We start from the raw sequence: 56,948 nt of genomic DNA on the forward strand, positions 1-56,948 counted from the left end.
TCGGTACTTTGGCTGGCGAGCACTTGGCTGGTTGAAGTCTCTGGCAGGGGAAGCTGCGTACGGCAAAACCGTGTGGTCCTGGCACCCGTGGCTGGTGTCAAGCTGGCGGAGGCTTGCAGCACTCAACCGAGTCATGCGAGCCGCAATTCGTCAGTGATGGAGGCAAAAGAAATTCGTCTCCAGGGAGAGCCCGGCATAAGCTGTCAAACCATTGCGCAGGGAATGCCGGGCTGCTCCGCCACAGCGTACTGGATACCCCGCATTCGCGGGGTATGACAATCGAGTGTTGCGTCGCAATCTCCACGTCATTGCGAGCCATCCGGCGGCGCTTCGCGCCGACCGGGTGGCTCGCAATGACGGCTGAAAGAGAAACCGCATTGTCAAAATGGTTTGCTCAAAAATCTCGACCCCTTCAATCCGTAGCGCCACGGCAGATTGACCGCTTTGGTGATGCCGATCCGCACGCCTGCGGCGACGTCGAGTCTGCCCACGCGCGCATGCAGCACGATCGGCGGCTGATCGAGCGGCAGTTCGTTGTGTTTGATCGTGATCCCAAGCGCCTCGCAGAGCTTGCCCGGCCCCGAACACAACGCGCGCTCATCCTGCTGGCCGCGGCGGCGGCGCATCGCGGCAATACCGTGGGACGGTTGCAACGCGCGGATCAGCACGGCGCTGGCCGAACCTTCCTTTTCGCAGACGAAATTGACGCACCAGTGGATACCATAGGAGCGGTAGACATAGGTAAAACCCGGCGGGCCGAACATCACGCGGTTGCGCGGTGTTGGCCCACGAAACGAATGCGCGGCCGGGTCCAGATGGTGATAGGCCTCGACCTCGACGATGATGCCGCCGACGCCGTCGACCAAGAGCGTCGCCCCGATCAGGTCGGGCGCCACCTCGTGCACGCTTCGGTCGAAAAACGAGCGTTTCAACTGCTTGCCGAGCCGGGGCGCGGCGGCGTCGGCGGGCTTAGGGTTTTGAGCCATTTTCAGGTGAGAATCGTTTGCGAAACAGATGAAAACCGCCAACATCTTGCACGTTTCTGCTAGGTTCCGCGATGCCAAGTTGCGGCCTTCCGCAACTGGCTTGCAGCTATAGGCGAGACGGATTAGCTAAGTGTTCTCGCAATATCCGGACTGAACATGGTCGTTCTCGTCGATACCGTCTCCCTGAACCAGGTTCGCCCGCGTCACCCCGAAAAGGTGAACCGGCCGGATGCGCTGTCGCCGCCGAAGCCGGACTGGATCAGGGTGCGCGCGCCGAACACCCGCGGCTATGCCGACACGCGAAAGATCGTCAAGGAGAATGGCCTCGTCACGGTCTGCGAGGAGGCCGGTTGCCCGAACATCGGCGAGTGCTGGGACAAGAAGCACGCCACCTTTATGATCATGGGGGACACCTGCACCCGAGCCTGCGCCTTCTGCAACGTCAAGACCGGCATGCCGGGCGCGCTCGACGTCGCCGAGCCGGAACACGTCGCGGAGGCGACCTTCAAGCTCGGGCTGACGCACGTCGTGGTGACCTCGGTCGATCGCGACGATCTTGCCGACGGCGGCGCGGAGCATTTTGCGCAGACGATCCGTGCCATTCGCGCGCGCTGCCCGACCACAACGATCGAAATCCTCACCCCCGACTTCCTGCGCAAGGAAGGCGCGCTGGAGGTGGTCGTGGCGGCCAAGCCGGACGTGTTCAACCACAATCTCGAAACCGTGCCGGCGCGGTATCTCACCGTGCGCCCGGGCGCGCGCTACTTCCATTCGATCCGGCTGCTGCAGCGGGTCAAGGAGATCGATCCCACAATCTTCACCAAATCGGGCATCATGGTTGGCCTGGGCGAGGAGCGCCACGAGGTGCTGCAGGTGATGGACGATCTGCGCTCCGCGGACGTCGATTTCCTGACCATCGGGCAATATCTGCAGCCGACGCGCAAGCACCACGCTGTGATACGCTACGTGACGCCGGACGAATTCGCGGGCTACGAGAAGGTCGCCTACACCAAGGGTTTTCTGATGGTGTCGGCGACCCCGCTGACCCGCTCGTCGCACCATGCGGGTGAGGATTTTGCCAAGCTGCAAGCGGCGCGGGCTGCGCGACACGGGTGAGCGCGTCCAATGCCTCAGTTTTCCAGCAAGCGCCGGGTTCATCATACCGCGCCGCAAATGTTCGATCTGGTCGCCGATGTCGAGCGCTATCCGGAATTCGTGCCGCTGTGCCAATCGCTGCGGATCCGCCAGCGCACGCAGAAAGCTGACGGCACCGAAGTCGTCGTCGCGGACATGACGGTGTCATTCAAGCTGGTGCGGGAATCTTTCACCAGCCGGGTGACGCTGGACCGGCCAAACCTGAAGATCATGGTCGAGTATCTGAAGGGCCCGTTCAGCAATCTGGAAAACCGCTGGACGTTCGAGCCGAAATCCGAAACCGACTGCGATGTCGGATTCTTCCTCTCCTATGAATTCAAGAGCCGGATGCTGGCGATGCTGATGGGGACGATGTTCGATACCGCGTTCCAGCGCTTTGCCGCCGCATTCGAAAAGCGGGCTGACGCGATTTACGGGAAGAGTGGCAGCACAGGCCCCGTCAGGATTGGCTGACGCAAGCTCGATCGGCCGGGCGTCCGCGCAAACCAAGAAATCTTCAAACAATGATGGAAGGCCGGAGATGACGACATTCGAACGCGTTGGCTTTATCGGCCTCGGTGGAATGGGACGTGGCTTGGTCAAGAACCTCGTCGCCAAGGGCGTGGCGGTGACCGCCTATGATCTCAACCCGGCGGCGGTGGCCGTTGCCAAATCGTTTGGCGCGACGGGAGCCGGCAGTCTCCAGGAGATTCGCAACAACTGCCGCATCGTGATGATTTGCGTCAACGAGGCCGAGGACGTCGTGGCGCTGCTCACGTCTGAGGACGGGCTGCTCGCCGGTCCGGCGCCGGGATTCGTCATCGTGGATCACACCACCGGCAGCCCGCAAATGGTCGCCAAGCTCGACCGCATGGTGCGAGGGGCCGGCGGTCGCTACGTGGAAGCGCCGATGACGCGAACCCCGAAACACGCCGACGCCGGCAAGGTCAACGTGCTGTTCGGCGGCGAGCGCGACCTTCTCGACGACCTCAGGCCCTATTTTGAGCTCTATGCCGAAAACATCTTCCATATCGGTCCGCTGGGGCACGCCATCCGCCTGAAGCTCATCCACAACTACATCGCCTTCGCCAATGTGGCGGCGTGGTGCGAGGGGTTTGCGCTCGCGGCGAAGGAGGGGCTCGATCTCTCGCAACTCATCGGCATCATCTCGGCCGCCGGGGCCAAGAGCGGCATGCTCGATCTCTACGGCCAGGCTACGCTTGATGGCGACTTCACGCCGCTGATGTCGCTGGCGAACGCCCGCAAGGATATCCGCTATTACGCGCGCTGGCTGGAGGAAGCAGGCCTGCCAGGATTCATGGCGGAAGCGGTGCACCAGACCTATCGGCAGGCGGCACTGTTGGGGCACGACGGCGAGTCCTGCACCGCCGTCATCAAGGCCTACGAGGCTGTGACCGGCGTGGACGCGCGCGTGGGGCCAAAGGACCAACAACAGGGAAAATGACCAGCGGCATATCTGAATTCGCAAGAAAACCGGTTGCTGGCGCCAGCGCCATTCTTTAAGCCGGTCCCAAATCCGTAATGCCGAAACGGAAGGACAAGGGCGATGGACGCAAATCTTCGAACCGGTGGCCATATTCTCATCGAGCAACTGGCCTTGCACGGCGCTGACACCGTGTTCGGCGTGCCCGGCGAGAGTTTCCTGGCCGCCCTCGACGGCATGTACCAGAGCCAGCGCGTGCGGTTCATCAACGCGCGGCACGAGGGGGGCGCGGCCATGATGGCGGACGCCTATGGCAAGCTGACGGGACGGCCCGGCATCGTGTTCGCCACCCGTGGCCCTGGCGCCACCAACGCTTCCTCCGGCGTCCATGTCGCGTTCCAGGACTCGACGCCGCTGATCCTGCTGCTGGGTCAGGTCGGGCGCGACATGATGGAGCGCGAAGCGTTCCAGGAGATCGATTATCGCCAGATGTTCGGGCCGATGGCGAAATGGGTCGCCCAGATCGACGATGCGCGGCGGATTCCCGAGTTCATTTCGCGCGCCTTTTTCACCGCCACTTCGGGCCGGCCTGGTCCGGTCGTGCTGGCGTTGCCCGAGGACATGCTCACCGACACCGCCGAGGTGCCGGATGCGCCGCCCTACAATCCCATTCCGGTCGCGCCTGACGACGGCGCCTTGCGGCAATTCCATGCGCTGCTGTCGGAGGCGAAGAAGCCGTTCCTGATCGTCGGCGGCGGCGGATGGAGCGATCAGGCCCGCCGCGATCTCGAGGCGTTTGCCGCCGCGCATGAGGTTCCGGTCGGCGTCTCGTTCCGATGCCAGGACTATTTCGACAATCTGCATCCAGCCTATGGCGGCCATGTCGGCATCGGTCTCGACGCAAAAATCGCCGACCGGATCCGCACCAGCGATCTGGTGATCGCGCTTGGCGCGAGGCTGGGGGAGGCCACCACATCCGGCTACACCCTGTTCGATATTCCGAAGCCGAAGCAGCCGCTGGTTCATATCTATCCTGATCCGGAAGAGATCGGAAGCGTCTATTCGCCGACGCTCGGCGTGGTCGCGAGCAGCGCCGCCTTTGCGGCCGCGATCAAGCGGCTGGAGCCGAAGCACCAGTCGCGCGCCGACTACGTCAACGCGGCGCACGCCGACTATGTCGCCTTCACCGAGCCGACCCGATCGCCCGGCGACGTCCAACTCGCACAGATCGTGCGCGGTTTGAGCGATCGCTTGCCGCATGACACCATCATCTGCAATGGCGCCGGCAACTATGCCGTCTGGGTGCACCGCTTCTGGCGCTATCGGCAGTATCGCACCGAACTCGCGCCGACCTCGGGTTCGATGGGCTATGGCTTGCCCGCAGCCGTTGCCGCCAAGCTGCAGCATCCCGAGCGCACGGTCATTGCGTTTGCCGGCGACGGCTGCTTCCAGATGACCGGGCTGGAATTCATGACCGCCGTCGAAAATCGGCTGCCGCTGATTGTGATCGTCTGCAACAACGGCATGTACGGCACGATCCGGATGCATCAGGAACGGACCTATCCCGGCCGCGTCTCCGGCACCGATCTGGCCAATCCGGACTTTGTTGCTTTGGCCCGCGCCTGCGGCGGCTTTGGCGCGCGCGTCGAGCGCACCGAAGATTTCGCGCGCGCGTTCGACGAAGCAGTGGCAAGCGGACTTTCGGCCATCATCGAGCTTTCGATCAGCCCGGAAGCGTTGACGCCAACAAGTTCGCTGAGCGAGACACGCGCCAAGGCCATGGCCGCGCTGGCCTGATCTGCTCGACTGGTTAGCTCCGCGGCGGTCGGCGCCGCTTGACGGCGCTCCGGCGCGGGCTGCGTGCCACCCGCGGCCGTAACCGGCTCACGACTTCCCGGCGGGGCTTGACCGGCGGCTGCGGTCCGCGCGCCAGTTCCATCAGCATGCGCAGCGCTTCCACTACCGAGCGCTGGCGCACGGTGCTGCGGCCAATGGCGCCAAAACGGAATTCGCGGTGCAGGATCTTGCCGTCGCGCGAGGCTACCGCGAAATGCACGAGGCCGACCGGCTTGCCCGGCGTGGCTCCGCCCGGACCCGCAATGCCGGTGATGGATACCGCGAGATCGACGCCGGCTTTTTCCAGCGCGCCGACTGCCATTGCGGTCGCAGTTTCCTTACTGACTGCACCGAAGGTTGTCAGTGTTGAGGCTTTGACGCCGAGCATCGCGCGCTTGGCTTCGTTGGAATAGGTGACGAAACCGCGGTCGATCACGTCTGACGAGCCAGGAATGTCGGTCAGCGCGCCGGCGACCAGCCCTCCCGTGCAGGACTCTGCCGTGGCGATCGTCAGCTTGCGCATCCGGCACAAATCGAGCAGCGAGCGGGCGAGGGCGCGGGCGTCGCTGCCGCTCATCCTACTCGCTCCAGGGCAGGCGGATGGTGGCGCTCGCGGTGGCGGCGATGCCTTCCTCGCGGCCGGTAAAGCCGAGCCGTTCGCTGGTGGTCGCCTTGACGGCAACGCGCGAGATGTTGAGCCCGGCAATCTCGGCGATTCGTGCGCGCATCACATCGCGCAGCGGCCCGATCTTGGGGCGCTCGCAGATCATCGTGACTTCGAGATTGGCGATTCGGCCGCCGCGCGCGGCGACGCGATCGACGGCATATTTGAGGAACTTGTCGGAGGCGGCGCCCTTCCACTGCGGATCGGTCGGCGGAAAGTGCGAACCGATATCGCCGTCGGCCAGCGCGCCGAGGATGGCGTCGACCAGGGCATGCAGGCCGACATCGCCGTCGGAATGAGCGAGAAAGCCGCGGGTGTGCGGCACGCGCACGCCGCAGAGCATCAGATGATCGCCGTCGCCGAAGGCGTGTACGTCGTAGCCGGTGCCGGTCCTGATATCGCCGAGCTGGGCGGCGAGGCGGGCTTCTTCACGAATGAAATCTTCAGGCGTCGTCAGTTTCATGTTTGCAGGATCGCCTTCAAAGGTCGCCACCGTCAATCCCGCCCATTCCGCGAGCGCCGCATCATCGGTGAAATCGCTGCGGCCGTCGCGCGCGGCGCGGCGATGGGCATCGAGAATGACATCGAAGCGAAACGCTTGCGGCGTTTGCGCGATTCGCAACCATGCGCGTTCGGGCGTCGCCTCGACGTGACCGGCATCACCGACCTGCTTGATCGTATCGGTGACGGGAACTGTCGGAACAGCGGCGCCCGTCCGACCCGCAGCATCGATCGCGCGCGAAATCACCGCGGATGTCACGAACGGCCGCGCGGCATCGTGGATCAAGACGATGTCGGGCTTCTCCGCAGCCAGGGCCTCGAGTCCGGCATGCACCGAGGCCTGACGTGTCGCGCCGCCATTCGTGGGCGGCTTGTGGCGTAGTCCCGCTACGGCCTCGTTGAAGATGGCGGCGTCATCGGGATTCACCACAGGTTGCACGGCGAAGATGTCTGGATGCCGGCAGAACGCTTGCATGGCGCGGAAGATCACCGTCTGCCCACCAATCTCGCGATATTGCTTGGGTCCCCCGGCGCCGGCGCGAAGCCCGCGTCCGGCTGCGACGAGAATGGCTGCGGTACGCTCAGGTCTGGGCATCTGGACTCAAATACGAACGAATCAGGGGTTGGTGAGGGGGCGGGTGTGCTGGCGCACAGCCCTTACCACGCCGAATAGCGAAAACAGAGCGATTCCCGCTCGCTGGGGAAAAGCGGTTTTTGTTGCAGTGCACTTGCGCAAATGATAGATCTGTCTAAAGTGTAGGCAAGAAGCTTGACTGCCCAAGATTTGTGCTCACAATATGCGTCGACGGTTGCAATGACGCCGCCGCCCTAACCATGAGAACGCCGTGACCGGCCCGGAAAGTTCGCGCTCTAAGCCATTGAAAATAGGCGAGATTGCTGTCGCCAACCGGGTCCTTCTGGCGCCGATGTCCGGCGTCACCGATGCCCCCTTTCGACGCCTTGCCGCCACCCTCGGCGCCGGACTGGTCGTCTCCGAGATGACCGCCAGTGACGAACTCGTGCACGGCAGGCCGATGTCGATTCTGCGCTGCGAGACGGCGGGTGTCGGACCGCACGTCGTGCAACTCGCGGGCTGCGAGGCGCACTGGATGGCGGAGGGGGCAAGGATCGCGGAAGCCGCCGGCGCCGACATCATCGATATCAACATGGGCTGTCCGGCGCGCCACGTTACCGGCGGCCAATCCGGCTCGGCGCTGATGCGCGATCTCGATCATGCGCTCAAGCTGATCGAAGCCACCATCGCGGCGGTCAAGGTGCCGGTGACGCTGAAGATGCGACTCGGCTGGGACGATCGCTCGCTCAACGCCCACGAACTCGCGCGCCGTGCGCAAGCAGCCGGCGTTCAGATGATTACCGTCCACGGGCGCACGCGCAGTCAATTCTACAAGGGCGTAGCCGATTGGGCCGCCGTACGCGCTGTCAAGGATGCGATCTCCGTGCCACTCGTCGTCAATGGCGATATTACCTCGTTCGAGAAGGCGGTCCGCGCACTGGAAGTATCGGGGGCGGACGCTGTCATGATCGGACGCGGTGCGCAGGGTCAGCCCTGGCTGCCGGGGCAGATAGGCCGACGGCTTGAAACCGGACAGGCTGAGACCGCGCCGTCGCTGGCCGAACAACTGGCGCATGTGCGCGCACTCTATGATGAAGTCTGCAGCCATTACGGGCTGCGCATCGGGCTCAAGCACGCACGCAAGCACCTCGGCTGGGCCCTTGAGATCGCAGCGCAGTGCAGCCGCGCGCCGGCGGAGACATTGAAGGGCTGGCGGCAAAAGATTCTGACGTCCGAGGATCCGCACCGCGTGCACCGGTCGCTGCAGGACGCGTTTGACGATTTCGCATGGAGTGCTGCTGCATGAATTCGGCCGCAGAACATCGCCGCGCCGTGCCCTCCGACAGCGAGGCCATTCTCAACGCGCTGCCCAACCCGGTACTGCTGGTGGCGCCGGACGGCCGCATCGTTGACGCCAATATCGCCGCCGAGTCATTTTTCGAGATCTCGACGCAATTCCTGCGCCGGCAGTCCCTGAAGGAGCTGGTGCCGTTCGGTAGTCCGCTGCTGGCGCTGATCGACCAGGTGCGCTCGAGCGGCTCGCCCGTGAACGAATATAAGGTCGATCTCGGTACGCCCCGCATCGGCGGCGATCGCCAGGTCGACCTACACGTGGCGCCGATCACTGAACGGCCCGGCCATATCGTCGTGATGCTGCAGGAGCGCACCATCGCCGACAAGATGGACAGACAATTGACGCACCGGAGTGCGGCGCGCTCGGTGATCGCGCTGGCCGCGATGCTGGCGCACGAAATCAAGAATCCGTTGTCCGGCATCCGCGGCGCCGCGCAATTGCTGGAGCAGGCGGCCTCGTCCGAAGACCGCATGCTGACCCGGCTGATCTGCGACGAGGCCGATCGTATCGTCACGCTCGTCGACCGGATGGAAGTGTTCGGCGACGACCGCCCGGTGGCGCGCGGGGCGGTCAACATCCATTCCGTGCTCGACCACGTCAAACGGCTGGCGCAATCCGGCTTCGCACGCAACATCCGCTTCGTCGAGGACTATGATCCGTCATTGCCGCCGGTCCTGGCCAACCAGGACCAGCTCATTCAGGTGTTCCTCAATCTCGTGAAGAACGCTGCCGAAGCCGTTGCCGATTTGGGCAGCGACGCGGAAATCCAGCTCACCACCGCCTTCCGCCCGGGCGTTCGCCTGTCAGTGCCGGGCAAGAAGTCACGTGTGTCGCTGCCGCTCGAATTCTGCGTCAAGGACAACGGCTCCGGCGTTCCGGAAGACCTGCTGCCGAACCTGTTCGATCCCTTCGTGACGACAAAGCAAACCGGCAGCGGGCTGGGACTTGCCCTGGTCGCCAAGATCGTCGGCGATCACGGCGGCATCATCGAATGTGAATCCCAGCCGCGCAAGACCACATTCCGCGTGCTGCTGCCGATGTTCAATCCCGCCAAACAGCTCGACCAAAGCAACCGCGACGGCGTTCCGGGTACGCTGCCGCCTGCCTCACAGGATGCAAGATGAGGAATACCAATGCCCGCAGGTAGCATACTCGTTGCCGATGACGACACCGCCATCCGCACGGTCTTGAACCAGGCGCTTTCGCGCGCCGGATATGAAGTTCGCCTGACCGGGAACGCCGCGACGCTATGGCGCTGGGTGAGTCAGGGCGAGGGCGATCTCGTCATCACCGACGTGGTGATGCCCGACGAGAACGCGTTCGACCTCTTGCCGCGGATCAAGAAAATGCGGCCGAACCTTCCCGTCATCGTCATGAGTGCCCAAAACACCTTCATGACGGCGATCCGGGCCTCGGAACGCGGCGCCTATGAATACCTTCCGAAACCGTTCGATCTGAAGGAGCTCATCACCATCGTCGGCCGTGCGCTGGCCGAGCCAAAGGAGCGGGTGACGAGCGCGGCGGACGAGGGTGAATTCGATTCGATTCCGCTGGTCGGCCGTTCCCCGGCGATGCAGGAAATCTACCGCGTGCTGGCGCGGCTGATGCAGACCGATCTCACGGTGATGATCTCCGGCGAGTCCGGCACCGGCAAGGAACTGGTCGCCCGCGCGCTGCACGACTACGGCAAGCGCCGTAATGGTCCGTTCGTCGCCGTCAATATGGCGGCGATTCCGCGCGACCTGATCGAATCCGAATTGTTCGGCCATGAGCGTGGCGCGTTCACCGGCGCCAATACCCGCGCGTCCGGCCGGTTCGAACAGGCCGAGGGCGGCACGCTGTTTCTCGACGAAATCGGCGACATGCCGATGGAAGCACAGACGCGGTTGCTGCGGGTGCTGCAGCAGGGCGAATACACCACCGTCGGCGGGCGTACCCCGATCAAGACCGACGTCCGGATTGTCGCGGCCAGCAACAAGGACCTGCGCATCCTGATTCAGCAGGGCCTGTTCCGGGAAGACCTGTTCTTCCGTCTGAACGTGGTGCCGCTGCGTCTGCCGCCGCTGCGGGAGCGGATCGAGGATCTGCCCGATCTTATCCGGCATTTCTTCTCGCTCGCCGAAAAGGACGGATTGCCGCCGAAGAAGCTCGACACGCTGGCGCTGGAACGGCTCAAGCAGCACCGTTGGCCCGGGAACGTGCGCGAGCTCGAAAACCTCGCGCGCCGGCTGGCTGCGCTTTACCCACAGGACGTCATTACGGCCTCGGTGATTGATGGCGAGCTGGCGCCACCGGCGGTCACCTCGGGGGGTAACGCCCCGATAGGTGTGGAGAACCTCGGGGGTGCGGTCGAAGCCTACCTCTCCTCACACTTCTCGGGCTTCCCTAATGGCGTCCCGCCGCCGGGCCTCTACCACCGCATCCTCAAGGAGATCGAGGTGCCGCTGCTCACCGCGGCGCTGGCGGCCACGCGCGGCAACCAGATCCGCGCGGCCGACCTGCTCGGTCTTAACCGCAACACGCTTCGGAAGAAGATCAGGGATCTCGATATCCAGGTCTACCGGAGCGGCGGCTAGGGATTGTGCACCTAGCTTCCTCCGCAATGAAGACGGGTGGCCCGCCGGCTGGGGCCGATCGCATTAAGCGGTCGGGTGCGCCGTGGAATTGTCGCAATTTAGCAACATTGTGATATGAATGCATCAGTCCGCGGAAGGCGGGCAACAGCCTTTCAGCTCACCGATTGCCGGAATGACCACCGCAGAGACCACCTCGGCACCACCGTTCGATCCATCACGTACCGAATCCGCAGGGGGGATCCTGCGGAAGTGGGTGGCGCCGTTTGCGGTTGGGATCGCGCTGCTGTCGGCATTCCTGACTTTCGTGGTCCTGAGCGGCCTGACACCGATCGAGCCGACCCGGCACGTGGTCTATTCCTTCCTGCTGATCAATGCGGCGACCATCCTGCTGTTGGTCGCCATCATCGTGCGCGAAGTCTGGTTGGTGATTCAGGCGCGGCGGCGCGGCCGCGCCGCCGCGCGGCTGCACGTTCAGATCGTGAGCCTGTTCTCCATCATCGCCGTGCTGCCCGCGGTACTGGTCGCGATCGTCGCCAACGTGACCATCGACCGTGGCCTGGACCGGTTGTTCTCGGGCCCGACGCGCGAGGTGATGCAGAATTCGCTGATTGTCGCGCGGGCCTACACCTACGAACATGCGCAGCTCATCCGCGGCGACATTCTGGGGATGGCCAATGACATCGCCCGTGCAAGGCCCTTGTTCGACCAGGACCGCCGGTCATTTCGAGAATTACTGACGATGAGCGCCACCTCCCGGAATTTGCCGGGAGCCATGCTGATCGACAAGGATCGCAACGTCCTGGAAACGGCGCAAACCGGCATCAAACAGGAGTTCACGACGCCGCCACAGGATTTCCTCAGCAACGTCAATGAAGACGAACCGCAGATCGCCGTCTTTCCCGACGCGAATTACGTCGCCGCGGTGATCCGGCTGCGTGCGTTCAACGACACCTTCCTGTATGTGGCGCGGCTGCTCGATCCCCGCGTGGTCGCGCAGCTCAAGCAGACCGAGGCCAGCGTCGCCGAATACGCCCAGATCGAAGCCCGCCGCCTCGGTATCCAGGTCGCTTTCGCGCTGATGTTTGCCGTGATCGCGCTGACCATTCTGATGGCATCAGTGCTGATCGGGCTGAACTTCGCCAACTGGCTGGTGGCGCCGATTCGCAACTTGATGAGCGCGGCCAATATCGTTTCGACCGGCGATCTGCATGTCCAGGTGCCGGTCCATAAATCCGAGGGCGACCTCGCCCAACTCGGCGAGACCTTCAACAAGATGACGGCCGAATTGCGCACCCAGCGCGACGAGCTGGTCAACGCCTCGGACCTGATCGACAGCCGCCGCCGCTTCATCGAGGCGGTATTGTCCTCGGCGAGCGCCGGCATCATCGGCGTCGACGCCTCGGGCAGTGTCGGCATTCTGAACCGCTCGGCCGAGAAACTCATCGGCCACGCCGAATCCGAGACGCTGGACCATCCGCTGTCGGACGTGCTGCCCGAGCTCGACGACATGATGAAGACCGCACGCGAGGGAACACAGCGCCTCGTGCAGGGCCAGATCACGATCATGCGCGACGGCCATGAGCGCAACCTGTCGGTCCGCGTCAGCGCTGAGCAGACCAGCCAGTCGCGCGACAGCTACATCATCACACTCGATGACATCACGGAGCTCGTCTCCGCACAACGCACATCGGCGTGGGGGGATGTCGCGCGCCGCATTGCCCATGAAATCAAGAATCCGCTGACGCCGATCCAGCTTTCGGCTGAACGCATTCGCCGCAAATTCGGCAAGGTCATCACCGAAGACAAGAATATCTTCGAACAATGTACCGAAACCATCGTGCGACAGGTCGACGACATCAGGCGGATGGTTGATGAATTCTCCCGCTTCGCGCGGATGCCGAAACCGGTCATGGAAGGCGAGGATGTCGCCGATACGGTGCGGCAGGCGGTATTCCTGATGAAGGTCGGGCATCCCGATCTCGATATCGAGGCCGATATCAAGCAGGATCCGATGCGCGCGCAGTTCGACCGCCGGCTGATTTCGCAGGCGCTGACCAACATCATCAAGAACGCGACGGAGGCGATCGAGCAGGTGCCGCCGGAAGAACTCGGCAAGGGGCGCATCGACGTGATCGCGGCGCGCGAAAACGACGACATCGTGATCGACGTGATCGACAATGGTATCGGCCTGCCGAAGGTCAGCCGTGCGCGGTTGCTGGAGCCCTATGTGACGACGCGGCAGAAGGGCACCGGGCTCGGGCTCGCCATCGTCGGCCGCGTGCTGGAAGACCATGGCGGCCGCATCGAACTCAAGGACGCCTCCGATTTCCGGCCCGGGCAGCGCGGCGCCTGGATGCGGCTGCGGTTCGCCGTATCAGGCCATGCGCCGAAGTCCGACGCGAAGCAACCGGCGCCGGAGGAAAAACCACAGGTTGACGAAACTAAAGCGCCGTCAGGCGAAACCAATGAGGCGGCATCCGCGACCAATGATGAAACAAAAACTGAAGCCGCAACAGGCAACTGACAAGGCAGGTGTAACCCATGGCCAGTGACATTCTGATTGTCGACGACGAAGCCGATATTCGTGACCTCGTTGCGGGCATCCTGGAGGACGAAGGCTTCAAGACCCGTACCGCGCGCGACAGCGATTCGGCGCTGGCCGAGATTTCGAACCGCCGCCCGCATCTGGTGTTTCTCGATATCTGGCTGCAGGGCTCTAAGCTCGACGGCCTGCAATTGCTCGAGCAAATCAAGAAGGAGCACGCCGACGTTCCGGTGGTGATGATCTCCGGCCACGGCAATATCGAGACCGCGGTGGCGGCGATCAAGCGCGGTGCCTATGACTTCATCGAAAAGCCGTTCAAGTCCGACCGGCTGATCCTGGTGGCGACGCGGGCGCTGGAGACCTCGCGCCTCAAGCGCGAAGTGAAGGAACTCAAGCAACTGGCTCCCACCGCGAGCGTTCTTACCGGACGCTCCGCCTGCATGAACCAGTTGCGCCAGACCATCGACCGCGCGGCCAAGGCCAACAGCCGTATCCTGATCGTCGGCCCCTCCGGTTCGGGCAAGGAACTGGCGGCGCGTACGCTGCACAATGCATCGAGCCGTGCAGAAGGACCGTTCGTCGTCATCAACGCCGCGGCGATCACCCCGGAGCGGATGGAAGTCGAGTTGTTCGGCATCGAGCAGACGAACGGCGAGCAGCCGCGCAAGCCTGGCGCGCTGGAAGAGGCCCACGGCGGCACGTTGTTCATCGACGAAATCGCCGACATGCCGCGCGAGACCCAGAACAAGATCCTGCGCGTGCTGGTCGATCAGACCTTTCAGCGCTCGGGCGGCACCGCCAAGATTCATGTCGACGTCCGAATCATCTCCTCGACGGCGCGCAACCTGGAGGAAGAGATCGCGGAAGGGCGATTCCGGGAGGATCTCTACCATCGACTGTCAGTGGTGCCGATCCGCGTTCCCCCGCTGTCGGAACGCCGCGAGGATATCCCCGAACTGATCGACTATTTCATGGATCAGATCTCGGCGGCGACCGGCCTGCCGAAGCGGCAGATCGGCCAGGACGCAATGGCGGTATTGCAATCCCATGTCTGGCCCGGCAACGTCCGCCAGCTCCGCAATAATGTCGAGCGCGTCATGATTCTGGCCGGCGGCGGTCCGGAAGCGATCATCACGGCCGATATGCTGCCTCAGGATGTCGGCTCGATGGTGCCGGCGATGCCGACCAGCAACAATGGCGAGCACATCATGGGGCTGCCGCTGCGCGAGGCGCGGGAAGTATTCGAGCGCGACTACCTGATCGCGCAGATCAGCCGGTTCTCGGGCAATATTTCGCGTACGGCCGAATTCGTCGGCATGGAGCGGTCGGCATTGCACCGCAAGCTCAAGGCGCTGGGGGTCGGCTGAGGCCTGAGTGAATCGCTTGTTCGACACGTGCCGAAATCAGCGGCTCATTTCTCGCTTTGAGCCAATCCATGCATTTGCTTTGGAATATTTATCTATTTCCGCACTTCTATGGAGAATGGCCACTGGGTTCCGCGCCGGTGACGCCTGAAGCGGCTTGCCTAAAAACCGCGCGTACCCTCTAATCGTCCGGCCGAGCCGACCAGAGGGGGATCTCAGGGGACGCCGGCAGGTCGGGGCAGGCTCCGTGAGAGAGCAAAAAGCCGGCTTAATAAAAAAGAAGCACAAGACGGCGGGACAAAAACAATGGCGGCAGACCGCGCACAAAACCTACAAGACACCTTCCTAAATCACGTTCGTAAAACAAAAACGCCACTGACGATCTTTCTGGTCAACGGAGTAAAGCTGCAGGGGATAGTCACCTGGTTCGACAATTTCTGCTTGCTGCTTCGGCGCGACGGTCACTCGCAGCTTGTCTACAAGCATGCGATTTCGACCATCATGCCCGGCGCTCCGATTCAGTTGTTTGAAGGCGGCGAGGATGCTCCGGCTTGAGAGTGAACTGATTGGAACCCTTCGACCGTGAAGGGAACGCCGACCGTCCGCGGTCGGCGGGGGGCAAACAAAGCGGGCGGGCGATCGTGATCGGCCCTTATTTGCGAATGCGCCGCGGCGATGCCGACGCGCAGGCGAATGAGGCTACGCGCGATTCTGAGGCCAGGCTCGAGGAAGCAACGGGTCTGGCGCGCGCCATCGACCTCACAATCGCTGACGCGCTGATTGCGCCAATCAGCCAGATCCGTCCAGCGACTTACCTCGGCAAGGGCAAGGTTGAGGAGATCACCGGGCTGATCGCGGGCCATGACATCGAACTTGTGGTGATGGATTGTGCGCTGTCGCCGATCCAGCAGCGCAACCTCGAGAAGGCCTGGAACACCAAGGTGCTCGATCGCACCGGGCTGATTTTGGAAATCTTCGGCCGCCGCGCCAAGACCAAGGAAGGCGCGCTGCAGGTCGAGCTCGCGCATCTGAACTATCAGCGTAGCCGCCTGGTGCGATCCTGGACCCATCTGGAGCGCCAGCGCGGCGGTTTCGGCTTCATGGGCGGCCCCGGCGAGACGCAGATCGAGGCGGACCGCCGCCTGATCGGCGACCGCATCACGCGGCTGGAAAACGAACTGAAGAAGGTTCAGGCGACGCGGCGGTTGCATCGCGCTGGCCGGCAACGCGTGCCGTACCGCGTCGTCGCGCTGGTCGGCTATACCAATGCCGGCAAATCGACCCTGTTCAACCGGCTCACACGCGCCGACGTGCAGGCGGCCGACATGCTGTTTGCAACCCTCGATCCCACCTTGCGCGCGCTGAGCCTGCCGCATGGCGGCAAGGCGATGCTCTCGGACACCGTCGGATTCATTTCCAACCTGCCGACGCAGCTCGTCGCGGCGTTTCGCGCCACGCTGGAAGAGGTGCTGGAAGCCGATATCGTTCTCCACGTCCGCGACATCTCGCATGAGGACGCGGAGGCGCAGGAGCGTGACGTCGACGCCGTGCTGCGTCAGCTCGGCATCGATCCAGATGCCGGTGCACGCATCCTCGAAGTCTGGAACAAGATCGATCGCTTCGATCCCGAGGAACGCGAGAACCTGCGCAACATCGCCGCGCGGCGACCGCCGGAACGACCGTGTTTCCTGGTCTCCGCCGCGTCAGGCGAGGGGATCGAGGCGTTGCTGACCGCGATCGAGGACCGCCTGGCGGCGACGCGCACAACTCTCGACCTCTCGATCGACGCTTCCGACGGCGCCGGCATCAGTTGGCTGCACCGTAATGCCGAGGTGCTCAACAAGGAGCTCCGGGACGGACGGTTCGACATGACCGTGCGCGTCGATGAGACCAAGCGCGACATCGTGGTGTCGCGGTTTGATGCCGTACCGCGCGTGGCGTAATTGTCGCACGAACGTGCCTCTTATCTCCGATCACTCCGCGCTGAGGCTGATGCGGCCGGCTGTTCAGCTCCCTTGGCCTCGTTCCACAACATATCCATTTCGGCGAGTGTTGCGTCCTCAAGCGAGCGGCCTTTTGCCGCCAGCACGCGCTCGATATGGGCGAAGCGGCGTTCGAACTTGGCGTTGGTACCCCGCAGCGCGGCTTCCGGATCGGCGCCGACGTGGCGGGCCAGATTCACCAGCGCGAACAGGAGGTCGCCGGTTTCATCCGCGAGTTCGGCAGCATCCTTGCGGTCGAGCGCCGCTTCGATCTCATCGGCCTCCTCTCGAATCTTGCTGAGCACTGCGCGAGGGTCGTTCCAGTCAAATCCGACGGTGGAGGCCTTGCGCTGCAGTTCCATCGCGCGCGTCAGCGCCGGCTGGCCCGCCTTGACGCTGGAGAGCAGCGATTTGTGCGCCGTCTCGTTCGGCTGACGCCGCGCGGCGCGCTCGGCCTTTTCCTCGGCCTTGATGCGCTCCCAGGCGCTCTTGACGCCAGCGGGGGCGATATTGCCGTCCTTGTCGGCGAACACATGCGGATGGCGGCGTATCAGCTTCCTTGTGATTGCTTCGACCACGTCGTCGAAGGCGAAGGCGTTTTGCTCTTCCGCCATGCGGGCGTGATAGACGACCTGCAGCAGGAGATCGCCGAGTTCCTCGCGCAGATCATCGAGATCGCCGCGCGTGATCGCATCGGCCACCTCATAGGCTTCTTCGATGGTGTAGGGCGCGATGGTGGAAAAGTTCTGTTCGAGGTCCCACGGGCAACCCGTGACGGGCGTGCGCAATGCCGCCATGATCTCGATGAGGCGGGAAATATCGCGGGAAGGGGTCATGAGATTTCCGTCGCTTAGAGGGACAGGCCGCTTTATGCCGCAGACGGTCGACCGATCCCAGCGGAACGCGCTGAAATCGAGCAATTTCCACCGGTTGGCCTCGAGGCGCGGGAGTGCTATTGGCCCTTATGAGCGACCAATCCTTGTCCGAAACCGCGCTGGTGCTGTTCTCCGGCGGGCAGGATTCCACCACCTGCCTGTCCTGGGCCTTGCGGCGCTTTGCGCGCGTCGAAATGCTCGGATTTAGCTACGGCCAGCGCCACGCGATCGAGCTTGAATGCCGCGACCGGCTGCTGTCCGGCCTGAAATCGTTGCGGCCGGATTGGGCGGCAAAACTCGGCGAGAGCCACACGCTAGAAATCCCGACGCTGGCAGAAATTTCCGATACCGCGCTGACGCGCGACGTCGCCATTGCCATGGGCGAGAACGGCCTGCCCAATACGTTCGTGCCCGGCCGCAACCTGGTGTTCCTTACCTTCGCGGCGGCGCTGGCGTACCGGCGGGGCATCCGCCACATTATCGGCGGCATGTGCGAGACCGATTACTCCGGCTATCCGGACTGCCGCGACGAGACCATCAAGGCACTGCAGTCCGCGCTCAATCTCGGCATGGCCAAAAATTTTGAGCTGCATACACCGCTGATGTGGCTCGACAAGGCGTCGACCTGGAAGCTCGCGTATGAGCTCGGCGGGGCAGGGCTGGTCGACCTGATCCGCGAGCACTCCCACACCTGCTATCTCGGTGAGCGCGGTGCTCAGCACGATTGGGGCTATGGCTGCGGCGAATGCCCGGCCTGCGCATTGCGGGCGAAGGGCTGGCGGGAGTATGTGGGCAATGCGTCATTGCGAGGAGCGTAAGCGACGAAGCAATCCGTTCTTGCGTTTGCAGATGCATGGATTGCTTCGCTTCGCTCGAAGTGACGGCGGTATTAGCCGAAATCTTCGGGCGTCAGCTCGATCGGCGCGCCGTGCGGGGTGCGGTCGGCGGCGTGGTCCCAGGCGTCGCGGTAGCGATGGAGGATATCTGAGGTCGTGACGCCCTTGGCGGCGACCAACGTTTCCAGCGTCGCGAGCCAATGCCGGTAGTATGTCTCTCCCGTGTCGGGATCGCCTTCGGCCTGCGCGCGCTTGATTTGCGCGCCCAGCGTCTCCGCCCATTCCTTCCAACTGAAGATACCGGCCTCATGCAACGCTAGCGCCATGGCGAAGGCGCGCGCTTCCCAGGGCTCGCGAAACACCGGGCCGTCTTCATCGCGCGGCACGCCGGGAACGGCGACGGCCGCGCGCATCGCCTGTTGCGGGGTCAGATTCATCACACGCGCTCCAGATAGGATTCCCAGGCGTCGACGGAGACGCTGAGCGTCGGATCGCCGTCCTTGCCCCACAATTCCGGTCCGTCGAAACGCACGGTGTAGAGCCATTGCGGGTCTTCGCCTTGGCCTAGCGAGTTGGTGTCGGGGAAGACGTGGCAGCCGTGATTGAGTTCGATGGTGCCGAGATGGCCACGGACATATTGCGGCAGCCGCGTATGCGTCACCGGGTGGATGTCTTTCATCCGCACGGTCTGGCCAACCGCAAACATCGCAGGCTGCTTTGGCTCGCGCTCGGTCGGGCCACCGCGGCGGATCGCCGGCGTGACCTCGTTTGGAGCGATAGGCTTGATTCCAGGCATGGGCGGCGACAGCACTTTGCCCGCCTCGACTTCCTCGCGCGTCACCAGCCCGCGCTCGATCATCAGCGTTTCCAGCCCGGCCAGCCAGATCTCGAAATAGCTCTTGCTGAGGTAATCCTCGGGCGGCCGGTTCTCGCGCGCAAACCGCGACATATCGATGTTCCAGCCGCCGGGACGCGCCATGGCGACCGTCAGCGCGAAGGCGCGACGCTCCCAGTCGCCATGAAACACCGGCTCGTTAGGCTCGGGTACGACGGGCCCAAAACCCTTGGCCCCGCCCATGTCGTGCGCGCCGTCCATCAGGTGATCTCGCCGGGTTGTTTCGGCAGGCCCGTGCCGATCATGCTATCGCGGGTGACGAGTTCGGCGAGCTGTTCTTCGCTCCAGCCCTCAGTACCCTCAGGGCGCATCGGCAGCACGAGGTAGCGGATTTCGGCGGTGGAATCCCAGACACGGATTTTGGTGGTGTCCGGCAGCGTCACGCCGAAATCCTTCAACACGCCGCGCGGGTCCGAGACGGCGCGCGAGCGATAGGGCGCGGATTTGTACCAGACCGGGGGTAGTCCGAGCACAGGGTGCGGGTAGCAGGAGCACAGCGTGCACACGACCATGTTGTGCTGTTCGGGCGTGTTCTCCACGACGACCATGTGCTCGCCCTGTCGTCCGGAATAGTCGAGTTCGGCAATCGCAGCCGTAGCGTCCTTCAGCAGGCGTTCGCGATAGGCCGGATCGCTCCATGCCTTGGCGACCACGCGAACGCCGTTGCGCGGTCCGATCTTCTTTTCATAGAGATCGATCAGGACGTCGAGCGCGGCGGGGTCGACATAGCCCTTTTCGGTCAGGATCGATTCCAGCGCGCGCACGCGCAACTCGGTCTCCGAGAGTTCGGAATGGTCGTGGTCGTGGTGATGACGGCCGTGGTGATCGTGGTCATGGTCGCTCATGCTATGAGGATAGGCGCAAAATCCGGGCTATGTCGAGGCAGAGACTCTGCTAGCATTTCCATATGGGGCACCGGGCAGGGCGCATCAAAATGGCGGCAGCCACGGCCATTTTGGCTGGGTTTTCCGCACGGGAGGCGCAGGCGGCCAACGGTGCCTATGCGGTCGATGCGGCCGATATTTCCGAAGTTGGCTCTTGCAAGATTGAGAGCTGGCTGTCGTCGGCCTCCAACACCGACTTTTCCGCCGTCGCCAACCCCTCCTGCGTGGTCAATCCGTTCAGGCCGGTTGAATTGAGCATGAACATGAACCGCGCGCATAGCGACGGGGAGTGGAGCAATACGCTTGCGCCGAAGGCCAAGACGAACATCGCGCCGACCGGCGTCGGCAGGCTCGGCTTTTCGTTTTATGCCGGCGGCTCGTTCGATGCGCTGACTGGTGAAAACCTCACGGCCTTTGCCGTCGTGCCGGCGACGTTCCGACTCAGCGAAACCATGCGCCTCAATTTTAACGGCGGCTGGCTATGGGACCGCAGCGTCGATCGGCATTATCTCACGTACGGCATCGGGTTCGACTGGAAGTTCACGGAAACCTTGCAGTGGACCATCGAAGCCTTTGGGCAGGCGGGCCAATCGGATACGCCGGGCGTGGTTCAGCCGCGCTTTCAGACCGGTGTACGCTACCGGCCGAACGAGATTTTCTCGGTCGATTGATCTACGGCCGCAACATCACAGGCGAAAACGCCAACTGGATCACGCTCGGCACCACGATCCGCTTCCCGGTGCCCGGCGGCAAGCCGGAGCACCACCGCACGGGCCATTTGTAAGCCGATCTTTAAGCCGGCTGCAGCCGCTTGCCCGATCGCGAAGGCAGCGGCGGGAAGGCAACTGCGATCGCCATCGCGCCGAGCCCGACGCTTAGCGCGCCGATGTAGAGCCAGCGATAGTCATGGAAGGTGTCGAAGATCACGCCGCCGGCCCAAGGACCAAGCGCCATGCCGAGGCTCGACACCATGGTGGCGGCGCCAAACACCGTTCCCATGATCCGCGGCCCGAAATATTCGCGCGTCAGCACGGCATAGAGCGGCATCACGCCGCCGTAGGCGGTCCCGAACACAATCGCGAGCGCATAGAACTCGCCGAGTTTGCTGACGTAGAGATAGGTACCGATCGCCAGCGCCTGCACCAAGAGGCCGCAGACCAGCACCCGTTTGGTGCCCAGCCGATCGGCGAGCACCCCGAGGAGGAGGCGGCCGCCGAGCCCGGACAAGCCTTCGACACTATAGATGCTGACCGCGGTCATCGCCGGGATGCCGCAGAGCATGGCGTAGCTGACCATGTGGAAAATCGGCCCGGAATGCGCGGCACAGCACGCGAAGAATGTCAGCGCCAACACCAGGAACTGGGGCGAGCGAAGTGCGCCCGCGACTGACCACTCCACTCCCAAATCGCCGCCAGCGCCCGCCGCCGATAAGGCGGATGGTTTCGCCACCGGGGGCTGCCGGACCAACAGCGCGGCCGGTATCAGCAAGGCCCACGCCATCAAGCCCACAATCATCATCGCAGTACGCCAATCGTAGGTCGAGATCAGCCACCGCGCGAACGGTGAGATCGTCATCGGCGCCACGCCCATGCCTGCTGATACCAGCGAGACGGCAAGGCTGCGGTTGTTGTCGAACCACACCGTCGCCGCTGCGATCATCGGCGCGAAGAACGCGCCTGCGGCGAGGCCGACAAGAATGCCGTAGGCGAGCTGGAATTCGATCAGGGAAGTCGCGCGGCTGGCGAGAAACAGGCCCGAACCCAGGAGCAGGGCACCGCACAGCACAACGGGGCGCGTGCCAAACCTGTCGCTGGCCGCGCCCCAGGCAAACCCGGCGAGGCCCATGGTCAGGAAATCGATGGTCATCGCACCCGAAATTCCGGCGCGCGACCATCCCGTTTCGGTCGCCATCGGCTCCAGATAAACGGCCAGCGAGAACATCGCGCCGATGCCGACGCATGTCATCAAGGCGCCGACGCCAACGATCACCCAGCGATACGATGAGAGGCTCATTCGCAATTGCTCCTGTTTCCTCCGATCCGCGAACCGCGCGGATGCAGGTTTCCGACAACAAGACGACGGGGAACCGGCAGAGGATGCTCGCTCGCCGAAATTATTTGCGGGCTTCCGGCATTGCCCGGTTGCGAAGAAGGCGGGCGGCTAACCGGCGAGTTCTGGGTTAAGGTCTGGAAAATAACGGCAGGGAGGCCGAGCGTTGGCTGAATTTGTAAAGATCGAAAAGGGCCTCGGGCCTGAGGGCCGCATCGCGGTCGTACGTTTCGACCGCGGCGACGGCATCAATGCGTTGTCGCCGGAAGCGCTGCGCCAGCTTACCGAGGCCGCCCGCAGTTTTGAGGATGATGGCGACACCTCGGTCGTGGTGCTCACGGGCGGCGTCAAATCCTTCAGCGCGGGCTTCGACCTGAAGGACCCCGAAGGCCGCTCGCGCAAAACCATGGACCTCGGCGCCTTGCGCCGGCACTTGAAGCTCGGTCCTCGGCTGACGCGGGCGTGGCAGGACATGGAGCAGATCACCATTGGCGCCATCGAGGGCTTTTGCGTCGGCGGCGGTGTAGCGTTGGCGGTTGCGCTGGACTTCCGGGTGATGGCCCGCGACGCCCATATGCGTGTGCCCGAGATCGGGCTTGGCATGAATATGAGCTGGCAGAGCGTGCCGCGCATGCTGCACCTGATGGGACCGGCGCGCACTAAGCAGGCCGTGATCTTGGCCGACCAGCGCATCACCGCCGCGGAGGCTTACGAATGGCGGCTGGTGGAGGAGGTCGCCGATCCCGGCAAGGCCTTCGATGCCGCGATGGCACTCGCTGCCAAAGTCGCCGCTCAGCCGCCGCTGTCGGTTGCCATGACCAAGCTGACGGTTAATCGCCTGGCGCACGCGCTCGATGATCTCGCCAGCCATATGGACGTCGACCAGTTCGCGCTGGCGAGCATGACCGAGGATCACAAGGAAGGCGTCGCAGCGTTTCTGGAGCGACGCAAACCGAAGTTCAGGGGAAAGTAGCGAGAATCGGTTTGGATATGCGAACGGAGCGCTAATCAAGTTGTCGTAACAGAATCTCAATTCTCATCGGATTTCGCGCGGTGTGCTCGCGTCAGCAAAGGGGCGGAATTTGCCGCGACAACCAGCGGGATTGCCACACCAGAAAATATAGCGCAGCATCCTCCAATTGCATGATCGAAATCAAAACGGGATGGACTATAGCCGCTCGCAACCCGCGACGACCTTGCGGATCCAGCATGGCGCGCCTTGCGGGAGCTTAGATCAGAACACCGCCGTTGCTGGCGAGCCCACAGATGGAGAAGGCCCGATGAAAACCGTACAATCGATGCTCGCCGAAGCCGATGCCGAAGTCCCGCGTATCACTCCCGATGAAGCCAAGGGATTGCTGGGGAGGGCCGATGTGCTTTTCCTCGACGTTCGGGAGCCGGCGGAAGTCACTGCCTCTGGAAAAATTCCGGGCGCCGTCGCCATACCGCGCGGCCTCGTGGAGTTCCGGGCGGATCCTGCTTCGGCGATGCACGATGCGGTCTTTGACCGCACCAAGACGGTCATTGCTTACTGCGCGTCCGGCGGGCGTTCCGCGCTGGTGGGAAAGACGCTGAAGGATATGGGCTACGGCAACGTACGCAATCTCGGCGGCTTCAAAGGCTGGCTGGACGCAGGCGGAGACGTGGAAAAGGGCTGAGCCGCAAGCCAAACGTTCGAGGGTGACCGCGCATCGGGACGGCTGTCCAACCTTCAGTCACATGGTCTTCAGTCAATGGACTTGCGTGGCGCCCTTTTGCGTTTCAACCGTGTAACGATCACGGGCGGCCCGCAAAGGCCGACACAAGCACGACCGCCCAGTTCTTCGTCAGATAGCCCTCCAGCACCAGAAAGCGAGCTATCGCTGCTGAAACGAAGAACCCGGCGCCCGCGCCGGTCCACTGCGCTGGCGTGAAGTCCGGGCCTTTGTTGATTTCAAGACGCAAACGAACAACTTCACCGCGCCAGTGCGCTGCCCCCGATATTCCAGCCGCGGCTGCCTTCGCCAAAGATCTCGTAGCCTGCTGCAGTCACCGCAACCGTGTCCTCGAGCTTGATGAAGCCGCGCGTGGGATGCTTCATCGTCGTTTCGATCGACACCACCATGCCGGCCTCCAATGGGCGGCGTGCGTCCGGGTCATCATAGGGAATCGGGCCCTTGGCCGTCAGGCGAGGGGCCTCGTGGCTGACCAGCCCCATACCGTGCGCCAGAAATTCGGTGCAGTCGCGCTGGCTGGACTGTGTGAGCCGCTTTTCCGCCGCGGCATAGATTTCGCCGCCCATCGTGCCCGGCCGAACTGCGGCGAATGCCGCCCGCTGGACGGCTTCGATTTCCGCCAGCAGGTCCTTCAATTCGCTGTCCGGTTCGCCCAGCACCGCCATCCGCGCGAGATCGCCGATATAGCCCTGATAGTTGCCGCCGGAATCCAGCGACAGCACATCACCGGTCCCCCAGCGGTCGGCGGAAGGCGCCCGGTTGTGGCTGGCGCCGCAGGCCAGCAGGCAATACTCGAACGTCATTCCGCGCTTGACCTCTGCGATCCTCAGCGCGTCGAAAAGCTGCTGCTTGGTCGTGCCCGGGCCGTGGTTTGCGATCACCTCGTCCATGGATTCGATCACCAGTTCCGAGGCCTTCTTCAGCTTGGCCAATTCCGCCGGCGATTTGACTGCGCGCAGGCGCTCCAGCACCAGCAGTGCATCCTTGATTTCGCTATCGGGCAGGGCGTGCGAAAGGGCCCTGCCGGCGTCCATCGGCAAAAACGGCATCTCGACCCCGATCCGCTTCATCGGCACGCCCGCGCGCTTGATCAGGCTTGCCGCCAGCGAAATGGCGTCCACCGAACCGTTGCCCTCGGTACGGACTTGCGCAACCCACAGCGGCGCCACGGCCCGCTGGTGTGTTTCCAGCCGGTGCCCGATATAGGCCGCCTTGTCGGGCGCACCTTTCGGGTAGATCAGGACGGGCAAGTACCGGCTGACGCCGAGCGCGTCCATGTAGTCGAAGAAGATCGCCCGCTCAGCGTCGAGCAGGTATTGGATGTTGTGCTTGGAGGTCGCGACCAGGATATCAAGTCCAGCCGCTTCCATAAGGGAATCGAGCTTGGCGGTGTCGAATGGAATGGCGCGAGATTCGATCGGACCATTGACGCGTTCTTGCATGATGAGACCTCCGTTGCGGCCGGCCTGAACCAACCGGCCTCGGGGCAATCTGTTTCGCCTGGAGCCGCATTGTGGGTGGGAAGTGGGGGGTCGTACCAGCGATGAAATCAGCGAGCTCCAATGCAGATTGACGAACGCTGGCTGCTTAATCAGCCATCCGAAATTCGCATAAGGTATATTATGGAATATCTATACCTGCAATTGGATCAAATATTTAGCCCGAAATCTTTCTGCGCCAACTCAGATAAAGGCTAGGTTCCGAGTGCACCGAGTGCGCTGCTGGCCTGCCGATTTCTCTACGCCGGAGAAACCGATATTGCCGCGGCTTGCGTCCGCTGCAATAAGCGCGGGCGCGAGATCGTTGATGACCCCGCGACAGCAGGTCCCTATAGGTTGGACCTCAAGAACAATAACTCTCAAGGGAGATCCAGATGAGTTTTTCACGACGCACGCTTCTCAAGGCATCCGCTGCGTCAGCGGTTTTGGGCGGCATTGGCGCGCCGTTGGTAGCGCGGGCCCAGACCGCCGAATTTACCTACAAATACGCCAATAATCTTCCGGACGGTCATCCGATGAACGCGCGGGCCAAGGAAATGGCGGCCGCGATCAAGGCCGAGACCAATGGCCGGTTCGACATGCAGATTTTTCCGAACAACCAGCTCGGTTCCGATACGGACATGCTGAGCCAAATCCGCTCGGGCGGTGTCGAGTTTTTCACGCTCTCGGGGCTGATTCTGGCGACGCTGGTGCCGGCGGCCTCCATCAGCGGCATCGGCTTTGCGTTCCCGGATTACGACACGGTCTGGAAGGCCATGGACGGGGGCCTGGGCGCCTATATACGCGGCGAGATCACCAAGGCCAACCTCGTGGTGATGGACAAGATCTGGGACAACGGCTTCCGCCAGACCACATCCTCGACCAAGCCGATCAACGGCCCGGAAGACCTCAAGGGCTTCAAAATCCGCGTGCCGGTTTCGCCGTTGTGGACCTCGATGTTCAAGGCGTTCGATGCAGCGCCCGCCTCGATCAATTTCAGCGAAGTTTACTCGGCGCTACAGACCAAGATCGTCGAAGGCCAGGAAAATCCGCTCGCGATCATCTCGACCGCAAAGCTGTACGAGGTGCAGAAATACTGCTCGCTGACCAACCACATGTGGGACGGCTTCTGGTTCCTGGCGAACCGCCGCGCTTGGGAGAAGCTGCCCGAGGATGTCAGGACGACCGTCGCCAAGAACATCAATGCGGCGGCCGTCAAGGAGCGCGAGGACGTCGCCAAGCTGAATGCCGGCCTGCAGCAGGAACTGGCCGGCAAGGGCCTGACCTTCAACCAGCCCAACGTGACGCCGTTCCGCGACAAGCTGCGCTCGGCCGGCTTCTACGCGGAATGGAAAGGTAAATACGGCGACCAGGCCTGGGAGCTGCTCGAAAAGTCCGTCGGTAAGCTGTCCTAAGCGCATGTGAGGGGCCGTCGTGGCTCATGCCGAATTGAGTGAGATCATTGGCGGTGAGGTGGCTCAGCCCCCTCGCCGCCGTTCGTTGCTGGCTTCCGTCGAACATGCCCTGGGAATGCTGGTCGAGTTTCCGGCAGCGCTGCTCGTCGTCGCCGAAATCGTCATCCTGTTTGCCGGCGTGGTGGCGCGCTACGCGCTGCACCGGCCGCTGATCTGGTCGGACGAACTGGCGTCAATCCTGTTCCTGTGGCTCGCTATGCTGGGCGCTGCCGTTGCGTTCCGCCGCGCTGAGCACATGCGGATGACGGCGGTGGTCGCGAACGCGCGGCCCGCCATGCGCGCCTATCTCGATCTGGTCGCAACCTCAGCGGCGCTGGCGTTTCTCATCCTGATCGCCTGGCCGGCTTACGAATATGCCTACGAGGAAAGTTACATCACCACGCCGGCGCTGCAGATACTCAACAGTTGGCGTGCCGCGGCGCTACCGGTCGGCATTGCCCTGATGGCGCTGTTCGCGTTGCTGCGATTGGCCCGCGCCAGCAACATTCGCACTGTGCTGGGCGCCGTCCTGTCGGTCGGGCTCATCATCGGGATATTCTGGCTGCTCAGGGGCTCGCTCAAGCCGCTCGGCAACCTCAATCTGATCATCTTTTTTGTCGGCGTGGCCGGCTTCTGCGTGTTTGCCGGCGTGCCGATTGCGTTCGGCTTCGGGCTTGCGACCTACGGCTATCTGGCGCTGACGACCGGCACGCCGCTGATGGTGCTGGTCGGGCGCATGGACGAGGGCATGAGCCATCTCATCCTGCTGTCGGTGCCGCTGTTTGTCTTCCTGGGCCTGCTGATCGAAATGACAGGCATGGCGCGTGCCATGGTGGCGTTCCTGGCGAGCCTGTTGGGCCATGTTCGCGGCGGGCTACATTATGTCCTCGTCGGCGCGATGTACCTGGTATCGGGCATCTCGGGCTCCAAGGCTGCCGACATGGCGGCCGTCGCGCCGGTGCTATTTCCGGAAATGAAGGCGCGAGGCGCCAAGCCGGGCGATCTGGTTGCCCTGCTCTCCGCTACCGGCGCGCAGACCGAAACCATTCCGCCCAGCCTCGTGCTGATCACCATCGGCTCGGTGACGGGCGTCTCTATCGCGGCGCTATTCACCGGCGGCCTATTGCCCGGTCTGGTGCTGGCGATCACGCTGTCGGCCCTGGTGTGGTGGCGCTACCGGAACGAGGATTTGCGGCACGTCACGCGGGCGAGCGCCCGTGAGATCGCCCGCGCGTTTCTCATCGCCCTGCCCGCGATCGCGCTGCCGTTCGTGATCCGTTACGCCGTCGTCGAGGGCATTGCGACCGCGACCGAGGTCTCCACCATCGGCATCGTCTATGCCTTCATCGTTGGTTTCCTGATTTACGGCCTCCTGATCTATCGCAATTTCGACTGGCGGCGGATCGTGCCAATGTTGGTCGAGACCGCGTGCCTGTCGGGCGCGATCTTGCTGATCATCGGCTGCGCCACCGGCATGGCCTGGGGCCTCACACAATCCGGCTTTTCGCGGACGCTGGCAGCCGCCATGACCGGCCTGCCCGGCGGCTCGGCGGCCTTCATCGCGGTGTCGATCGTGGCATTCGTGATCCTGGGCAGCGTGCTCGAGGGTATTCCGGCGATCGTGCTGTTCGGGCCGTTGTTGTTTCCGATTGCGCGGGCCGTCGGCGTCCACGAGGTCCATTATGCGATGATCGTTATTCTCGCGATGGGTATCGGGCTATTCGCACCGCCATTCGGAGTGGGCTATTATGCGGCCTGCGCCATCGGACGCGTCGATCCGGCCGAGGGGATCCGGCCGATCTGGGGTTACCTGCTGGCGCTGATGGTCGGCCTGATTATCGTGGCGATCTTCCCGTGGATTTCCATCGGGTTCCTGTAAGGTCAAACCTTTGTAGATGGGAAACAGCCAATGAGCGCAGCCCAGAACCAGTACTCAATCGGATTGGACAAGACGCCCGCGAATTACGTGCCGCTGACGCCGCTGAGTTTCCTCGCCCGCAGCGCCGCCGTTTATCCCGAGCATATCAGCACGGTCTATGAAGGCCGCAGTTTTACCTGGGCCGAAACCCATGAACGCTGCCGGCGCTTTGCGTCCTGGCTCGCCGGCCGCGGTATCGGAAACGGCGACACGGTCTCTGCGATGCTGCCGAACGTCCCTGCGATGAACGAGGTGCATTTCGCCGTGCCGATGGCGGGTGCCGTGCTGAACGCGCTCAATATCCGGCTTGATGCGCCATCGATAGCCTTCCAGCTCGACCACGGCGGGGCGAAAATCATTCTGGTCGACCCTGAATTTTCCGGCGTGATTGCGGAAGCGCTGACGCTGATGAAAGGCCCAAAACCTTTCGTCGTCGATGTCGACGACGTTGCCTTTGCCGGTGGCAAGCGCATCGGCGAACTCGAATATGAGGCGGCGATCGCGCAAGGCGATCCGAGCTTTGTCGCAAGGCTGCCCGCCGACGAGTGGGACGCGATTGCGCTCAGCTATACCTCAGGCACCACGGGCAATCCGAAGGGCGTCGTGACCCATCACCGCGGTGCCTATCTCAACGCCGTCAGCAACATCCTGGCCGGCAATCTCGGCCAGCATCCGGTCTATCTGTGGACGCTGCCGATGTTCCACTGCAACGGCTGGTGCTTTCCTTGGACAGTCGCAGCTGCCGCCGGCATCAATGTCTGCCTGCGCAAGGTCGATCCGGCAAAAATCTTCGAGCTGATCCCAAAACACGGCGTCACCCACATGTGCGGCGCGCCGATCGTCTACAACACGCTGATCAACGCGCCGGGCGCGCCGAAGGGCAAGGCCGCGCGCCCGGTGGTTGGCTTGATCGCGGGAGCCGCGCCGCCAGTTGCCGTGCTCGAGGGCGCCGAGAGCATCGGCATCAAGCTGACGCACGTCTATGGACTGACCGAAGTCTACGGCCCCGCTTCCGTCTGCGCCGAGCAGCCGGGCTGGGACGAACTGCCCGCCGACCAGCGCGCCCAAATGAAGCGCCGGCAGGGCGTGGCCTACCCGCTGGAAGAAGCCGTGACCGTGCTCGACCCCGAAACCATGCAGGAGGTGCCGCGCGATGGCGAAACCATCGGCGAGGTTATGTTCCGCGGCAATATCGTGATGAAGGGCTATTTGAAGAACGAGAAGGCGACGCAGGAAGCTTTCGCCGGCGGCTGGTTTCACACCGGCGATCTCGGCGTGCTCGACGAGCACGGCTACGTCATCATCAAGGACCGCTCCAAGGACATCATCATCTCCGGCGGCGAAAACATCTCTTCCGTCGAAGTCGAGGACGTCCTCTACAAGCACCCGGCCGTGCTGTTCGCAGCCGTTGTGGCCAAGCCCGATTCAAAATGGGGCGAAGTGCCCTGCGCCTTCGTCGAATTGAAGGAAGGCGCCAAGGCGACGGAGGCCGAGATCATCGCGTTCTGCCGCAGCCACATGTCAGGCTTCAAGACGCCAAAGGCGGTGGTGTTCGGCACCATTCCCAAGACATCCACCGGCAAAATTCAAAAGTTCATGCTGCGCAACCAGGTGGAGTCGGCGAAGGCGATTTCGGCGTAGATTTGTAGGGTGGGCAAAGCGGAAGCGTGCCCACCTCGTTCGTAAAATGTCGACGAAGGGTGGTGGGCGCAGCGCTAATGCGCCTTTGCCCACCCTACGATCGGGCTCTCTCGACCGGCGGGTAGTATTGCGGCGCTTCGGCTCGTTCGAACATGCCGTAGTCGCGCATGACCTCGAAAATGCGGAAGTACTCGGTTGTCGGATCGGCGAACAGTCTAGCGCCGAATTCGATGCCGGCTTGATCGTTTGGTAGATCGATGAGGTGCGCGAAATGCCCCTCACGATAGACGCTTGCGAAAGCGTCACGGCGCCATCCGGTCTCTGCCGGAAGCGTGGCATTCTTCGATTCTGCCGCCAGCACATATGTCGGCTTGCGTCGTGCCGGATCGTTGTAAGGCGTGCGCCGCTCGGGCTGCCAGATCGGCTGTCCGGGCCTTGCTTCGTGGATGACCTGGGCGACCCGGATGCGATAGTCCGAAAAGACTTTCTCGCGGCCGATGGTCTGAACATCATGATGGTGAGCATGGGCTCGCCACCCAGTCAGGGCCCCCTCATCCTGCCAGATCTGATACGACAGCAGCAGGTTTTCTCGCGTCAAACTCGTGAAACGATCGATGAAGAGACAGCCACCCATGGCCTCAAGCTCGGGCTTCAGGGAAGCGGCGAGATTCAGGTACTGATCACGGTGCCCAGGCTTTGTCTGAACTTCGAAGAACAAGCCAATCATCGATATTCCTCCGCAACTTTGTTTGCTGTGTTTCTCGCAGCTGCGGTGCCGGGACCCGCCGTCCGACCCGGTATCACAACTCCGGCATCGGCAAAAAAGTCCGCCGCACACCGGTGAGTCTTGGCCGCCGCGCTGGTCCTACACACTAGGTTGGGGCACACAGCAAGGAAGCCAGAAATGTTGTTGAAGAACAAGGTTGCGGTGATCTACGGCGCCGGGGGCGCGGTCGGCAGCGCTGTCGCACGCGCCTTTGCGCGCGAGGGCGCCAGATTGTTTCTCACCGGGCGTCACAGAGCCCCTGTCGAAGCCATCGCCAAAGAGGGTGTGTCGGCGGAAGGAACTGCCGAGACGGCCGAAGTCGATGCGCTCGACGAACAGGCCATAGACCGCCACCTGCAGTCCGTGGTCGACAAAGCGGGTCGCGTCGATATCTCCTTCAATGCCATCGGGATCCCGAACACGGCGCTGCAAGGTATTCCCCTGGTCGAGCTGGATATCGCGCAATTCTCCCTTCCGATTGCGACTTACACCAAATCCTACTTCCTGACCGCGCGGCTCGCCGCGCGGCGGATGGTCGCGAAGCGATCGGGTGTGATCATGACCGTCACGTCGATCCCCTCGCGCACCGCGATTCCGTTGATGGGAGGCGTCGCGCCGGCGATGAGCGCCGTGGAAGCCCTCACCCGCGATCTCTCCGCCGAGCTCGCGCCGCAGGGCATTCGGGTGGTCGGTCTGCGACCGCAGGGAATGCCGGAATCGGACACAATCAAGGAAGTGTTCGGGCTTCACGCCAAGGCATGGGGCGTTTCGCGCGAACAGTTCCAGGAGATGATCGCTAGCCGGACCCACATGCGACGGCTGACGACGCTTGAGGAGATGGCCAATGTGGCGGCCTTCATGGCCTCCGATCAAGCGAGCGCGATGACCGGCACCGTTGTCAATTTGAGTCTTGGAAGCCTCGACGACTAGCGTCGCCTGCTGAAAAAAGTCGTCGAGCTCCGATGATTTCGAGCCACCGGGCCGGTCTTACACGGGAGCCGGATGTGTACCGGCCCGGCAGCGGGAGAGAAAAATGCTTCCATTGACAGGCAAGAACATGGTTGTGATCGGCGGCAGCCGAGGGGTTGGGCGGCGGGTCGTGGAAGCCGCCGTTCGCGACGGCGCCCACGTGCTTGCAGTCGCGCGTCAAGACGCGCCGCTCCGGCAATTGGCGGAAGAAGTCAGCAGCATTGAAATCCTGCCGCTCGACGCCACGGATGAAGCGGCACCGTCAAAAGTGTTCGGCACCCTGCGGCCCGATATCCTCGTCGTGTGCGCTGGCGCGTTTCCACCCGCTGCGCCGCTTCACGAGCTGAGCTGGCAACAATTCGCCGTCAATTGGGAAACTGACGTCAAGGTCGCGTTTCACTTCTGCAAGGCGGCGCTATCGCGGCCGTTACCCGCGGGCACTTCCGTTATCCTGATTGCAAGCGGCGCAGCCTTCGCAGGGTCGCCCAATTCGGGCGGATATGCCGGTGCCAAACGCATGCAACTATTCATGGCAAACTACAGCCAGAAGGAATCCGATCGTCTCGGGCTCGGCCTCTGCTTCACGGCGCTCGCGCCGCGCATCATGCCGGACACTGAACTCGGGATGCATGCGGTCGCGGGCTATCCCGCTATCTCGGAATATCCGCGGTTGATTTCATTCAAAGCATGACGGCGCCGCCGACCTCGTCGGAAGTCGCAACGGCAGTCATCGAACTGGTGACGAACCCGGATCAGTCCAGGGGAAAAGCCTTCATCGTCTCCGGCAACGGCCGCGAAGCGGTGCAGGAATGATAAAGCCATTGAAGACGGCGACCAGAGGTCTCATATCGATGGCAATGGCAGCGGCGGAACCATCGCCCGAGAAGCAAGTCCCGGCGCGTTCAGACCCAGCGTTTGAACGGCTTGCCGAGCCGTTCCGCCGCGAACTCAAGCTGCATTGTTACCGCATTCTTGGCTCCCTGCACGAAGCCGAAGATCTCGTACAGGAGACCTATTTGCGCGCCTGGCGCGGCTTCGACAAGTTTGAGGGGCGCGGATCGTTTCGCGCCTGGCTCTATCGGATCGCCACCAACGCCTGCATCAATGCGCTCGAAAGCCGCAAGCACCAGCAGCGCTGGCTGCCTGACCAACGCGCGCCTGCCACCACCGAGATGCCGGACGGCCGAGCTGCAACCGACGTGGCGTGGCTCGAGCCATATCCAGGCTCGGAACTGGAAGGGATCGCCGACGACGCACCGACCCCGGAGGCACGCTATGCGTCACGAGAGGCGGTGCAGCTTGCTTTTGTTGCGGCGATCCAGGAACTACCGCCGCGCCAGCGCGCCGTGCTGTTGTTGTGCGACGTTCTTGGCTGGTCTGCCGTCGAGGCCGCGGCGCTGCTCGACGGTTCGACCGCCTCGATCAACAGCGCGCTGCAGCGGGCGCGCGAGACGCTCGCCAAACGCTATCCCGACGGTCGACCGATGATGTCAGCGCAGCCCAGCCCTGCGCAGCAAAGGCTGCTCGGCCGCTATCAACAGGCCTGGGAAGGTCTCGAATCGATGGTTTCGTCGCCCTCCTCAAGGAGGATGCGACCTACACCATGCCGCCGCTGCCGCAATGGTATGCCGGGCGGGAGGCGATCCGTAGCTTCTTTGCGTGGGCGTGGAAGGCCTATGATAGCTATCGTCTGGTGCCGGCAATAGCCAACGGACAGCCAGCATTCGCCGCTTATGCCCGCAACAGCGCGGAGGCGCCGTGGACCGCCCATTCCATCCAAGTGCTCGCGTTCGAGCAGGGCATGATTTCGACCCTGACCCTGTTTTACGAACCCGCCGGCGCACGCCTGTTTGAAGCTTTTGGATTTCCGCACACGCTCGCGAATGCTTAGGGTGACCGAACCGACAACGTGCCAAACCATCGCTGCACCATCAGCAAGATTGGTAAGCGATTGCGCCCTTTACCATCCCGCGGTGGCTCAACTCCGCTCCAGCGTCAGCCGCATCCCATCATAGGCCGGGATCACGCTCGGCGGCAGGCTCTGGCGCAGTACCTCGTAGTCGAGATCGGAATGCATGTTGGTGATGACGGCCTGCTTCGGCTTGAAGCGCTCGATCCATGAAAGCGCGTCGTTAACGCTGAAATGGCTGGGATGGCCGGCATAGCGCAGCCCGTCGACGATCCAGAAATCGAGGTTTTGCAGTGACGGCCAGCTTTCCTCAGGAATATCGTGGAGGTCGGGCGTGTAGGCGGCGTCCCCGATGCGGAAACCGAGCGCAGGGATCTTACCGTGTTGAACCAGGAAGGCGGAAAGCTTTAGCGGGCCGCCCTTCCCCTCCGTGGTGTGGCTCTCGCCGGCTTCGATCGAGTGGCGCGTCAGGATCGGCGGATAATCACTGCCCTCGGGCGAGATGAAGCAATAGGAAAACCGCGCCATAATGTCTTTGGCGGTCGACTGGTTGAAATAGACGGGAATCCGCCGGCGCTGGTGCATCACCACGGAACGCAAATCGTCGATGCCGTGAGTCTGATCGGCGTGCTCATGGGTCAAAAACACCGCGTCGATGTGATCGACATTAGCGTCGATCAACTGCTCGCGCAGGTCGGGCGAGGTGTCGATCACGATCCGCGTGGTCCCGTGCGCGCCGGTGCGCTCTACGAGGAGCGAGCAGCGGCGGCGGCGGTTCTTTGGATTACTGGGATCGCAGGCGCCCCAGCCGAGCGCCGGGCGGGGCACGCCGGCGGATGAGCCGCAGCCGAGGATCGTCAGCGTCACCGTCATGCGGCAGCCTTCGGCGCCGGCACCTTGGAGAACAGGCGAAAGAAGTTTTCCGTCGTCTGCCGCGAAATCTCTTCCAAGGAGACGCCGCGCGTTTCCGCCAGCACCTTGGCGACTTCGACCACGTAGGAGGGCTCGTTGCGCTTGCCGCGAAACTTGCCGGGCGCCAGATACGGCGAATCGGTTTCAACCATGATGCGGTCGGCGGGAAGTTCGGCGGCGAGTTCGCGCAAGGCTTCCGATTTCTTGAAAGTCAGGATACCTGTGAAGGAAATCGACAGGCCTAGTCCAATCGCCTTCATCGCCAGTTCTCGCCCACCGGTGTAGCAATGCAGCACCGCGCGAAACGCCCCCTTGCCGATCTCGTCCTCGAGAATGCGACCGCAGTCCTCGTCGGCTTCGCGGGTATGGATCACCAGCGGCAGGCCGGTCTCGCGCGCGGCTGCGATATGAGCACGAAACCCGCGCTCCTGCGCCTCGCGAGAGCCGTGCTCATAGAAATAGTCGAGCCCCGCCTCGCCCAGTGCCACGACCTTCGGATGCTTGGTTAGTTCGATCAGCTCGCTTGCGGGAATGCCGTTTTCCTCATCGGCCTGATGCGGATGGGTGCCGACCGAGCAATAAACGTTGGGGAACCGTTCGGCGATGGCGATCAGTCCGCCGAGTCGCTTCACTCGGGTCGAAATCGTGATGATGCGGCCGATCCCCGCGGCTTCGGCACGCGCAACGATGGCGTCGAGATCATCGGCAAAATCCGGGAAGTCGAGATGACAGTGGCTGTCGACGAGCATGGCTTGCAAACGGCCTAATCTGCCTTTGGTTCGACGTAGCGCGGAAATACGCCGACCGGCGGCGGCAGCGTCGTTCCCGGCCTGACCCGCGTCGCAAGCGCCGCAAAATTGCGCGCTTCCTTGCCATCGGGGATGCCGAGACTATCCAGCAGCTTGCTGGACGCATCCGGCATCACCGGCTGCGTTAGGATGGCGACCTGGCGCACGACCTCCGCGGTCACGTAGAGCACCGTTTTCTGCCGCTCAGGATCGGTCTTGGCTAGCGCCCACGGCGCCTCGCCCGCGAAATAGCGGTTGGCTTCGGCGACCACGGCCCATACCGCGTTGAGCCATTGATGGATCTGTTGCGTCGCCATCGCGGTGCGCGACACTTCCAACATGCCGTCGGCCTGCGCCAGAATTGCCTTGTCGTTGTCTGTGAACTCGCCGGGCTCGGGTAGCACGCCGCCGAGCTGCTTTGCGATCATCGACAGCGAACGCTGCGCCAGATTGCCGAGATCGTTCGCAAGGTCGGCGTTGATGCGCGCCACGATGGCTTCATGGCTGTAGTTGCCGTCCTGCCCAAACGGCACCTCGCGCAGGAAGAAATAGCGCATCTGGTCGACGCCGTACTGATCGGCCAGATTGAAGGGATCGACGACGTTGCCGACCGACTTTGACATCTTCTCGCCCCTGCTGAACAGGAAGCCGTGCGCGTAAACGCGCTTCTGCACGGGAATGCCGGCCGACATCAGGAATGCCGGCCAGTACACGGCGTGGAAACGAATGATGTCCTTGCCAATGACGTGGACGTCCGCCGGCCAGTAGCGCCAGTTCGGATCGCTCTCGTCGGGAAAGCCGACGCCGGTGATGTAATTGGTCAGTGCATCGACCCAGACATACATCACGTGTTCGGGGTCATCAGGCACCTTGACGCCCCAATCGAACGTAGTGCGTGAAATCGACAGGTCTTTCAGGCCGCCCTTCACGAAGCTGATGACCTCGTTGCGACGTGAATCCGGGCCGATGAAGTCCGGCTGGCTCTCGTAGAGCTGCAGCAAACGGTCCTGATAGGCGGACAGCCTGAAGAAATAGCTCTTCTCCTCGACCCATTCGACCGGCGAGCCCTGCGGGCCGCGGCGCACACTGTCTTCGCCGACGATGGTTTCCTCCTCGGCGTAATAGGCTTCATCGCGCACCGAATACCAGCCGGAATAGGTATCGATATAGATGTCGCCATTCTGCTGCATCCGGTTCCAGACCACCTGAACCGAACGATGGTGGTCAGCCTCCGTGGTGCGGATGAAGCGGTCGAACGAGACGTTCAGGCGCTCGTCCATCTCCTTGAACCGACCCGCATTGCGCGCGGCCAGCTCAGCGACGCCCAATCCTTCGGCTTCAGCGGTTTGCACCATCTTCAGGCCGTGCTCGTCGGTGCCGGTGAGGAAAAAGACGTCCTTGCCGTTGAGCCGCTGAAACCGCGCCAGCGCATCGGTCGCGATCGCCTCATAGGCGTGGCCGATATGCGGAATGCCGTTCGGATAGGCGATCGCGGTCGTGATGAAGTAGGTGTCGCGTTCGGCAGCCGCTGCCGGCTTGGCGGCGGGAGCCGGCTTCGCGCGTGGTGCGACAGGCTTCGGGCTTTCTGCCACGGGCGCCGCCGGTGCGGCAGGGCTCGATTCTTGCGGCGTTATCGCACGCTTCTTCGATGTAGTTTTCGTTGCGGATTTCTTCGCTGATTTCTTGACGGCTTTCGTCGCAACCTTCTTGGTCGACTTCTTCGCGGCTTTATTCGAAGCCTTCTTTGCAGCTTCTTTCTTCGAAGCCTTGCCGGCCTTCTTCACAGCGCGCTTGCTCTTGGTCGCACCTTTCCTCGCCGCACGCTTTTTCGCCGCCGCTTTCTTGCTGGCGCTAGCGGGCGGCGACTTGCGAGCCTTCGCCTTGCGCTTTTTCGAAGCTTTCTTTGCAGCCGTCGCCACCACGAATTCCTTTATTGCTCATAGATTGTCGGGTTTGATATCAGGCGGAGCGTTACCGCGTCGCATCCGCGAGCATCCCGAACACCGAGAAAACCAGCGGTTTTCGCTCTAAATTATACGATTCGGTGTCGCGCGCAGCGCGGACGATCTTTTCCCATACCTCCGCCAGCCGTGCAAGGCGGGGCAGATTTGCGTTGGCGTCGCCTGTGCGCAGCTTTTCGCCGATCCAGCGATCAATGCCGTCGATGAACGCAGCTAGCGCCACGCGGTCGCTGGTGCCGAGCGCATCGCCAAGCGCATGCAATTCGCGCGGATCGACTTGCGGCAGCGTCGCCAGCAACGCCGCAGTCCGCTGCTGCAGCTTCAGCGCGTCGCCGCCGAGCAGCGTCAGCGCACGGGACACGCTCCCCTCCGACGCATCGGCAGCTTCCGATAGCGCCGGATCATCGGATGCGCTGTCGGTGGCTCGCGCCGCCGCGCGCACGACGTCCTCCGTCGCAAGCGGCCGGAGCGGCAGCTTGCGGCAGCGGGACAGGATCGTCGGCAGGGCACGCGCCGGCGAATGGCTGACGAGCAGAAACAGCGATCGGTGCGGTGGCTCCTCGAGAATCTTGAGCAGCGCATTGGCGGCGTTCGGATTGAGCTCGTCGACGGTGTCGACGATGCAGACGCGCCAGCCGTCCATCGCCGGGGTCGAGCCGAAGAACGAAATCGTCTCCCGCGTCTCATCCACAGTAATGACGGTCCGCATCACGCCGCGATCGTTGAGACCGCGTTCCAGCACCAACAGCCCACCATACGCGCCGGCGGTGATTTGGCGCGCGACGGGATCGTCAGGGTCGAGCGCCAGCGTCTCCGCGTGCTGAACCGAAGGCGCTATCGGATTAGGATTGGCGAGCACGAAGCGGGCCATGCGATAGGCCAGCGTCGCCTTGCCGATGCCCTGTGGGCCGCCGATCAGCCAGGCATGCGGAATACGCCCACTGCGATAGGCATTGAGCAATGCCATCTCTGCCTCGCGGTGACCGAATAGATCGGCCGTTTCGCGGGGATGCCTGACCGCCGTCTCCTGCTCGGTCTTGCGCGCGCTCATGCCGTACCCGCCGGGCTCGGGACCGCAAGCAGGTGATCGCGCAGCGCAGTCCAAACGCGGGCAGCGACAGTGTCGGCATCGGCATTGGCGTCGATCAGCACGCAGCGCTGCGGGTTTTCGGCGGCGATCTGCCGGTAGGCGTCGCGCAGGTCCTGATGGAATTGGAGATCTTCTGACTCGAACCGGTCAGGCACGCCGCCGCCGCGACGCGTGGCGGCCCGCTGCAGACCAACTTCCACCGGGATATCCAGAATGATGGTGAGGTCCGGCTTCAGGTCACCGATGGTGACGCGCTGCATGGCGTTGAGCACGATCGGAGAGACCTGCCCCAGACTGCCCTGGTAGGCACGGGTCGAATCCGAGAAGCGGTCGCACAGCACCCATGTCCCCTGGCTGAGCGCGGGCTGGATCACCGTACGAACGTGATCGTCGCGGGCGGCCGCGAACAGAAGCGTCTCCGCCTCCGGTCCGAGCAGCTTGCCCATTCCCGACAGCACGAGATGCCGCATGATTTCCGCGCCCGGCGAACCGCCAGGCTCCCGGGTGACGATGGCGCGCAGCTTGGCCGCGGCAAGTCGCTCGGCGAGTTTCTTGATCTGCGTGGACTTGCCCGAGCCCTCGCCGCCCTCAAAGGTAATGAACTTCCCGCGTCCGGAAGGCCGCTGTAGCGTTGCCTGGGTCATGCTCAGAGCTTCTCTGCGCTCGCGCGGAACATGCCGATGACGAGCTCGCTGGCTCCGTCGATCGCGCGACGCATGGTCGAGCCGGTGCCGATCGCTTCAGCGGCGTAGATTGGCGCCTCCACGGCGATGTTGTGGCCTCGCCACACCTTGACGACGCCGACCGGCTGGCCGGATTGCACGGGCGCCCGCACCGGACCGCTATAGACAATGCGCGCGATCAGTTTCTCACTGCCGTTCTTCGGCACCATCACCTTGATCGGCTCGGGGCTGGCAAGCTTCACCGAGCGGCTTTCGCCGCCAAACACCTTGGCATAGCCGACCGGCTGGTTGGCCGCGAACAGCGTGCGCGTCTCGAAATTGCGAAAACCCCATTCCAGCATCTTCTTGGCCTCTGAGGCACGATCGTCGGGATCCTCTAGTCCATTGATCACGACAATCAGCCGCGTGTCGTTCTGCACGGCGGAGCCAACCATGCCGTAGCCGCCCTCCTTGGTGTAGCCGGTCTTTAGCCCGTCGGCGCCGTTGAGCGAGTTCAGAAGCGGATTGCGGTTCTGCTGCCGGATCTTGTTCCAGGTGAATTCCCGCTCGCCGAACAATTTGTACATGTCGGGATAGGTCAGGATCAGGTGGCGGGCGAGTTTGGCCAGCTCCCGCACCGTCATCTTGTTAGCGGGGTCGGGCAGCCCGTTGGAGTTTCCGAACGTGGACTTCGTCAGGCCAAGCTCCTGGGCGCGCTTGGTCATGAAGTCGGCGGCAAAAATCCGCTCGTTGCCGGCCATGCCCTCGGCAAGCGCGATGCAGGAATCATTGCCGCTCTGGATGATCGCGCCCTTCAACAGGTCGTCCACCGATACCTTGCTGTTGAGAATGGCAAACATGGTCGAGCCGCCGGCCGGCGCACCGCCCTTGCGCCAGGCGTTCTCGCTGATCCGGTATTCGTCCGTCAGCTTGATCTTGCCTTCCTTGATGGCGTTGAAGACCACCTCGACCGTCATCAGCTTCATCATGCTGGACGGCGCGCGCAATTCGTCGGCGTTCTTCTCGAACAGCACGCTGCCGCTGGAGGCCTCGACCAGGATTGCGGTCGGCGCATCGCCATCAAAGCCGCCGTCCTCCTTCTTCGGCGCGCCCTGCATGCTGTTGTTGGCGGCGTACACGATCCCGCCCCAGCCGACCGCGAGCGCGAGGACGGCGGCCATCAGACCGCGCCACAGGATGATGGCCGCCGTGTCGGATTTGCGGGAAACGGAAGTTTCTGCTGCCATCTGCGATGTCCTGAATCCGTGCGTTCTAACAGTTGGAAGTATCGCAAACAACACAGGTGTTTGGACTTGTGGCCGTGACGATCGGATTGCGGTGCCGAACGAACAAACCTATCGTGGCGATGCTGCAATACCCGATAAGATACGAAAAACAGGGCGGAAACGCGATGCCAACTTCACGCACTATTTCCGCCAACGGGCTCGACTTCTTTGTTCTCGAACAGGGCCAGGGTCCGCTGGTGCTGCTCTGCCATGGCTGGCCCGAACTGTCCTACTCCTGGCGGCACCAGATCCCTGGTATCGCCGATGCCGGTTTCCATGTCGTTGCCCCCGACATGCGCGGGTTCGGCCGGACCAGCGCGCCGGCGGACGTCGGCGCCTACACCATCTTCCACAATGTCGGCGACATGGTCGCGCTGGTGGCGGCGCTTGGCGAAAAGCAGGCCGTCATCGTCGGCCATGATTGGGGAGCGCCGGTTGCCTGGCACGCGGCGATGTTCCGGCCCGATATCTTCACCAAAGTGGCGGGGTTAAGCGTTCCGCCGCCTTCTCGCGGACGCGGCCTGCCCCTGGAAACGCTGAAGAACAACGGTATCACCAATTTCTACTGGCAGTATTTTCAGGCGCCGGGCGTGGCAGAAGCCGAACTCGAGCGCGATGTCGCAGCGACCATGCGAATCGTACTGGCCGGGCGCGGGTTCTCCGATCCGGCGGCCCATCAATTTGTCCAGCAGGGCAAGGGATTCCTCGCCGGCGCCGAGCCGAACCGGCCATTGCCGAGCTGGCTGACCGAGGCCGACCTCGCTTATTTCGCGGCCGTCTATCAGGAGTCCGGCTTTCGCGGCGGGCTCAACTGGTATCGCAACATCGACCGCAATTGGGAACTGACCGCACCGTGGCAGGGAGCCCAAATCCATCAACCGTCGCTGTTCATCGCGGGATCGAAGGATGGCGTCATTACCGGGCTGATCGGTGCCAAGCAGGTCAAGGAGATGGAGCCCGTGCTGCCGAAGTTGCGGCAGAAGCTTATTCTTGACGGGGCCGGCCATTGGATTCAGCAGGAGCGGCCCGAGGATGTCAACGCCGCCCTGATCGCCTTCCTGAAGGAGTAGCTATATTTGACGCGTTTTCTTGACGCGAACCGCCACTTCGCTTGAAAACGCTATCTAGTACAGCCCTCGCCCGCTGAGGACTTCGCTTGGCCCTCGCGGATCGACCGGCCGGTAAGCCGGGCTCGGCGCCGCATAGCTTGCATCATTCTCGTAGGACACGGCGCGTGGGTTTTCCGCAGCACGGCCGCGCGAGCGGCTGGAGGCCGACATTTCCGAGGTCGCGCTGATCGAGGCGTAATCCGCCGAGGTATTGCCGAGGCTGTAGGGCCGACCTTCCGGCAGTGGCACCTCGCCCCGGATGCGGCCTGCGGACGACGGCATCTCGGGAACAAACGGACGGGCCGAAGCGACCCGGACCGTGGACGGGGACGGCGCGGGCTCGCCGGTCCGCAGCGTCGCCAGGAGCTGGCGGTCGTCGGAACCCTCCAGCGGGGCCCGGCCGACATACTCAACCCGTACACGAGCGACGCCATTTCCTTTGAATTCAAGCAGTTCCGCGGCCTTGTTCGAGACGTCGATGAGCCGGTTGCCGTGGTAAGGGCCACGGTCGTTGACCCGCACGATCAGCGACTTGCCGTTCCGAACGTTGGTGACGCGGGCGTAGCTTGGGATCGGCAGGGTCGGATGGGCCGCCGTCAGCGAGGCCATATCGAAAACCTCGCCATTGGCGGTCAGCCGGCCATGGAAGTCGTCGCCATACCAGGAAGCCATTCCCTCGGCGCGATAGTTTGGATCCTCTTCCGGCACGTAGACCCGCCCTGCGACGGTGTAGGGCTTGCCGACGCGGTAGGTGCCCCCACCCTTCGGCACAGGCTCTCCGAACGCCACCACACGGGGGCTGGAGGAGACGCCATATTTGGGATCGATGCGCTTGGCGAATTTGTCCGACGAGGCGCAATTGGCGAGGACGAGGCATGTTGCCACGGCAACAGTGCCACGAACCGTCAGAACGATCGTTTTTGGCCGTCGAATCCCCATCACCCCAATTACCATTTCCAGCGGCCGACTGCCTATGTCGAAGCGTTGCGGCCTTACCCCACGATGCGGCCCACCTCCGCATCACATGGTGAAGATATCGCAACCGGAACACGGCGGAAATGGGGTCTGGTGCCGCGTGGTGAATGAATGGTTGCTTCGCGCATCCGCCGACTTGCGGGACGCTACACCTTGATTCGCTGTGTATGCGCTCTTCGTCATAGCCTTCCTGTGCCGCTTTCAGACAATCTGTTGCATCAAATCATCACTCCCGACCGATCTGCGACTCCGGCCCGTGAATCTTTTTGACTGTGCAACGGTGCAGTCGTTCTGTGCGTTGCAGGGGCGCAAAGGATTTGTGCGATGATCGAGACGGTGACAGCGGTAATGGGCCTGGTGAGCGCAGGCATTTTCCTTGCCCATGCGTTTGAAGGCTATCGTTCCAGAGCGTGAGGTTTGAAGACCGGCGGCTGTAGCCGCCCGGGCTTCAAAGAGAAATGGTTCGGTAGTTCCGATCGGGGATTCGGAAAGCTTTAATAAATTCGGACGAGCATCCGATGTGGTAGATGTCTCATGCGCAACCACGATATCGTCTCCAACGGATTTCTTGCTCTGACGACGGCCAGCCTCGTGCTGCTGTGCTCCAGCCTGCTGGCCGTTGCGTTCGGTTAAACAAGCGCCCGCATTGCGGCCGATGCCGCCCTTCCGCGGCGCGTGTGAAGTGCTCCATACAGCTTGCACGTGAGTCACGTTGTTTTCTCCTTGTGATAGGCAACAGCACAAGGAGGATTTGATGAAAGCAGCGATCTCGATCGTCGTCTCGACCCTCGCCGTCGCCGCACTCCCTACGTCCGCCGGCGCGCCCCCCTGTCGGGCAAGTCGTCCAGGCGTGCGACAACATGCACGCGGCTGGGCAAACCAGCAATTACGGCATCAAAGGCAACGCATTGGTCGGGTGCACCAACACCGTCGTTTCGTTTGCCCCGCAGATGGCAGCCGGCAGTGCACCGGTAGCCAGAACACTTCAGGCAAGTGTAACGAGGACGGAACGGCAGCGCACCGGCTTCCCGCCGCCTCGGTTCGAAACCTCCGGGCAGACGATCCTGCTGTTCTATATGTCCACGCGGAAGGGTCCCGCAGATCAGCGTGGCACGGTGAGTTGCGGGAGCGGAGGCATCGACCGCTCCCTCGACCTTGTCTCTAGGATGCCGGACGTCCTGCGCCGCAATTTAACGGCCGCGGCTGGTGCCCGCGGGTCGATTTGCCGAGCGCATTGAATGCAATCAGGCGACTATCGGTCTTGCCCGACCGACGAGACCGTTTCATCGCCCCTTCCCGGCTTGGGCGTCTCCTGCCAAATCGAATTTCTTCTCTTGTGTTTTCACCTTCGCATCGGCTAAGCGCTTGATCATAAAGGCAAGGAAGGGTGGCCGAGTGGTTTAAGGCACCGGTCTTGAAAACCGGCGTGCCTGCAAGGGTACCGTGGGTTCGAATCCCACCCCTTCCGCCAGTACAGTGTTCTCCCTTGTTCTCCACTGTTCGGAATCCCCAGCAAATTCAGCGCCTTCGTCGGCAAGCTATCTTCCTTCGTTCGCCGTCGTTCCTCACAATGAGAGCGCAAACCGTAGCTTGGGCCCGTAGGCTCGGAGGACGGTTTTAGTTGGAGGAACACATGGCTGGACGCCTGAAGCCGTTGGATGTCGAACGCGAAACGAAGCCCGGCAAGTATGCCGACGGTGATGGTCTCTACCTGATCATCACAGGACCTTCCGCGAAGAGCTGGTCTTATCGCTATTGGAAGGACGGCAAAGAGCGTTGGCACGGCCTGGGTCCCTTCAAGGATGTATTCCTTAAAAACGCGCGACTCGCCCGCGATGCGGCCCGCCTACGCGTGAAGGGTGATCGCAGCACAGCAGGCGTGGACATCGTCCAGGAACGCCGCGAGACGCGGCAGGAGGCCAAGGCGGTGGAAGCGCAGCGCGCAGCACAAACATTCGAGGAATGCGCCGAGGCCTATATACGCGCGCAGTGGTCGACCTGGAGCGAGAAGCACCGCGACCAATGGCCCGCTTCGCTTAAACGCTACGCCTATCCGACGATTGGAAAGCTGACGATCGCGGAGATCAGGCCGAGCCACATCCACGAATTGCTCGAGCCCATCTGGCTGACCAAACGCGAGACCGCGAACCGGGTGCGCGGCCGAATCGAGACGATCATCGCCAAGAACGCCAACATCGATGATCCCGATTTCCGCAATCCGGCCGAGCTGACAAAGCAGCTTCGTGAAAAGCTTCCGAAGCGGCCCAAGCGCGTCATTCGTCACCATCCTGCCCTGCCCTATGCCGATGCGGCGCAGTTTATGAGCGAGCTCCGCATGTCCGAGGGCCGCGCCGCGCTGGCGCTGCGCTTTCTGATCTTCACTGTGTGCCGCACCAACGAAATCGTCGGCGCAAAATGGACTGAGATCGACCGGACCTTTCCAACTGGTCCGGTGTGGCGGATCCCCGGTGAGCGGATGAAGATGGACCAGGACCACTGCGTCCCGCTCGCTCAGCCGGCGCTCGATGTGCTTGACGAACTCAGCAAAGGCCAGCAGAGCGACTTGATCTTCACCAACCCGGACGGCCAGGAGTTTTCCGAGAACGCGATGCTCGCTGTCCTCGATCGTATGGGCTACGGGCACGTTACCGTGCACGGCTTCCGCGCGACTTTCGCGACCTGGGCCGAAGAATGCACAGACTACCCGGACGGCGTTCGCGAGGCGGCTCTGGCGCACAAATATAAAAACGAAACGACCGCGGCGTACCAGCGCGGCGCTAAACTTGAGAAACGGCGGACGCTCATGAACGACTGGGCTAACTTCATTGGCGCGCCGTCGAAGATTATCCAGTTAACCGCGGTTGGACATTAGGCGTGTACTCAATCCAAACATGGCCATGTCCATTCCGCATTACGCTCAAGCGGCGGTCCAAGCATCGCTGACGCGAAGTCCGGACTGCCCTCAATACCAGACCAGCCGTAGGCGACGAAGTTGGTCGGCTTAGGGCCAGTAGCGGACGTCACAACTCTACCAAGGCAGGGCTGCACTACCTTCTTTCGAAATTACCTTCGTGCAATCCCAGGGGAGCGTCTTTCGACGTGAAGCCTCCGCCAAGATAGCCACCTTTCAGATTTTTCAACCAAGGTAGACGTTCCGCGAGACCTGTCGTGATCGGTTCACCCGTCCAGCCAAACTGGTTCAGAGGCCATATCCCTGCAGGCACGATCTCGAGCGTAGCACGCACAAGCTTCACGCCCGTTCCAAAACTCGATTCCAGATCGAGAGGATTGACCCTTTCCACCGTCAACGGAGCATTCAAATCGCGAAAGCGGACTAGCAACGGGAGGTTTGTCAAAGGCAGTTCAACCTTCCCAGAAAGCTTTCGAACTTGATCAATCCGGTTGCCAAAGGGTTGCTGTACCCCGACCTTTCCAAGGGCGTTGAGCGCGATCCCCTCTGGCGCTGATTGAACATCGTTGCCTTCGCGAAGCAGAGCAAGGAGAAAGCCAGACCTCCCTAAATCAAGGAGCAGCGCTTGCCCTTTGATGCTGACGCTGAACTCAGATTCATTCGGAAGCAGTTTCGGATGCCCGTGGTAACCCACTTCAACAACTTGAGAACCTGTCTTCCGCTGGCCTTCCACCAGCGCCTCTAGCGTCAATCGATAGCGTATGGTCGCACTTGGCATCATCAGCATCAGGGCGATCACAATAGCTGCGATGACCAGCAAACCGGCTGCAACCCACCTCATGAGCGAAGACCATTGATGAAAGCTTTGGAAATCCAGAAGCTCTGTTCTGAGCGGATAGACAACAAGCTACGGCTCGATCAGACAACAACTTACATAACACATCATTAACCGGAACGATCTTTGGTTGGCTCCTGCGTGATGGCTGCTTTGGGTCACAAGCGGCGGTCCGGCCGGTCATTTCGTCCTGTCCGGTTCTGCTCCGAGAGCGGCCTTTGCGGCCGCTCAGGGGCAGCTCGGCCGAGGGCCAATGCCAGAAGTTCCCAATGCTCGTGAGACAGTCCCTTGCGGCAGCAACCGAGGTCATGCAGCGAGATCGTTTTATCGGTGATATCTGACTGCTAAAGAGAGATGTTCCAGATCGCGACGCGTGCATCGCTCAGATGCCCATCGCGATCGAATTCTACGTCTAGGATCCACTGTTTGTATCCAAAGACGTTAGGGGACATCCTCCACCCTACCCTGGCCCCTTAGAGCAAGCACGCAGGCCACATTGCCGACCCAAACAAGCTGAACCACCGCGTGAAAAACGGATGGGACACCACTGAGTCAGCTGAGACATTGAGACACCTGGCCAAGCTACGGATGCTCCGATGAAGATCACGCTGGAAGCTCACATGAAGATAGCGAGCATGATTCTTCGGGCCGCCGGAGCGGCCACGGGAACGAAGAAACTGCGCTTGGAAAGCCTCGCGCACGCGCCAAGATCAGGGAAGCAGTCGCAGGCGAAGCTGAAGGGCATCCTGTCGGACGCTTCAAACGCGGTGAACAGAGAGTCTAAGTGATGTAATCACCGCAGCTTTGCTGAGCATCGCGAAGGCAAAAAAGTACATTCCAGCGCGTTATCAAGGCCGCATAATTCGGCTGTCGTACCGTCCTGCGCGCGTGTCCCGCCAACCGATGCGAAGGACCACTTGCGGCAGCGACCAGCGCTGACCGTGGGTTTTTCCCGTAGCTTTTTCGGCAGCGGGCGCAAACCGCAATGCAATCAATGCCGTTCAGAGGATTGGATATCCGCGAGCTCCCGTGCTCCTGGATGTGAACATCGTCAATCCACACGCTTGAGATCCCACGGCTTTGCTCGCTGACTGTGAGAGACAGCAGACCCGCGGTGCGGGACTTGTGATCTCCTCACGATGGACATCCGTTCAATAGGCCATAGCGAATAGCTGCTTGGGTTCTCCCCTGGTGGAGAACTGGTGCTCTACTATTGGGGAACTGGTGCTCTATTGGTGGGGAATTGGTGGTCTACGAGTGGGATACTTTTGGCAATCTTTACAACGGCTTGTGCCAAGATTCTCCTTTACTTTATGAGCATTCTCTGTTGTTCGTTTGGTTAAGCCAGAACGAGGAAATACAACCATGTCAGCAACTCGATTCGAGGGAGTCACGTTCACCGACAGTCGCCCGATTGTTGCGAGCGTGAACGAAACAATGTCCGCGCTGCAGATTGGGCGCGGAAAAATCTATGAGCTTCTCAACTCGGGCGAGCTGGAGAGCTACCGTGAAGGGAGCTCGCGCAAGATCCTGTGGCGCAGCATTGAGGCTTACGTTGAGCGCCGCCTCAAAGAGGAGGCCGAGCGCCGCGGTCGCGCTGCATAACAGGTAAGCCGCACCGTGCGCTTGGCGACCAAATCAGCAACGCAGCCCCACACCGAGCGACCGTGTATCTCGATGTCTCGGTTGCCCGGACTTTCGAAGGGACTCGAAAAATCATTGCGCAAGGCCGTTGAGCTTGGTCTCATCGGTAACGAGGCCGACTGATGCACGCCGCGCAGGCCGAAACCGCTGACCGAGAGGCTCCACCGGAGTTTGCAGACGCGGAGGAAAAACCCCTCGCGAGCCAGTTGGCGCGATTTTCCGTCGATGAAAGGTTCGGGGCATTTCGCACACTGGTGTCTGGCCTGCCACGTCTTGAACACCTCAATCCCCTCGATGCGTTCCACTTTCTGCTCAACCTGGCGAACAATCACGGCCTTAGCGGCGGGCCCGGAAGCGAAACTGCGCTGGAGATCGAAAAGATCATCGGAGACGCAATTTCGTCGGGGTGCGACGGCGCTGGTATCGACGTCGAAAGGGGCGCGATAGAAATCCCTTCGGAAGCATTCCAGGCGCTGCAGAGTTGGGACCGGATACTGGCAAATGTAGATCGACAATCCTTGGCAAGGCAATTCACCCGGGCAGCAACAGAGATTCTGCGGCTCGCATCCCCCCAGGCAACGCCGAACGAGTGGCAGCAGCTCGTTGATAACGTGCACGAGATGGGCGAGCGCCACGGCCTCTCAGTAAAGGTCGTGCAAACCCTCATGGCAGCGGCAACCGTCGCACCACCCGATCACCGCCCAATGGAGGAATCACGACCAAAGGCACCTAATTTCGGCAGCGCGCTGCCGACAGTCGAAAACCTTGGCGAGCTGCCGCCCGGCAACGAGCCGGATGACTACGGCAGCGTATCGCCGATACGTGAAGCCGGCGTCATTGCGACCAAGGCGCTCGAGCTGACCTATTTTGACGAGTGCGGCGCTTATGCCAATAAGCAATGGATCTTAAAAGGAATCATTGCGCGCGGCGAAACTTCCGCGTGGATCGCGCCGCCAGGCGCCGGCAAGTCGGCGCTGCTGACCGAGATAGCCGTGCACTGCGCCGCACACATCGACTGGCGAGGGCATCGGGCAAAAGTAGAGTGTGGCGTAGTGGTGCTGGCGCTGGAGCGCGGCGACCTGTTCAAGCGCCGGTTGCGCGTTTACCACCAGCGCGACGAGCTGGCAGGCCTGCCGATCGCTGTGGCCGACGCAATCATTGACCTGCTCAATCCAAGCTGCGTGGAGATCATCGTTTCAACCGTGAGGGCAGCCGAGCAGCAGTTTGGTCGCGAAGTGGGGCTGATCATCCTTGACACCTATGCCAAGGGCATCGCGGCGAGCGGTGGCGACGAGGACAAGGCCCGAGACCAGAACCGAGCCGCTGCTAATCTGCGCAATATACACGCCCAGCTCAACGTGCATATCGCTCTGGTCGGACACACCGGCAAAGACGAGAACCGCGGCGCACGTGGCAGCAACGCCCACGTCGGCGACGTGGACGTCATGGTGCAGATCAGCGGGGAGACCATCAAGGTGGCGCAGGTTATCAAGGGTAATGACCAGCCTGAGCGCGCCGTCGCGAAATTCAAGCTTGAGCCCTTCGAACTCGGCCGGGATGAGGATGGCGAGCCGATCACTACCGCGATCGTGACCACCGAGTTCGCCGACGAGCTGACCAGCGCCAGCGCGGCCGACAGCGGCAAGAAGAAGCCCACACTGAAGCCCATTCCGCGGGCTGCATTACGCGCCCTACACGAATGTATAGCCGACGGCGCAGCATCTCGACCCGTCGACGAGCACGTCCCGGCGGGCGTCACAGGCGTCACAATGAAGGTTTGGCGCAGTCGGCTCGAAAAACTCTCGATCATCAACGCGAAAGGCAATCCCCGAGAGCAATTTAGCCGCATCCATGTGACGCTAAAAAACGCAGGCCTTATCTGCATTTGGGAGGACGTCGTGTGGCCTGTCACATAGTGTCACAACCCGTCACAGTGACGTTTGGTGACAGCGCCTATCACGTGTCACGTCACATTTGCCCCCCTCTAGGGGGGCAATGCGGATGTGACGCCTGGGAGTTTCGGAGATGGTCAAACAAAGCAGACGGCCGGAAGGCCCTCGGTTGGCCGCTCACTCGAATGCCTCACAAGTTTCTGAGAACGGAGTTGGCTTTAAAGTAGGACTATTGAACAGGGGCCTTTCTGACTAGCATAATAACCAACAGCGGGCCCTCCGCTCCTCCGCATGGTACCTCGTCCCTCTCGAGGATCACCGCTCCTCCAAACACCCTTGAAGAAATTGCATTTTTCAGCGAAAGCGCCAAACCCCCCGGGTACAAGCTACGATCCGGCCCCCTCGCAAGGCTCAATGCTGCCGCCAGTGGGCTTCGTTACTGGCGCCTGAACGAGCTCGTACATCCACGCAATTTGGAACGGTGATTTTGAGCGCTTCCCTCACCGACGACGAAGGACCAATGGCCATGCTTGACTGCTAATCGAACTTGCAGCTTGAGATCATCAATCGCCTCTCCGACGTCGATGACGGTAAGCCAGTGCACATCGTGTTTGCACATAACGGCGAGAGCTGGGCTGTGCTTAGCACCGAGCAGATCATCGATGTGTTGCGAACCGTCACTCGTCACTTCGCTAGTGCCGATCATGATAAGAAGGTCGCGTTCTTCTCTGCGCCGCTGCACCAAGCCGCCGCCATCGTCCGGCAGCGCGCCGCCGAACACGACATCGAACTCCCCGGTCGCTTCTGGCTGACAGCGGAAGAATTGGACACGGGCGCCTGATCTGCTCGCCGCTGCCATCGCGCCGCGCACGTCACCTGTCATTGAGAAGTGGCTGGCGATGCGCCAGCGCGAAACGCAGACGGTGGCTGTGTCGTGAATCGACTGACTTCATCGGCGCGTACGGCAAGGCCAGTGGCTTCGGCGGCTACGACATCACGGGCAGCTCTGGTCCCCGCCTGCCGCCTACCGCCGTAATGCCGATCGCTCACACGCTCGATGAAGCTACTCGAAAAATAAACATGGAGGTCTAACAAATGGCTCTCTTTAAATCTTCAAATCCGAAAAAGCCTGCAGCGCGAGATCGAGGCCGCCAAAGCCAACCGCGAGCGCTTGTCTGCTAAGCTCACCGAATGCGAGGCGGGAGTTACGCGGCAGACGACATTGGCAAAGGACGCCGCCGTGAGTGGCGACGCTTGCCGCTGCCGAAATGTCCTTCGCTGCGCAAGATCGTGCCGCAACGTTGAAAACCGCCCTGCTTCACGTCGATCAGCAGCTCGCGGAGCTTGAAAAGTCTAAGGCAGAAATGGCTGACCTCAAGCTCCGGGCTGAAACCGCTGCCGAGGTCGAGCTGCTTGTTCGCATGCTGACCGAAGTTGGCGCGGAGTTCGTCGGGTTGGCTGAGCGCCTTGCCGAGCACACCGGCCGAGCCGTTCCGATCGTCTTCGAGGCAAGCGGGCTGAATAACGTAGTCACCGTCTGCAAGTCTCAGGTCTCTGACGCGATAGAAATGGTCTGCAAGTCGTTTCGAGCACACGCCGATGCGGTAATCGCTGGCTTGGCACCTGCTACGCTGCCGCAGCCTGATAATCCGGCATTGGCAGCTGTGCCAGCTCCAGCAGCCCCGCCGGCAGAACCGCACATTACGTATCGCCCGGCGATCAAGGCTCATCCGGCCTACAAGGATGCAATCAGCAAGCCGGGTCGTCTGAAGTGTTGTCCGCCCGGCTCTGAGCCATACTTGACCTTGCGGTGACCTTGCGGAGGGTCGATGGCTACATTGGCGAGAACATGCCGAACTCGATCGCCGAGCATATCTGCGGATGTGGCCCGCGCCGGGATCACGCCGCAGTGAAGTCGATCGCGTCCGGGCTCGGATGCTGGTGCGGCAATTGGATTATCTGCGCAAAAAAAGATTACGAATGCGCTTTGGAAGCGGTTTGGACTTCGGACGCGATAACGAGATCACCTTCGCGACTGCCGCTGCCGCAAATCGACCATGATCCGGTGGCGTGGTAAAGAAAGCGTCGATAGTCGGCGGATGTACCCGACCAAACGGCCTAAGAGCCCCCGGAGCTAACTCTGGGGGCTTTTCCGTTAGCTAGGTTTTACCGGCTGAGTGGCATGTCGTCGAAAAGCTCTATGACGTCTCAATCAGCGAAGGTATCAAAAACTACACGATTGCCGAATTCTCGTTGGCGATGGCGCTGAATGCGATCTCCAGCACACTGGGACCGAGAACGCTTCTAGTCTTTACTTTCTTCTTCGTCCCATGGCTGTCACCGAGCGGCTTGCAGGCGCGGCCTGTCTCGTACTTCGACCTTGAGCGCGTCGTCCCCGACCGCTCCCGTTTAGTTGCTGAGCTGCCCGCCGCTTCTTTACGCGCCGAATAAGCGAGCGGGCGACCGCTTCGAAGTTTGCAAAGGATTCTATATTGCGGGCGGCGAGGCTCTTCTCCGAGAACCATATCCATGTCCTGGTTAGAGGTGGCGTAGGCAATAGAAGGTAATCCAGGATGGCTTCATTTTTTTCGCCAAGTCTTATCGCTATAGTCCACCCCAACGGCTGTTTCGCTCGACGACGCAGCGTCCAAAGCGGCAACCGGCCTCTCCATTTCCGGCATTTAGCCACCCCAAAGCAGATGTTCACATCATCGTTTACCCGCAAACATTCTATCGAGGCATCAAATGTAGCTCGCGCCCCCGACCTCTCGAATGCGTCGCGAAGTAACATTCCATTTGCGCCGTTCAAACTCACCCAGCGCTGGTTTGCTTTTAGATCGTCCCAAAACTTTGTGTTGTCGTAGCCGATTAATCGGTAAGTATTGCGAAGAGAGCCGAAATGATTGATATACGTGGTGTTACTGGGTAGGCCCGGCGTGGTGTCAATGATTTCGGCGCTCAGCCTTCCCCTCTTCATCAGAACTTTCCGCAGACGAACCAACATTTCTTCTTCGGAAATCCTGACGTGATACTCCTCCGCGCGTTTCCTCGCTCGGAGAAATACATCCTGATCAACGATCGGCTCGACGCAGCCGTCGCTTCTAATCCAAATATCTCTTGGATTTGTAGTCCTTTTTGCTCCTAACTTTTGAGTGCAGCGATTGTAGATGAGTGTACCAACATAAGCCTCATTCCTCAGGATGTCTCTTATCGCCGGCTGCGTCCACGGTCGCCCTGTTTTACTTGGTACGTCTCGCAGGTTGAGTGCCTTCCCGATCTCCGCCTGCGATTTCCCTCGAAGGTATTCCTGGAATATCCACTTTACGATCTCTTTTTCATGATCCGGTCCTGGCTGAACTCTCACGTGATCTGTTATCAGGTATTTACATTGGCCCTCCGCAAGAATTCCTTTCGGCCGAGCATCCTTGTCGACAGCGAGCCGCTGCAGACCATAGCCCACCGTTCCACCTACCAAAAATCCTGCTTTCGCGAAGCGCAGCTTGCCTGCTTGAACCTTGGCCGACAGCTCTCGGCTGTATTCTGCAGCCATTACTCTCTTAATATTCTTCACGATGCTCGATAAGAGGCTCCCATCGTTGTCAAATAGCTCAGCGCAATAACTGACCTTGATCCCGACTTGCTTACAGATGAATTCGTAGTGCGCACTCTCATCAATGTCTTGAAAGCGTCCCCAACGACTTACATCATAGACGAGAATGTGGCCGAAATCAGCGGCCCCTGATTGGACGTCGTCCAACAATTTGGTGAGGCCGCTCCTGTTCTTGATCCTCAAGCCGCTCTCACCTTCGTCGCGATATGTACGAACGATCGAAAGCTGGTGCAGTTGCGCATACGCCGCGATCGCTGCGGCCTGATTTTCAATTGAATATCGTTGATAATCGGTGGACATGCGGACGTACTGCGCTGCCCGAAGACCTCTCTGTAACCGAGGTAGCCTATCCTTATGGACGACAAGCGCGTTTGCCATGACGCTGCTCTCGCAGAGCAATTATCTCATCTCTGTTTCAGACCTTGAGAGATATCCTAGATCGTAATCGACACGGCCGGAAGTATGAGATTTTTGATGCATCATCCAACAAATCGCAGCGTAAGGGCATGCGCTCCCGCAGGTCGGCTTCTGCCCCCATAGCTGACGGCGGGTAGGTCGCGGCCAACGTCAGCTTCCGGCTCAAACGGACATCCGATGACCGCTCTCGCGCCACCTTTCTTGGTAGTGGCAAGAGTGACTGCTCCCCCCAGATTGTTCGAGATTTTCAGGAAGCAGGTAAAATGCCCGCCGTCACCCCCACGGTGGGGCGGTCTTTTTGTTTGCGAGTTTTCCCGAGTGCCAAAGCGTATTGAGATGCCGGGGTTCATTAAACCCCAGCTTGCCACCCTGAAGGCCAAGGCTCCAAAGGGCGATCAATGGCTTCATGAAATCAAGTACGATGGCTATCGCATTCAGGTGCATCTGAAGAACGGACGCAAGAAAGTTTACACGCGCAACGGTCTGGACTGGACGAAGCGGTTCACCGAGATCGCTGGCGCGCTCGCTATCCCGGGCGAAGCCATTATCGATGGCGAGGTAGTTGTAGTCCATGAAGGCCGCACCAATTTCTCTGAGCTTCAAGCTGAGTTAGCCGCAGGCAGACAAGGTCGGCTGGTCTTTTACGCATTCGATCTCCTCTGGCGGGACGGCGACCTCCGCAAGAAGCCACAGATCGAACGTAAGCAGCTCTTATTAGACCTGCTCGGCGAAAACGATATCGAGCTGCCTGTGCTGTTTTCCGAGCATCTGGTCGGCGATGGTCAAAAAATGTTTGAGCATGCCACCAAGCTGAATTGGGAAGGCATCATCTCTAAGCGAGCCGACGCCCCGTATCGATCCGAGCGCAATGAGAACTGGCTCAAGATCAAGGCCGTTCACAACGGCAAGTTTCCGGTCGTCGGGTTCATCAAAGACCCTAGCGGCGTCGCAGCCCTTTATCTCGGCAAGCAGGAAGGCAACGAGCTGCTGTACTTGGGCAAAGTTGGGACTGGCTGGTCTCGTACTGTCTCTAGCCAAATCAGGAAGCAGCTCGACACAGTGGTTACCCCGAAGTCAAAGCTAACCCGGCCTATCAGGAAGCCTAAGGCAACTTGGGTAGAACCGAAATTCTTTGCCGACGTGGAATACCGGGACATCACGTCGGAAGGTTTGCTACGTGCCAGTTCGTTCAAAGGACTTCATCGGAAGGACTAATCCTCCCTGCATGACCTGCTTCTGGGAGCGAAAATCACCCAAAAGGGCTTGGAGCGAAGAACTGGGCTGTCAGTGTGGGGCGGGCATGCCTTGCGAGTGCGCCAGTGCTGATGGGCTTGAGGAGTCTGACATGAGCCAAGTCCTGGAAGGTCTATCAACGCGCCATTAGCGTTCGGGCAGTCCTCCGATGCTTAAACGGGAGCGGTTTCTCCGCCACGAGGAAGCTGCCGCTTTTGTACTTGGATTGCGTAGCTTCCGATGGATCAAAGAAGAAGCCGCTCGTAGGCGGCTAGTTCTTGGTCGTTCAGCTTCTTACTTTTTGTCGTTCAGCTTCTTACTTTTTTGCAGCATCTGCGGCATCGCGCAGGCCATCCTTCACATCGCCTGCTACATTGTGCGCGGAGCCTTTAGCCTTGTCCATCTTGCCTTCGGCTTCCATGCTCTTGTCGCCTGTGGGCTTGCCGGCGCCTTCTTTGATTGCGCCTTTCGCTTTATCGGCAACGCCTTTCACGTGTTCTCGATCCATCATCGTTATCCTTCCCTGTGGAGAGCACGATAACGGCAAGACTGCTAGGCCGTTCCTCAAGAACTCTTGCCTGAGGTTCCGGCATCAAGCAACGCCGCGCGCGGAACCGAAACCATTCTCATGTAGCTGAATTTACCGATTGGGCTGGCGGACCATGAGGCGCGCTATGACCCCACTTTCGAAGGGCGACGTGTTCCTGACTATCGTCATTATGAGTATCACGTTCCTTACCGAAGTCGCCGCGTTCATCCTGATTGGACTGCTCTGAGAGGACTTTCGTCGCGAGACTTCTAAGGCAAGGGGGAATTCGGGGCTTCACTGAGACTGTTTGCGTTGCGATGATGAGGGTGAGCGCTGCTCCATCTCCCGCAACCGGTCTATTTGCGTCCGAAATCTCGCTGGCATTTCCAGTTCCGGTTTCAATGATGTCCGCAATCTTTCGCCAATCTTCTGAACGATGACACGGCTGTGCTTGTGGTCTATATCGACGTGTTTGCGCATAACGGAACACTCCGCTTGCGAGAGCGGCTGCCAATCGGATGACACGGAGACCGTCGCCTTTGGCTATCGTGCGCGAGCGCTTGTTTTTGAACAGCGGGTCCGAAGACCTTTGGCTATCCGCGACATGCGCCGTTTCGTTAACGGCGGGCGACGGCCTCGCCATACTTAATCTTCGGCGAGAATTCTCGTTCCCGGTTCCATTAACACATGTTCAGAATTCTCGGAGGCCAAGCACGGCTCTTGGGTGGGGCAAGGACTGCGCAGG

At 61.6% G+C, this 56,948-nt stretch carries 52 protein-coding genes, 1 tRNA gene and 2 pseudogenes; 33 read left to right on the forward strand and 22 right to left on the reverse strand.

Annotated features, from left to right (window positions below; genetic code table 11):
• Positions 1-380: 380 nt before the first annotated feature.
• Entirely contained in the window at positions 381-986 is a 606-nt protein-coding gene (locus tag HCN58_RS25860) for a DNA-3-methyladenine glycosylase (RefSeq protein ID WP_171582205.1), read from the reverse strand.
• 156 nt (positions 987-1,142) lie between these two features.
• Between HCN58_RS25860 and lipA the strand changes: the two genes are divergently transcribed.
• The 4 genes from lipA to HCN58_RS25880 all read left to right on the forward strand — a co-directional run bounded on the left by lipA (position 1,143) and on the right by HCN58_RS25880 (position 5,361).
• Positions 1,143-2,102, forward strand: a complete 960-nt coding sequence (gene lipA / locus HCN58_RS25865; RefSeq protein ID WP_171582206.1) for a lipoyl synthase — start codon at positions 1,143-1,145, stop codon at positions 2,100-2,102.
• Between the two features lie 9 nt (positions 2,103-2,111).
• On the forward strand, positions 2,112-2,594 hold the full coding sequence (locus HCN58_RS25870) for a type II toxin-antitoxin system RatA family toxin (RefSeq protein WP_171582207.1): 483 nt from the start codon (positions 2,112-2,114) through the stop codon (positions 2,592-2,594).
• Positions 2,563-3,585 (forward strand): NAD(P)-dependent oxidoreductase, encoded by a 1,023-nt coding sequence (locus tag HCN58_RS25875; RefSeq protein ID WP_311966868.1) that lies wholly within the window; start codon positions 2,563-2,565, stop codon positions 3,583-3,585. Before HCN58_RS25870 ends, HCN58_RS25875 begins: the two co-directional genes overlap by 32 nt.
• 102 nt (positions 3,586-3,687) lie before the next feature.
• Positions 3,688-5,361: a thiamine pyrophosphate-binding protein gene (locus HCN58_RS25880; protein ID WP_171582209.1), complete on the forward strand. Its 1,674-nt coding sequence runs from the start codon at positions 3,688-3,690 to the stop codon at positions 5,359-5,361.
• Positions 5,362-5,374: 13 nt separating this feature from the next.
• On the opposite strand, the gene HCN58_RS25885 is transcribed toward HCN58_RS25880, so the two are convergent.
• Together HCN58_RS25885 and HCN58_RS25890 are read right to left on the reverse strand one after the other, a co-directional pair.
• On the reverse strand, positions 5,375-5,977 hold the full coding sequence (locus HCN58_RS25885; protein ID WP_171582210.1) for a CinA family protein: 603 nt from the start codon (positions 5,975-5,977) through the stop codon (positions 5,375-5,377).
• A 1-nt stretch (position 5,978) separates the two neighbouring features.
• Entirely contained in the window at positions 5,979-7,160 is a 1,182-nt protein-coding gene (locus HCN58_RS25890; protein ID WP_171582211.1) for a bifunctional 2-C-methyl-D-erythritol 4-phosphate cytidylyltransferase/2-C-methyl-D-erythritol 2,4-cyclodiphosphate synthase, read from the reverse strand.
• 283 nt (positions 7,161-7,443) lie between these two features.
• On the opposite strand from HCN58_RS25890, the gene dusB reads away from it, so the two are divergent.
• From dusB to hflX, 7 genes are all read left to right on the forward strand, one after another.
• Positions 7,444-8,445 (forward strand): tRNA dihydrouridine synthase DusB, encoded by a 1,002-nt coding sequence (gene dusB, locus HCN58_RS25895; RefSeq protein ID WP_171582476.1) that lies wholly within the window; start codon positions 7,444-7,446, stop codon positions 8,443-8,445.
• Positions 8,442-9,617 (forward strand): two-component system sensor histidine kinase NtrB, encoded by a 1,176-nt coding sequence (locus HCN58_RS25900; RefSeq protein WP_171582212.1) that lies wholly within the window; start codon positions 8,442-8,444, stop codon positions 9,615-9,617. The genes dusB and HCN58_RS25900 overlap by 4 nt, the downstream gene beginning before the upstream one ends.
• A gap of 9 nt (positions 9,618-9,626) precedes the next feature.
• Entirely contained in the window at positions 9,627-11,069 is a 1,443-nt protein-coding gene (ntrC, locus tag HCN58_RS25905) for a nitrogen regulation protein NR(I) (protein WP_065744582.1), read from the forward strand.
• Positions 11,070-11,241: 172 nt separating this feature from the next.
• On the forward strand, positions 11,242-13,593 hold the full coding sequence (locus HCN58_RS25910; RefSeq protein WP_171582213.1) for a sensor histidine kinase NtrY-like: 2,352 nt from the start codon (positions 11,242-11,244) through the stop codon (positions 13,591-13,593).
• Positions 13,594-13,610: 17 nt separating this feature from the next.
• Entirely contained in the window at positions 13,611-14,981 is a 1,371-nt protein-coding gene (gene ntrX / locus HCN58_RS25915) for a nitrogen assimilation response regulator NtrX (RefSeq protein WP_171582214.1), read from the forward strand.
• A 303-nt stretch (positions 14,982-15,284) separates the two neighbouring features.
• Positions 15,285-15,533 carry an RNA chaperone Hfq gene (gene hfq / locus HCN58_RS25920; RefSeq protein WP_006020546.1) on the forward strand — a complete coding sequence of 83 codons (249 nt, stop codon included), beginning with the start codon at positions 15,285-15,287 and terminating at the stop codon, positions 15,531-15,533.
• An 11-nt stretch (positions 15,534-15,544) separates the two neighbouring features.
• Positions 15,545-16,921 (forward strand): GTPase HflX, encoded by a 1,377-nt coding sequence (gene hflX, locus HCN58_RS25925; RefSeq protein ID WP_171582215.1) that lies wholly within the window; start codon positions 15,545-15,547, stop codon positions 16,919-16,921.
• A gap of 20 nt (positions 16,922-16,941) precedes the next feature.
• Here the strand turns inward: hflX and mazG are convergent, their stop codons facing one another.
• Positions 16,942-17,796: a nucleoside triphosphate pyrophosphohydrolase gene (gene mazG, locus HCN58_RS25930; RefSeq protein WP_171582216.1), complete on the reverse strand. Its 855-nt coding sequence runs from the start codon at positions 17,794-17,796 to the stop codon at positions 16,942-16,944.
• A gap of 128 nt (positions 17,797-17,924) precedes the next feature.
• On the opposite strand from mazG, the gene queC reads away from it, so the two are divergent.
• Complete coding sequence (gene queC / locus HCN58_RS25935) at positions 17,925-18,653, forward strand: 7-cyano-7-deazaguanine synthase QueC (protein WP_171582217.1); 729 nt, start codon at positions 17,925-17,927, stop codon at positions 18,651-18,653.
• A gap of 71 nt (positions 18,654-18,724) precedes the next feature.
• Here queC and HCN58_RS25940 read toward each other — a convergent pair whose 3' ends face one another.
• The 3 genes from HCN58_RS25940 to nthA are packed head-to-tail and all read right to left on the reverse strand — an operon-like array spanning position 18,725 to position 20,411.
• Positions 18,725-19,108: a nitrile hydratase accessory protein gene (locus HCN58_RS25940; protein ID WP_171582218.1), complete on the reverse strand. Its 384-nt coding sequence runs from the start codon at positions 19,106-19,108 to the stop codon at positions 18,725-18,727.
• Entirely contained in the window at positions 19,108-19,767 is a 660-nt protein-coding gene (gene nthB, locus HCN58_RS25945; RefSeq protein ID WP_171582219.1) for a nitrile hydratase subunit beta, read from the reverse strand. The genes HCN58_RS25940 and nthB overlap by 1 nt, the downstream gene beginning before the upstream one ends.
• The gene (gene nthA, locus HCN58_RS25950; RefSeq protein WP_171582220.1) at positions 19,767-20,411 is read right to left on the reverse strand and encodes a nitrile hydratase subunit alpha; all 645 of its coding nucleotides are present in this window, start codon (positions 20,409-20,411) and stop codon (positions 19,767-19,769) included. The genes nthB and nthA overlap by 1 nt, the downstream gene beginning before the upstream one ends.
• Before the next feature lie 89 nt (positions 20,412-20,500).
• Between nthA and HCN58_RS25955 the strand changes: the two are divergent.
• Positions 20,501-21,234 (forward strand): annotated as a pseudogene (locus tag HCN58_RS25955) (PA4824 family protein).
• Positions 21,235-21,242: 8 nt separating this feature from the next.
• On the opposite strand, the gene HCN58_RS25960 reads toward HCN58_RS25955, so the two are convergent.
• Positions 21,243-22,463 carry an MFS transporter gene (locus HCN58_RS25960; protein ID WP_171582221.1) on the reverse strand — a complete coding sequence of 407 codons (1,221 nt, stop codon included), beginning with the start codon at positions 22,461-22,463 and terminating at the stop codon, positions 21,243-21,245.
• Between the two features lie 202 nt (positions 22,464-22,665).
• On the opposite strand from HCN58_RS25960, the gene HCN58_RS25965 reads away from it, so the two are divergent.
• Positions 22,666-23,472 (forward strand): enoyl-CoA hydratase/isomerase family protein, encoded by an 807-nt coding sequence (locus tag HCN58_RS25965; protein WP_171582222.1) that lies wholly within the window; start codon positions 22,666-22,668, stop codon positions 23,470-23,472.
• A 190-nt stretch (positions 23,473-23,662) separates the two neighbouring features.
• Positions 23,663-24,157 carry a rhodanese-like domain-containing protein gene (locus HCN58_RS25970; protein ID WP_376701219.1) on the forward strand — a complete coding sequence of 165 codons (495 nt, stop codon included), beginning with the start codon at positions 23,663-23,665 and terminating at the stop codon, positions 24,155-24,157.
• Positions 24,158-24,275: 118 nt separating this feature from the next.
• On the opposite strand, the gene HCN58_RS25975 is transcribed toward HCN58_RS25970, so the two are convergent.
• Both HCN58_RS25975 and HCN58_RS25980 read right to left on the reverse strand, forming a co-directional pair.
• A complete protein-coding gene (locus HCN58_RS25975) occupies positions 24,276-24,443 on the reverse strand; it encodes a hypothetical protein (protein WP_171582223.1) in 168 nt (55 codons plus the stop codon).
• Between the two features lie 10 nt (positions 24,444-24,453).
• Positions 24,454-25,656 (reverse strand): M24 family metallopeptidase, encoded by a 1,203-nt coding sequence (locus HCN58_RS25980; RefSeq protein WP_171582224.1) that lies wholly within the window; start codon positions 25,654-25,656, stop codon positions 24,454-24,456.
• A gap of 431 nt (positions 25,657-26,087) precedes the next feature.
• Between HCN58_RS25980 and HCN58_RS25985 the strand changes: the two genes are divergently transcribed.
• The 3 genes from HCN58_RS25985 to HCN58_RS25995 are packed head-to-tail and all read left to right on the forward strand — an operon-like array spanning position 26,088 to position 30,705.
• Complete coding sequence (locus HCN58_RS25985; protein WP_171582225.1) at positions 26,088-27,107, forward strand: TRAP transporter substrate-binding protein; 1,020 nt, start codon at positions 26,088-26,090, stop codon at positions 27,105-27,107.
• A gap of 19 nt (positions 27,108-27,126) precedes the next feature.
• A complete protein-coding gene (locus tag HCN58_RS25990; RefSeq protein WP_171582226.1) occupies positions 27,127-29,025 on the forward strand; it encodes a TRAP transporter large permease in 1,899 nt (632 codons plus the stop codon).
• 30 nt (positions 29,026-29,055) lie between these two features.
• A complete protein-coding gene (locus tag HCN58_RS25995) occupies positions 29,056-30,705 on the forward strand; it encodes an acyl-CoA synthetase (RefSeq protein WP_171582227.1) in 1,650 nt (549 codons plus the stop codon).
• A 94-nt stretch (positions 30,706-30,799) separates the two neighbouring features.
• Here HCN58_RS25995 and HCN58_RS26000 read toward each other — a convergent pair whose 3' ends face one another.
• Positions 30,800-31,432, reverse strand: coding sequence for an antibiotic biosynthesis monooxygenase family protein (locus tag HCN58_RS26000; RefSeq protein WP_171582228.1), 633 nt, complete (start codon positions 31,430-31,432; stop codon positions 30,800-30,802).
• A gap of 120 nt (positions 31,433-31,552) precedes the next feature.
• Here HCN58_RS26000 and HCN58_RS26005 point away from each other — a divergent pair, with 120 nt between their 5' ends.
• The 5 genes and pseudogenes from HCN58_RS26005 (at position 31,553) to HCN58_RS36080 (ending at position 34,331) form a co-directional block, all read left to right on the forward strand.
• Positions 31,553-32,401: an SDR family NAD(P)-dependent oxidoreductase gene (locus HCN58_RS26005; RefSeq protein ID WP_210266154.1), complete on the forward strand. Its 849-nt coding sequence runs from the start codon at positions 31,553-31,555 to the stop codon at positions 32,399-32,401.
• Between the two features lie 103 nt (positions 32,402-32,504).
• Entirely contained in the window at positions 32,505-33,131 is a 627-nt protein-coding gene (locus HCN58_RS26010) for an SDR family NAD(P)-dependent oxidoreductase (protein WP_235983888.1), read from the forward strand.
• Positions 33,128-33,253 (forward strand): hypothetical protein, encoded by a 126-nt coding sequence (locus HCN58_RS36825; protein ID WP_283814627.1) that lies wholly within the window; start codon positions 33,128-33,130, stop codon positions 33,251-33,253. Before HCN58_RS26010 ends, HCN58_RS36825 begins: the two co-directional genes overlap by 4 nt.
• A gap of 44 nt (positions 33,254-33,297) precedes the next feature.
• Positions 33,298-33,936: pseudogene (locus tag HCN58_RS36075) on the forward strand (RNA polymerase subunit sigma-70); the annotation flags it as partial.
• Between the two features lie 62 nt (positions 33,937-33,998).
• Positions 33,999-34,331: a nuclear transport factor 2 family protein gene (locus HCN58_RS36080; protein ID WP_311966878.1), complete on the forward strand. Its 333-nt coding sequence runs from the start codon at positions 33,999-34,001 to the stop codon at positions 34,329-34,331.
• A gap of 87 nt (positions 34,332-34,418) precedes the next feature.
• Here the strand turns inward: HCN58_RS36080 and HCN58_RS26020 are convergent, their stop codons facing one another.
• Genes HCN58_RS26020 through metG form a run of 3 tightly spaced genes read right to left on the reverse strand, consistent with a single transcriptional unit; the run spans position 34,419 to position 37,641 of the window.
• Positions 34,419-35,222, reverse strand: coding sequence for an MBL fold metallo-hydrolase (locus HCN58_RS26020; RefSeq protein ID WP_171582229.1), 804 nt, complete (start codon positions 35,220-35,222; stop codon positions 34,419-34,421).
• Entirely contained in the window at positions 35,219-36,010 is a 792-nt protein-coding gene (locus HCN58_RS26025) for a TatD family hydrolase (protein WP_171582230.1), read from the reverse strand. Before HCN58_RS26025 ends, HCN58_RS26020 begins: the two co-directional genes overlap by 4 nt.
• Positions 36,011-36,024: 14 nt before the next feature.
• A complete protein-coding gene (gene metG, locus HCN58_RS26030; protein WP_311966869.1) occupies positions 36,025-37,641 on the reverse strand; it encodes a methionine--tRNA ligase in 1,617 nt (538 codons plus the stop codon).
• A 91-nt stretch (positions 37,642-37,732) separates the two neighbouring features.
• Here metG and HCN58_RS37195 point away from each other — a divergent pair, with 91 nt between their 5' ends.
• A complete protein-coding gene (locus HCN58_RS37195) occupies positions 37,733-38,080 on the forward strand; it encodes a hypothetical protein (protein ID WP_311966870.1) in 348 nt (115 codons plus the stop codon).
• Here the strand turns inward: HCN58_RS37195 and HCN58_RS26035 are convergent.
• From HCN58_RS26035 to HCN58_RS26045, 3 genes are read right to left on the reverse strand one after another with little or no spacing between them, the layout of a single operon-like run.
• Positions 38,021-39,061 carry a DNA polymerase III subunit delta' gene (locus HCN58_RS26035; RefSeq protein ID WP_171582232.1) on the reverse strand — a complete coding sequence of 347 codons (1,041 nt, stop codon included), beginning with the start codon at positions 39,059-39,061 and terminating at the stop codon, positions 38,021-38,023. The two genes, HCN58_RS37195 and HCN58_RS26035, sit on opposite strands and share 60 nt — an antisense overlap.
• Positions 39,058-39,744 carry a dTMP kinase gene (tmk, locus tag HCN58_RS26040; protein ID WP_171582233.1) on the reverse strand — a complete coding sequence of 229 codons (687 nt, stop codon included), beginning with the start codon at positions 39,742-39,744 and terminating at the stop codon, positions 39,058-39,060. Before tmk ends, HCN58_RS26035 begins: the two co-directional genes overlap by 4 nt.
• A 2-nt stretch (positions 39,745-39,746) precedes the next feature.
• Complete coding sequence (locus HCN58_RS26045) at positions 39,747-40,943, reverse strand: D-alanyl-D-alanine carboxypeptidase family protein (protein ID WP_235983926.1); 1,197 nt, start codon at positions 40,941-40,943, stop codon at positions 39,747-39,749.
• Positions 40,944-41,173: 230 nt separating this feature from the next.
• Here HCN58_RS26045 and HCN58_RS26050 point away from each other — a divergent pair, with 230 nt between their 5' ends.
• Positions 41,174-42,118, forward strand: coding sequence for an alpha/beta fold hydrolase (locus HCN58_RS26050; RefSeq protein ID WP_171582235.1), 945 nt, complete (start codon positions 41,174-41,176; stop codon positions 42,116-42,118).
• A gap of 54 nt (positions 42,119-42,172) precedes the next feature.
• Here the strand turns inward: HCN58_RS26050 and HCN58_RS26055 are convergent, their stop codons facing one another.
• Positions 42,173-43,096, reverse strand: a complete 924-nt coding sequence (locus HCN58_RS26055; RefSeq protein WP_171582236.1) for a septal ring lytic transglycosylase RlpA family protein — start codon at positions 43,094-43,096, stop codon at positions 42,173-42,175.
• A gap of 237 nt (positions 43,097-43,333) precedes the next feature.
• Positions 43,334-43,843 carry a hypothetical protein gene (locus HCN58_RS26060; protein WP_171582237.1) on the reverse strand — a complete coding sequence of 170 codons (510 nt, stop codon included), beginning with the start codon at positions 43,841-43,843 and terminating at the stop codon, positions 43,334-43,336.
• 670 nt (positions 43,844-44,513) lie between these two features.
• Between HCN58_RS26060 and HCN58_RS26065 the strand changes: the two genes are divergently transcribed.
• Positions 44,514-44,603: transfer RNA gene (locus HCN58_RS26065), tRNA-Ser, on the forward strand.
• 162 nt (positions 44,604-44,765) lie between these two features.
• Complete coding sequence (locus HCN58_RS26070) at positions 44,766-46,004, forward strand: tyrosine-type recombinase/integrase (RefSeq protein WP_171582238.1); 1,239 nt, start codon at positions 44,766-44,768, stop codon at positions 46,002-46,004.
• A 175-nt stretch (positions 46,005-46,179) separates the two neighbouring features.
• On the opposite strand, the gene HCN58_RS26075 is transcribed toward HCN58_RS26070, so the two are convergent.
• On the reverse strand, positions 46,180-46,884 hold the full coding sequence (locus tag HCN58_RS26075) for a hypothetical protein (protein ID WP_210266155.1): 705 nt from the start codon (positions 46,882-46,884) through the stop codon (positions 46,180-46,182).
• A gap of 590 nt (positions 46,885-47,474) precedes the next feature.
• On the opposite strand from HCN58_RS26075, the gene HCN58_RS26080 reads away from it, so the two are divergent.
• From HCN58_RS26080 to HCN58_RS26100, 5 genes are all read left to right on the forward strand, one after another.
• Complete coding sequence (locus HCN58_RS26080; RefSeq protein ID WP_171582240.1) at positions 47,475-47,666, forward strand: hypothetical protein; 192 nt, start codon at positions 47,475-47,477, stop codon at positions 47,664-47,666.
• Between the two features lie 577 nt (positions 47,667-48,243).
• Positions 48,244-48,483, forward strand: coding sequence for a helix-turn-helix domain-containing protein (locus tag HCN58_RS26085; RefSeq protein ID WP_171582241.1), 240 nt, complete (start codon positions 48,244-48,246; stop codon positions 48,481-48,483).
• 161 nt (positions 48,484-48,644) lie between these two features.
• The gene (locus tag HCN58_RS26090) at positions 48,645-50,438 is read left to right on the forward strand and encodes an AAA family ATPase (RefSeq protein ID WP_171582242.1); all 1,794 of its coding nucleotides are present in this window, start codon (positions 48,645-48,647) and stop codon (positions 50,436-50,438) included.
• Positions 50,439-50,961: 523 nt separating this feature from the next.
• On the forward strand, positions 50,962-51,255 hold the full coding sequence (locus HCN58_RS26095) for a hypothetical protein (protein ID WP_171582243.1): 294 nt from the start codon (positions 50,962-50,964) through the stop codon (positions 51,253-51,255).
• A 403-nt stretch (positions 51,256-51,658) separates the two neighbouring features.
• On the forward strand, positions 51,659-52,228 hold the full coding sequence (locus HCN58_RS26100; protein WP_171582244.1) for a hypothetical protein: 570 nt from the start codon (positions 51,659-51,661) through the stop codon (positions 52,226-52,228).
• Positions 52,229-52,725: 497 nt separating this feature from the next.
• Here the strand turns inward: HCN58_RS26100 and HCN58_RS26105 are convergent, their stop codons facing one another.
• Positions 52,726-54,402 carry a recombinase family protein gene (locus HCN58_RS26105; protein ID WP_171582245.1) on the reverse strand — a complete coding sequence of 559 codons (1,677 nt, stop codon included), beginning with the start codon at positions 54,400-54,402 and terminating at the stop codon, positions 52,726-52,728.
• Positions 54,403-54,759: 357 nt separating this feature from the next.
• Here HCN58_RS26105 and ligD point away from each other — a divergent pair, with 357 nt between their 5' ends.
• Positions 54,760-55,656 (forward strand): non-homologous end-joining DNA ligase, encoded by an 897-nt coding sequence (gene ligD, locus HCN58_RS26110; protein WP_311966871.1) that lies wholly within the window; start codon positions 54,760-54,762, stop codon positions 55,654-55,656.
• 334 nt (positions 55,657-55,990) lie between these two features.
• On the opposite strand, the gene HCN58_RS26115 is transcribed toward ligD, so the two are convergent.
• Entirely contained in the window at positions 55,991-56,182 is a 192-nt protein-coding gene (locus HCN58_RS26115; protein WP_171582246.1) for a CsbD family protein, read from the reverse strand.
• Positions 56,183-56,948 lie beyond the last annotated feature (766 nt).

The sequence above is a fragment of the Bradyrhizobium australiense genome, assembly GCF_013114825.1.
Classification (GTDB): domain Bacteria; phylum Pseudomonadota; class Alphaproteobacteria; order Rhizobiales; family Xanthobacteraceae; genus Bradyrhizobium; species Bradyrhizobium australiense.

What these genes read in the sequence shown, in the direction of transcription:
- HCN58_RS26055 (WP_171582236.1), bottom strand. Translation starts at nt 43,096, where the DNA reads ATGGGGATTCGACGGCCAAAAACGATCGTTCTGACGGTTCGTGGCACT.
- nthA (WP_171582220.1), bottom strand. Translation starts at nt 20,411, where the DNA reads ATGAGCGACCATGACCACGATCACCACGGCCGTCATCACCACGACCAC.
- HCN58_RS26090 (WP_171582242.1), top strand. Translation starts at nt 48,645, where the DNA reads ATGCACGCCGCGCAGGCCGAAACCGCTGACCGAGAGGCTCCACCGGAG.
- HCN58_RS26105 (WP_171582245.1), bottom strand. Translation starts at nt 54,402, where the DNA reads ATGGCAAACGCGCTTGTCGTCCATAAGGATAGGCTACCTCGGTTACAG.
- HCN58_RS26070 (WP_171582238.1), top strand. Translation starts at nt 44,766, where the DNA reads ATGGCTGGACGCCTGAAGCCGTTGGATGTCGAACGCGAAACGAAGCCC.
- HCN58_RS26075 (WP_210266155.1), bottom strand. Translation starts at nt 46,884, where the DNA reads ATGAGGTGGGTTGCAGCCGGTTTGCTGGTCATCGCAGCTATTGTGATC.
- HCN58_RS26020 (WP_171582229.1), bottom strand. Translation starts at nt 35,222, where the DNA reads ATGACGGTGACGCTGACGATCCTCGGCTGCGGCTCATCCGCCGGCGTG.
- mazG (WP_171582216.1), bottom strand. Translation starts at nt 17,796, where the DNA reads ATGACCCCTTCCCGCGATATTTCCCGCCTCATCGAGATCATGGCGGCA.
- HCN58_RS25995 (WP_171582227.1), top strand. Translation starts at nt 29,056, where the DNA reads ATGAGCGCAGCCCAGAACCAGTACTCAATCGGATTGGACAAGACGCCC.
- ntrX (WP_171582214.1), top strand. Translation starts at nt 13,611, where the DNA reads ATGGCCAGTGACATTCTGATTGTCGACGACGAAGCCGATATTCGTGAC.
- HCN58_RS25900 (WP_171582212.1), top strand. Translation starts at nt 8,442, where the DNA reads ATGAATTCGGCCGCAGAACATCGCCGCGCCGTGCCCTCCGACAGCGAG.
- HCN58_RS25985 (WP_171582225.1), top strand. Translation starts at nt 26,088, where the DNA reads ATGAGTTTTTCACGACGCACGCTTCTCAAGGCATCCGCTGCGTCAGCG.
- ntrC (WP_065744582.1), top strand. Translation starts at nt 9,627, where the DNA reads ATGCCCGCAGGTAGCATACTCGTTGCCGATGACGACACCGCCATCCGC.
- HCN58_RS25980 (WP_171582224.1), bottom strand. Translation starts at nt 25,656, where the DNA reads ATGCAAGAACGCGTCAATGGTCCGATCGAATCTCGCGCCATTCCATTC.
- HCN58_RS26085 (WP_171582241.1), top strand. Translation starts at nt 48,244, where the DNA reads ATGTCAGCAACTCGATTCGAGGGAGTCACGTTCACCGACAGTCGCCCG.
- HCN58_RS25870 (WP_171582207.1), top strand. Translation starts at nt 2,112, where the DNA reads ATGCCTCAGTTTTCCAGCAAGCGCCGGGTTCATCATACCGCGCCGCAA.
- queC (WP_171582217.1), top strand. Translation starts at nt 17,925, where the DNA reads ATGAGCGACCAATCCTTGTCCGAAACCGCGCTGGTGCTGTTCTCCGGC.
- hfq (WP_006020546.1), top strand. Translation starts at nt 15,285, where the DNA reads ATGGCGGCAGACCGCGCACAAAACCTACAAGACACCTTCCTAAATCAC.
- HCN58_RS25970 (WP_376701219.1), top strand. Translation starts at nt 23,663, where the DNA reads ATGGACTATAGCCGCTCGCAACCCGCGACGACCTTGCGGATCCAGCAT.
- HCN58_RS25880 (WP_171582209.1), top strand. Translation starts at nt 3,688, where the DNA reads ATGGACGCAAATCTTCGAACCGGTGGCCATATTCTCATCGAGCAACTG.
- HCN58_RS25960 (WP_171582221.1), bottom strand. Translation starts at nt 22,463, where the DNA reads ATGAGCCTCTCATCGTATCGCTGGGTGATCGTTGGCGTCGGCGCCTTG.
- HCN58_RS26080 (WP_171582240.1), top strand. Translation starts at nt 47,475, where the DNA reads ATGAAGATCACGCTGGAAGCTCACATGAAGATAGCGAGCATGATTCTT.
- HCN58_RS26115 (WP_171582246.1), bottom strand. Translation starts at nt 56,182, where the DNA reads ATGGATCGAGAACACGTGAAAGGCGTTGCCGATAAAGCGAAAGGCGCA.
- tmk (WP_171582233.1), bottom strand. Translation starts at nt 39,744, where the DNA reads ATGACCCAGGCAACGCTACAGCGGCCTTCCGGACGCGGGAAGTTCATT.
- nthB (WP_171582219.1), bottom strand. Translation starts at nt 19,767, where the DNA reads ATGGACGGCGCGCACGACATGGGCGGGGCCAAGGGTTTTGGGCCCGTC.
- HCN58_RS25910 (WP_171582213.1), top strand. Translation starts at nt 11,242, where the DNA reads ATGACCACCGCAGAGACCACCTCGGCACCACCGTTCGATCCATCACGT.
- HCN58_RS26045 (WP_235983926.1), bottom strand. Translation starts at nt 40,943, where the DNA reads ATGGCCGCCGTCCTCGCGCTCGCGGTCGGCTGGGGCGGGATCGTGTAC.
- HCN58_RS26010 (WP_235983888.1), top strand. Translation starts at nt 32,505, where the DNA reads ATGCTTCCATTGACAGGCAAGAACATGGTTGTGATCGGCGGCAGCCGA.
- HCN58_RS26000 (WP_171582228.1), bottom strand. Translation starts at nt 31,432, where the DNA reads ATGATTGGCTTGTTCTTCGAAGTTCAGACAAAGCCTGGGCACCGTGAT.
- HCN58_RS36825 (WP_283814627.1), top strand. Translation starts at nt 33,128, where the DNA reads ATGACGGCGCCGCCGACCTCGTCGGAAGTCGCAACGGCAGTCATCGAA.
- HCN58_RS26035 (WP_171582232.1), bottom strand. Translation starts at nt 39,061, where the DNA reads ATGAGCGCGCGCAAGACCGAGCAGGAGACGGCGGTCAGGCATCCCCGC.
- HCN58_RS25860 (WP_171582205.1), bottom strand. Translation starts at nt 986, where the DNA reads ATGGCTCAAAACCCTAAGCCCGCCGACGCCGCCGCGCCCCGGCTCGGC.
- HCN58_RS25885 (WP_171582210.1), bottom strand. Translation starts at nt 5,977, where the DNA reads ATGAGCGGCAGCGACGCCCGCGCCCTCGCCCGCTCGCTGCTCGATTTG.
- HCN58_RS25940 (WP_171582218.1), bottom strand. Translation starts at nt 19,108, where the DNA reads ATGAATCTGACCCCGCAACAGGCGATGCGCGCGGCCGTCGCCGTTCCC.
- lipA (WP_171582206.1), top strand. Translation starts at nt 1,143, where the DNA reads ATGGTCGTTCTCGTCGATACCGTCTCCCTGAACCAGGTTCGCCCGCGT.
- HCN58_RS26025 (WP_171582230.1), bottom strand. Translation starts at nt 36,010, where the DNA reads ATGCTCGTCGACAGCCACTGTCATCTCGACTTCCCGGATTTTGCCGAT.
- HCN58_RS26050 (WP_171582235.1), top strand. Translation starts at nt 41,174, where the DNA reads ATGCCAACTTCACGCACTATTTCCGCCAACGGGCTCGACTTCTTTGTT.
- HCN58_RS25890 (WP_171582211.1), bottom strand. Translation starts at nt 7,160, where the DNA reads ATGCCCAGACCTGAGCGTACCGCAGCCATTCTCGTCGCAGCCGGACGC.